Source organism: Planktothrix pseudagardhii (assembly GCF_904830925.1).
Lineage (GTDB): Bacteria > Cyanobacteriota > Cyanobacteriia > Cyanobacteriales > Microcoleaceae > Planktothrix > Planktothrix tepida.
The window spans coordinates 461372-519042 of record NZ_LR882967.1 but is presented as its reverse complement, the minus strand read 5'-3'; the positions used below and the strand labels follow the sequence as shown (position 1 = coordinate 519042).

Genomic DNA, 57671 nt, shown 5'->3' with positions numbered 1-57671 from the left:
GATGCCGCGATCGAAGGAACTCACTTTGGTCTATTCTTTAACCAAGGACAATGCTGCTGTGCGGGGTCGCGGGTGTTCGTAGAAGAAAAATGCTATGACGAGTTTGTTGCCAAAACGGTTGAACGTGCTAAACAACGAGTCGTCGGCGATCCTTTTGATGCTAACACTCAGCAAGGGCCGCAGGTGGATCAAGAGCAGTTTAATAAGGTGATGGGCTACATTGAATCGGGTATAAAAGAAGATGCCCAGATGTTATGCGGGGGTCATCGTGTGGGCGATCGCGGTTTCTTTATCGAGCCTACTATTTTCGCCAATGTTCGGGATGAAATGAAGATTGCTCAAGAAGAAATCTTTGGGCCGGTGATGAGTATTATCAAGTTTAAAGATATCAACGAGGTGATTGAACGAGCTAATAATACCATCTATGGTCTGGCTGCGGCGGTTTGGACGCAAGATATTACTAAAGCTCATACTATTGCTAACAGTCTGCGGGCGGGTACAGTTTGGGTCAATTGTTATGATGTTTTCGATGCGGCTGCACCCTTTGGCGGATTCAAACAATCTGGAATTGGGCGCGAATTAGGCGAATACGGTTTGCAACAATACACCGAAATTAAGACGGTGACAATCAAACTTTAATCAAGAAACCGGGTTTTTCAATAAATCTTAATTTCTAGTTTTTGTAGAGACGTTGCATGCAACGTCTCTACAAAAACCCGGTTTCTATAGGTTAGGGTTATGAGTAGCTTTAGCAATTGCCTTGTCAATTCATTATTATCCCAGTAGTTTGCTACTATTTTGATGCGATTCAAGAGGAAATCGTTTTATGGAAAGAATAAACTACAGAGAATTAGTCCAAACAATTCTGACTCAACACTCAAGAAATGATTTAGATACTGAGACAGAAGTACAATTACTATTTGACACGGAAAGGGAGCATTATCAAGTCGTTCATTTGGGTTGGGAGAAGCAAAAACGGGTTTATGGTTGTGTGATTCACGTCGATATAAAAGATGGTAAAATTTGGATTCAGAGGGATAGAACAGAAACAGGAATAGCGAATGAGTTGGTCGCTGCGGGAGTTGCTAAAGAAGATATTGTTTTAGCGTTTAAAGCTCCTTATATTCGTCAATTTACTGAGTTTGCTGTGGGGTAAATTGACTCGATTGATTTTTGGGCTTGTGCGGACAAATCTGCTTACTCAAGCTGCCGGGGATCTTCTGAGGGAGGATGCCAGCCCGCCTGAACCCATAGCGCACGGGCTTCTTGGATAGAACGTTCTCCTCTATAGCGCTCGTCGTTGAGGTCAAGACGCTCACAAGTGGCTCGACCGATAGGAGTTGTGCCGACAATCTTCGTACCGTCTGCATTCCAGATGAAATGGTCAGACCACTGCTGTTGACGGGGATTAAATAAAGGCAGAATTGCTGAGGTTTCCACATCCCGACCCACAATGAAGTTATAACGACGCTGGTTACAACGGCTACAAGCTAAAGCCAGGTTATCAGAATTGTCAGAGCCACCTAGAGAGCGCGGCTGGATGTGATCGATGGTGAAACGAGAGGTGCTGATTTTCTCAGGAGAGTGACAATATTCGCACAGGTAGCCTGCACGTTTCCGCACGAGTTGCCTTGTCAATTCATTAATAGTCATTGCTCGGCAACTAAGAGGGAATTGAGGTAGGTAAAGATACGGTCAAGTTCCCCGATGGCGTTGAGTTCTGCCTCTTCTTCTAGGGTTAGTGAACCTGTCTTGTTTTTTTCTAGCAAATCTTCGAGGTTAGATTGTAACTCGTCGGTAAATTTGAAGAGTCGAAGGCTATCAACCTTCTCAACTTTAATGCCTGTTTCCAGTAAGGACTGTGGGCTAATCATTACTTGGATCATAATTTTGCTGCTCCAGTACAAAGCACTAGCTTAACTCTAACCAATTCTGATAAGCCGCGATGTTCTAAGATTTCATCGGAAATTAGTAAACTCATAGATAGGGGTGTGAAATGGAAAGTAGTTATATTTTAACAGAAATTTAGCTAAGTAGAAATGGAGTCAAGAAACCGGGTTTTTCAATAAAACTGAAATTGTACAGTCAAGTTAACTGCAAAAAGTCAAGAAACCGGGTTTTTCAACAAAACTCAATTTGTGAATTCAAGTTAACGATAAAAACCCGGTTTCTATAGGTTAGGGTTATAAGTAACTTTACCAATTGCCTTATCAATTCATTAATCGTCTTGGAATCACACTTTATGGCAAAGGTAAATAAACTATTCGGTCTTGATATTCATACTCCTCAGAAGCGATGGCAATTAAAATCAATTCTTCAAGGTTTTCGCCAATACTTAAATTAGGATTGAGGATAAAAATCCCTGGTATATGGCGACCTAGCGCGATATGATCTGCCAAGTGAACTGGCATTGAAGTCCGGTTATTAGTCACAAGCACAAATTGATGATCTTCGCACCAATAGAGAATGTCTGGATCGAGTGTTCCTTTTGGTGGTGTTTCCGGTTCTCCTACGACTTGGATTACGATACCAGGTTCTCGCTGTCTAATTTGATTAGGATACAGAGGATTTACATTTTCATCAATTAGGTATTTTAGAGTCATCGGTTTATATTTGGGCTTGTCTATCGGCTCTCAATTGCCGCAGTTTTTCCGATACAGGTGGAGGATTTAGACGCTGTTGTTCTCTCATTTTATGACCATGTTCTATCCAATTTTTTAGGTAATTGCTGATAGTTTCTTTGTTCTGTAGGTAATAGAGAATTGTCGCATAGACTTGTTCTAAGGTTAGCGAGGGGTAGGTTTGGGCAATTTCTTCGGGAGTGCAACTGCGATCAATATATTCATAAAGGATAGTTTCGATGCCGATTCTTGTACCTTTCAGTCGAATATCATCGGGAGTGAGGAAGTTGAAATAATCTGTTAGTTGTGCTGTTAACATCGGTAAGCCTCATTCTATAATTTTAGTGTTAAAAGAGTAAGTATAGAGTTTGCCTCGTTACTGAATTTAATTATAGTATATTTTCGGCAATTTCTTCTGGAGTGCGACGGCAATCAATATATTCATAAAAAATGGTTTCAACGCCGATTTGTTTTCCTTTTAGTCGAATTCACCAGAAGTCAAAAAATTGAAATAGTCTGTTAATTTGGCTAATGCCTAAGTTTTTGTAGGCATTAGCATAAATAGGATTAAGTTGAATCGCTTGGTTGTAATCCGATATGGCTTTTTCATAGTCTTTTAAGTCATCGTAGGCAATACCTCGGTTGTAGTAGGCATCTGCATCATTAGGATTAAGTTGAATGGCTTGGTTGTAATCCGATATCGCTTTTTCATAGTCTTTTAATTTAGAGTAGGCAATGCCTCGGTTGTTGTAGGCTTCAGCATTATTAGGATTAAGTTGAATCGCTTGGTTGTAATCTGATATCGCTTTTTCATAGTCTTTTAAGTCATAGTAGGCATTGCCTCGGTTGTTGTAGGCATAAGCATAATTAGGATTAAGTTGAATCGCTTGGTTGTAATCCGATATCGCTTTTTCATAGTCTTTTAAGTTTCTGTAGGCATTACCTCGGTTGTTGTAGGCTTCAGCATCATTAGGATTAAGTTGAATGGCTTGGTTGTAATCTGATATCGCTTTTTCATAGTCTTTTAAGTTTCTGTAGGCATTACCTCGGTTGTTGTAGGCTTCAGCATCATTAGGATTAAGTTGAATGGCTTGGTTGTAATCTGATATCGCTTTTTCATAGTCTTTTAAGTTTCTGTAGGCATTACCTCGGTTGTTGTAGGCATTAGCATAAATAGGATTAAGTTGAATCGCTTGGTTGTAATCCGATATGGCTTTTTCATAGTCTTTTAATTTAGAGTAGGCAATGCCTCGGTTGTTGTAGGCATAAGCATAATTAGGATTAAGTTGAATCGCTTGGTTGTAATCCGATATCGCTTTTTCATAGTCTTTTAATTTAGAGTAGGCAATGCCTCGGTTGTTGTAGGCTTCAGCATTATTAGGATTAAGTTGAATCGCTTGGTTGTAATCTGATAAGCTGTTGTGTATTTAAACTGTGATTATAGCATTACCTTTGTTTTTAAGTTTACGTCCCCATTTAATAGATAACTGTCCTTCATTTAAAAGCTGATGTAATAAACACTCTAGCTCATCAACTGATTTAAAGAGTCGATGAGCTATATATTCTTTAGCTGAATGCCAGACTAATTCAATTAAATTATAATCTGGACTATATGCTGGAAGAAATTCTAAATAGACATTCGGCATTTCTGCTTTAATTTTTTCTAGGTACTCTTCTTTTTTGTGAAAACTTGCATTGTCAAGAATAATCAGGATCTTAGCTCCTTTTTCTACAAATTCTTCTGCTTGATTTCCCGCTAATACCCATTCATAAATTAGCTCTTGATAAAAACTTTTTAACACTTGATAAAAATTATCTGCATTTCCTTTATCCAGAAATTCTACAAATCTTTTTTTATCCGAGTACCTCAATCCTCCCATCACATTAACTCTTCCTTTCCTCCTGTCTCCTCTAATCTGTTTCCTCTTCCCTTTTTTACACCAATTCTTTCTTTTTATCACTCTTAAATTAAATCCACTTTCATCCCAAAACCATACCTGTAATTGTTCTGGACTTTCTTTTGCTATTTTCAAATATTCTTCTATTTTATCTTTAAATAATTTTCTTTTTTCTGGATCTCTTTTCTCTTCTAAGCTATACTTTGCCCACAAATAAACATACTTTTTTTCCTTTAATATCTTTCTCACTTGTGAACTACTTAATTTGATTCCTGTGATTTGTTCTAAATAAGTTGCCAATCTTTCTCCTGTCCATCTCCCAAATTCATATCCTAATTCTTCCGGTTCTTTTTCTACTGTTTCTAATAATATCTCTATATATTTGTCTGTGGCTTTTCTATAATTTCCTTTCATTCTTTCATCTTTTAGGCTTTCTAATTTGTCAGGGTCTCCATGTACACACCAATAACATACTTTGTTTAATGAGCAGCCCAAAAACTTGGCAATTTCACTTTGCTTTTTACCATCATTTAGCAATAATAAAATCAAGATTCTTTCTCGGATTTGTCCATTTTCTTCCTCTTTCAATCTTTTCTGTAGTTTCTCTACTTGCTTTTCATTTAAATGATTTTTAGCAGGCATCTTTTGATTGATTTTTCTAAACTTGGTTTTTCATTATACCCTATTTAGATGCTTAACAGCTTAAGTTGAATGGCTTGGTTGAAATCTGATATCGCTTTTTCATACTCTTTTAAGTAATAGTAGGCAATGCCTCGGTTGTTGTAGGCTTCAGCATCATTAGGATTAAGTTGAATGGCTTGGTTGAAATCTGATATCGCTTTTTCATACTCTTTTAAGTAATAGTAGGCAATGCCTCGGTTGTTGTAGGCTTCAGCATCATTAGGATTAAGTTGAATGGCTTGGTTGTAATCCGATATCGCTTTTTCATAGTCTTTTAAGTTTCTGTAAGCCTTGCCTCGGCTGAAGTAGGCTTCAGCATAATTAGGATTAAGTTGAATGGCTTGGTTATAATCTGATATCGCTTTTTCATAGTCTTTTAAGTCATAGTAGGCCTTGCCTCGGTTGTAGTAGTCTTCTGAATTATCAGGATTGAATTGATTAATTAGCTCACTCCCATTCAAATCTTCCTTTTGTTCCTTTTTTTCCCCACACATTGTCTGCCAATATACTGGCACTTCTGTTAAATTCTGGCAAATCACAGGCAACCAACTCGCACAGGGAAAATGACCTTCCCAACCTTGCAATCTTTCCCGCGCTTCCTTAACTGCTAAATAAAACGACTGACCCCCTGAAAAAGAACGCAGAAAATATTTTAAAAATTCCTGTGCTACTTTGTCAGGAACAGGTTCTCGCATGACAATCATTTGAGGTAGATTCAAACGCGCTAAATCTTGAGCTAACCCCAAACCATCACAGGAGTTAAAAATAGCCAGTTGTAAACCTTTTTCAATGGCTTTTTTTAACGCATATCTTAAGTCAGGAATCGTTAAACTCTCAGTTTTATTGATATATAGAATTCCTGTCTCTGCTTCCGTGTGGCTATGTCCGGCAAAAAAGAGAATATCCCAAGACTGTTCCCAGAGTTGATCGTTGAGTTCTTGGCGGTTAGGTTTAACTAAAAACTCAACTTTAGCACCCGGAATAGAATTTAAAATTTTTCGATCTGCTTCAACATTAATCCCGTCATCATTGCCCAAAATTGCCAAAATATTAACGTGATTATTAGCAACTTTGTCTGATGTCACTTGTTTAAATTTGGGCGCACCGACACTAATTTCTGCTTTAGGGTAACGTTCTAATATATCCCAAAGATGCCAGGGAAGTTTGCGGAGATCAAGATTAGAAGTTTGGATAATTAACCGCACTTCATCATCTTCTTTTAAATGGGCAATCAATTCTTCTCTAACATGACTAAATTGTGGGGATTTTAACCATTGATTAAAATGTTGGCTTAAATTATCAGCTTTTGTATTAACATCACCAATTGAGAAGTTAGTTATTTGTCCTGCTTTTGCCTTTAATACTCTAACTTTTATCCCAAGAAAACTATAATAAGTGACTTTCCAACTGTTGTAAGATTCAATCAGTTCTGGGTCTGGCGGTAAAGATCCGGTTTCCTGAATAGTCGCAGGTTTCCCCTCATTCCCTAATTGTAACGTGACCGAAAAACCTCTATTGTCGAAGTCTCCCTCTGCAAAAGTCAGCACTCCTAACTTCCCCATCGCTTTCTCCTGGTTAGATTAGATGACAAAATTTTCGACAAAATTAGCATCTTCTAATCCTATTTAAACACTAAACTATTCCCCTCATCTATTTTAAACTTTATTTGTTACAAAACTTAAGCAAGCTCAAATATTCTATTGACTCAGAGCAGTAGAATTTCTATTTTCTTCTATTTTACAACTATTAGACCGAGAATTAATAGCAGAACTTAAATTTTGTTGATCGTTTTGCCAACTCATAATTTTATTTCTAAAATGAATTGTTCCATGAGTATAACCATGCCAAATTTTTTCCAGTTCTCTTAAATCTTCACAAGGAAATTTAGCAATATCCTGTTGATTTAACTCAATGGGATCAGAATATTTCGTATCTTTTCCTAAAGCTAATAACATCATTCTATAGGTTTGACGTTCAGCTTTAGTAAATTGTTTTGCTGCTAATAAATTAGCTAATCGTTCATAGTCTGGTTTCACCCTGATTTTTTCCGACACTGTAGCCGTTCTTGCCATTCCAATGACCAAAGATGTAATCGATGCTATCACACCCAATGCAACAATTATCTTTTCTCGATTACCCATTTTTCCTTCACATTAGCTCTTTGTTGGGCTTTAGCCCTAATTCCCAAAGATTATAAACCCTTAATCCCTTCCTGACAAATATTAAACTTTGGATGGGTCAAACCCACCCAATATTAAGCTAAAGTTGTTGTAATTTTTGATAACGACCTAACGCCAACAAAGGGAAATAATGTTGATAATAATGATATTTGATGTAAAAATGACCCGGAAATCCAGTTCCCGTAAATTCTGACTCATCCCAGCGACCATCTGAAAGTTGTGTTGAAATTAAATAGTTAATTCCCTGTTCAATTGCCTGCATTTCATAGTTTCCTGTTGCTTGTCCCGTCGCCATTAAACCAATTAATGCCCACGCTGTTTGAGATGCGGTACTAACCCCCTTTCCTTTCAATTGTGGGTCATTATAACTGTGGCAAGTTTCCCCCCAACCGCCATCAATATTTTGACAACTCACTAACCAATTTTCCCCTCGTTTCATCATGGGTTTAAGAGAACTATGGCCCCAATTTTTATGAACAGGATGAATGACCGCTAAGGCTGACAATACCCCACTGGTTCCATAAATATAATTAACCCCCCAACGCCCGAACCAACTGCCATCGGTTTCTTGTTCCTGTTTTAAATAGGAAATCGCCCGTTCAATTGAAGATTTTAAGGATTGAATTTTAAATTGAAATTCAGAGGAATTCGGGTCTAATTCTCCTAACATTTCAATCACTCTAGCGGTAACATCCGCCGTATTAGGATCAATCATGGCTTTTAAATCCCCATAGGGAACCGCATTAATCCAATCTTGATCATTATCAATATCAAAAGCAGCCCAACCTCCGGCTTTACATTGCATTGAGATCATCCAATCAATGCCTCGAATTATGGTTGCTTTTTTTAAGGATTCATCAGGAATTTTAGCTTGATTTAAAGCCATGACTACAACGGCAGAATCATCTAAATCAGGATAAAATCGATTCGTAAACTCAAACGCCCAGCCTCCCGGTTTTCCTTGTTTATTTTTAATATTCCAATCTCCATAATCTAAAATTTGTTGGCGGATTAACCAGTCTGAACTTTTTACAATAGCAGCATTATTTTGCTCAATTCCTGATTCAACTAAAGCTCGAATTACCCAAGCAGTATCCCAAACTGGAGATACACAAGCTTGCATCCGATAGGTTTCTTCTGTTTCTATAGCAAAGTTATCAATTGCTTCTAAACCCCGTTGAACAACAGGGTCAGACACCGAATAATTTAAGCATTTTAAGGCTAATAAAGAGTTTAACATTGCTGGGATAATTCCCGCCCAGTCTCCGGTTATTTCTTGTCGTTCTAAAATCCATTGTTCTGCCGCTTTTAACCCCTGTTCTCGTAAGGGAACAGCATTAAAGAGTTCGGCAAATTTAAAGATTTGATCTAACCCTAAGAATATATCCGTCCAATCGTTATTTTTAGGCAATTCAAAAATAGCATTTTGTCGTCCTTCTACATATAATTCATCTAAATTTAGGTTAGAATCAAACCTAAAAATTGGCTTTTGATCAAAAACAATTAATAGAGGAACGGTACTACTCCTTGCCCAACTGGACATTTCATAAATAGTAAAAGGAGAGCCTTCAGGTAACAACATAATCCAAGGGGGAATTGAAGGAATTCCTCGCCAGTCATAACACCCAATTAAAGCTAAATGTAGCTTGGTAAAAATTCGAGTTTTTGTAATTCCACCTTGTTCTAAAATAAATTTTTTGGCTTTAATTAAGGCGGGATCAATTTCTGATACCCCTAATATTTTTAACGCCATATACGCTTCAACGGTGGTACTGAGTTCCCCTCCATCGCCATAGAATAATTCCCAACCGCCATGATCTCGTTGTTGAGAACGTAAGTAGGTTTCAGCTTTAGATAAAGGGCGATTTTTATCAGTTCCCCAAATTTTATGTAATAGAATAATTTCTGATATAATCGTTACATTAGATTCTAATTCTCCCCACCAGTAGCCTTCGGGATATTGTTGAGATAAAAGAAAGTTTTGGCTGGCTGCGATCGCATCTTTTAATTGGGTTACAGAGACTTGATTTTCCCTTTCCATTGTTATCAGTTTAACTCCTGTTAGTGTTTTTGAGAATATTATTTCTTTAAGAGGTTATAAATATTCTATCATGTCTTTTATTGAATTAATCAGAATTTTATTATATAATCTACTCATAAATTGGGAATTAGCTCAAAAAAATCTAATTTTAAATAAAATTGAACCAATGGAGTAAATCATGCTTAAAGATATTGTTGAAGTTCATCCCTTAACAAATTACCAGCTAAAACTTCGTTTTGAAGATGGAGTAGAAGGGATCATTGATGTGTCTAAACTCATTCAGTTTACCGGAGTATTTGAACCTCTAAAAAACCCTGATTACTTTAGTCAAGTTAAACTTTCTAGCGAGTGGGGAACTATTTATTGGGATAGCGGTGCTGACTTAGATCCTGATGTATTGTATTCCTATTTATCCCAGCAACCGATACAGTTAAAAACTCCCAGCATTTCTTAATAGTAAAATGGAAAATATAATTTTAGTTTTAACGCTATTATCCTTAATAATATGGATTGTATTATTAATGTTTCGAGGACGGTTTTGGCAAGCCGATCAACGACTTTCAGAAATTCAAGAACCGTTATTAAATTACCCCTCTATTGCTATAATTGTGCCAGCAAGAAATGAAGCGGAGTTAATTGAAATTAGTTTGCGATCGCTTCTTAATCAAAACTATCCGGGTTCATTTTCGATTATTTTAGTCGATGATCAAAGCCATGATGGAACAGCCAATATTGCCCTAGAAACTGCTAAAATATTAAATAAAATAGACCGATTAAATATTATCACTTCTCAACCGTTACCTGCGGGATGGACAGGGAAACTTTGGGCGATGGAACAGGGCGTTAAATCTACTCAACAATTAATAAAACCTCCCGATTATATTTTATTTACCGACGCTGATATTGAACATTCTCCTAATAATTTAAAGCAATTAGTAGAAAAAGCCGAAACAGAACAATTACAATTAGTATCGTTAATGGTATTATTAAGATGTCAAAGTTTCTGGGAAAAGTTATTAATTCCCGCCTTTGTATTTTTCTTTCAAAAATTATATCCGTTTCGGTGGGTTAATCATCCTCAAAGTCAACTCGCAGCCGCAGCAGGAGGATGTATTTTAATTCGCCAGGAAGCCTTAACTCGTATTGGTGGCTTACAAATATTAAAACAAGCGTTAATTGATGATTGTTCTTTAGCACAAGCTGTGAAATTAATCCCCCCAACCTATCTTGACGAGGAAGACTTTTCTTCTATTACTCAGGGATTTTCTATGAAGCGTTTTATCTTTCCTTTTACCTCTAAATCCTATTATCCAATTTGGTTAGGACTAACAGAAACAACTCATAGTTTAAGACCCTATTCGAGTTTATCAAGTATTTGGGATATGGTTGCTAGAACAGCCTTTAGCCAACTAAATTTTTCGATAATTTTATTGGGATTAACTCTAATAGGGATGATTCTGATTTATTTAATTTATCCTATTAGTTTGATTTGGGGAATTCTGCATGGAAAGGGGTTAATTATCCTTTTAGCTACGTTAACAGGATTATTAATGGAAATTGCATATTATCCCACCTTAAAACTCTATCGACTTTCTCCCGTTTGGGGGTTAACTTTACCGTTAATTGGATTTTTATATGCGTTGATGACTTTAGATTCAGCCTTAAGATATTGGCAAGGAAAAGGGGGAAGTTGGAAAGGCAGAACTTATGTATAAAATTTGAGAAAGGGGTCTTCCGTACTGATAATATTTTGACATACAAAGTACGGAAAAACCAGAGTTTAGGCTTTTGTTTCAAGAGAATCTTTACTTCCCTCTTTAGATTGCATTTCTTCAATATCTAATAAATTCACAATTACCCCTGCAATGGGAACTGAGAGAAATACCCCTAGAATTCCAGCAATTTTTGCCCCAACCAGTAAAGCAAAAAACAAAACCACAGGGTTAATATTAACTGCACTTTGCATAATGCGAGGGGCAATAAAATTGTCCTGAATTTGTTGTAAAATTACACTAACAAACAATACTTGTACCGTCAAAAACCAGCCACTTTGAATTAAAACAATTAAACTGATGATTAAAATCCCTAGAGTGGCTCCTATCCCTGGAATAAAATCAAAAAAGGCAACAATAATCGCCAGGGATAATGAGAAAGGAATTCTCAAGGTACTATAAACTAAAAAACTAGATATTCCCAAGAAAAAGGAGAGTAATAGTTGACCTCTAAAAAAACCTAAAAAGCTTTTTTGCAGGGCTACAGAAAACTGACTGCGATGGGGATAAGGAATGAGTTTTAACAATAAAAACCAAAGTCTTTCGCCATCAACCAGCATAAAAAATGCAATCACAAAAATAATAATAAATGAAAGCAACGCATTAGGTAATGAAGAAAAAGTTCCTACTAAAATGCTTACCATCGAACCCAGAGATTTATTAAATTCGGCTTCTATCGGAGCGAGATTAATATTAATTCTCCGATTTGTCAAAAACTCTTGTAAGCGGTCAAACGGATTATCGGCTGAGGTTAAATTTTCAACAACGAGGCTGAGAAGCTGTTGAAATTGATTAAAAAACATCGTTCCCAAGGCTAATCCTGTAGCCACAACCAGAAATAGACTCAGAAAAATAACAATTCCCAAGGCTAATCCTCGACCCAAATATCGCTCTAAATAGCGCACGGGATAGTTGAGAAGAAAAGCTAAAATTGCGGCTAATATAAATGTAAAAAAGATATTTTCAAAATAGTTAAAAATTAGAATTAATGCCCAGCCAGAGGCAAAAAACAATAAAAAGCGCACTAAACTATTGGTACTAACGCGATTCCACAAGGCGTTATCCTGGGAATCTGGGGGTAAATTATCCATTGGGATGACTCAATTTTTGCCAACGTTGACATTTTAGCGGATCTGTAATGGGTTAGGAATGTAATTTTTAAATTGATCTGACCTATTTGAATACTTTAGTCTATGTAATTTTTGTATTCAAAGTTTTACTATTGTTTTATGAGTAAATTGGACAAAATTTTAGGGTTAGAGATCCAACGTCGTCGTACAGACAAAGGTTGGTCTCAAGAATACCTGGCAGAAATGACAGGTTTGCACAGGACTTATATCAGTCAGTTAGAACGAGGGCTAAAAAGCCCGTCCATTAGAGTTTTGAATCATATTACTAAGGCTCTAAATATAACAATGAGTGAATTTTTATTGTCTGTAGAGGAGTCTCTTCGTACTGAATGATCAGGAAATTGAACGGCTCAGGCAAGCAATTCTTGCTACTGTTGCTTCTCCGATTATTGGTTCAATTGAAGATTATACTTGGGAAGCTATTTTTCATTATATTAAAAATATTCCTGTATCTGATCCTGCACTAGGACGAACTAAACTTCTCTATGATGCTGTTAATTTTACAACAAAAACAGGTTAGTCACTAAAATCGCTGCAAATTAACAATATGAGACGGGGAAATACGTTTTGGTTTGTTATTCAAAGAGCAGATATTATTAAAAAAGCTGTTCTATTGTGAATATCCATTATATCCTCTCGATCCTACTGCTTTTACTTGGGCATGGACATTTGTACTTTCATGACGTATGATGGTTTGATAGAGATTTTGGGGAGAATCAGGATAATTTTGATGGGTATATTCTTCTCCATCTTTTAAAGAGGGTAAGTCTCCAATAGCATCTTTAATTGTTACAATAGGAGACAGGTTAGATTCAAAAATATTCAATTGCCTAGAAGATAAACTAGAGCGATAATCGCTTCTAATATCTCCTTGATGGGTAGGTTTGGGAATGTCAAGCTTTCGGTTGAGACTTGCTAGAAAAAAAGCTCTAGACCGAGTTTGAGGAATACCATAGTAAGCTGCATTTAAAATGGATGAGGTGACTTTGTAACCAAAAGATTCAAGTTTTTCAGTGATCTCATTTTTGATAATGCCTTCATAAGCATTTAGAATTTCAGGAACATTTTCCATAACCACATAAACAGGCCTAAACTCCTGTACAAATGTCAAAAAAGTTTGATACAGTTGATTACGAGAATCGTTAAAATAGCGATCACTGGCTGGAATATTTCGGGAAAAACCTTGGCAAGGTGGCCCTCCTACTAATACAGTTAATTTTTCCTGGGTTAAACCTAAAGCTAAACGAAGGTCAGAGGGGTTAACTTCCCGGATATCTTGTTGGAGAATTTTAGTGCTTGGATAGTTATATTTATAGGTAGCGATGGCTTTTTTATCGATTTCAATTGCACAGAGAGATTGAAATCCTGCCAGGTGAAATCCTGTTGTCAAGCCACCTGCACCAGCAAACAGATCAATGATTGTATATGTCATAATCTAAGATACTATAGTATTCAATTGTGATTGTCAAGTGCATGACGTTGAATAGAGTTAAGGATTTTTACTAAACGTTTATCTAAACTCATGAGAAAACTATGATTAGACTCAAACAATGGCAATGGATTGTATTAATCACGCCGATCACAATCATGGTAATTTTTTTGCTGGTGGCGGCGGGAGTCACCATTCATGACTGGGGAATTAATTGGATTTGGGCGGTATTTACCTTGATATTTTTGGGTTGGCGTTGGTTGTTAGTGAAATGGACTCAACCCTTGGTTAAACAGATGGAAACCGTCGTTGCTGAAGTCAATCAGGAACTAGAATCCTCCTTTGATGAACCCATCTCTCAACCAACTGGAAATCAAGCGATTATCCAAGTTGAAACCGCATTACAAGACATTTTAAAAGCCACCCAAAATGATCCCCCAATTTGGGAAGATAGTGTAATCTTTTGGAAACGCTGTCAAGATGTGGTGACAACTGTTGCTAATATTTATCATCCTGAAGTTAAATATCCTCTCCTCAGCATTTATATCCCTCAAGCTTATCAATTAATGCGAGGAACAGTTGATGATTTAGATCGCTGGATGGAAAAATTATCTCCAGTATTAAATCAAATTACAGTTGGACAAGGCTATGAAGCTTATCAAGTTTATCAGAAATTAGAACCCTCTGCGCGTAAACTTTGGCGGGTGTGGAATTGGGCACAATGGCTATTAAATCCAACAGTTGCTTTAGCGCGAGTTACGACTCAAAAATCTACCAATCAAGCAACACAACAATTATTAGTTAATTTAGGTCAATCCTTACGCGAATCAGCCTTAAGAAATTTGTGTCGTCAAGCGGTTATTCTCTACAGTGGAACTACCTTACCTGTAACAGAATTTGCGGTTACAACTCCCTCCCTTCCTCAAGCTAAAACACAAACTTTACGAGAAATTTTAACCCAAACTGAATCCGTTGAAACCTTAAAACAAAAACCTGTTAATTTACTGTTGGTGGGACGTACAGGCGCAGGGAAAAGTAGTTTAATTAATAGCCTCTTTCAAGCTGATAATGCAGCAGTGGATGTGTTACCAAGTACGGATAAAATTCAAAATTATCAGTGGCAAATAGAAACGGGAGAAAGCTTGAATTTATGGGATACTCCGGGTTATGAACAGGTGAATCGTCCTGAGTTGCGAGAACAAGTTTTAGATTATGCAACCAACGCAGATTTGTTATTATTAGTAACTCCAGTCCTTGATCCCGCTTTACAAATGGATGGGGATTTTTTGAAGGAGATTAAACAGCAAGGATTCGAGCTACCTATTATTATCATTATTACCCAAGTTGATCGCTTACGTCCGATGCGAGAATGGCAACCCCCCTATGATTGGCAAGGGGGAAATCGTCCCAAAGAAAAAGCGATTCGAGACGCGACAAAATATCGGATTGAACAATTAGGAGAATATTGCGATCGCGTTTTACCAATTGTCACCCAAGATCGTCAAACTCAGCGCCAACCATGGGGAATTGATGTGTTATCAATTGCCCTTTTAGATACGATTAATCCCGCTAAACAACTGCGTTTAGCCCGGTTTTTGAAAAATCGAGAAGCCCGGATTTTAGCAACGGCTAAAATTATTGATCATTATACCTTTCAAATGGCAACAACCCAAGGATTAACGGCGTTATTAAAAAGCCCCATTCTCAGATTTATTTCAACATTAACAACAGGTTCTCCCACCTTGGCTTTATTGCTTGCAGAACAAATTCCCGTCGAACAATTACCCGTTGTGATTGGTAAATTGCAAATGGCCTATGATTTGTTTATGTTATTAAATTCAGGAGAATCTGATCCAGTGAATTTTGATTTATTGGCTCTCTGGCCGTTACTGTTAGAAAATCCTAATCCCCCGGAAAAAAATGCTTGGGCTTTTGGTCATGCGTTAGTAGAATATTGGACACAAAAGCTTACAATTGGACAAATGCAGCAGCGATTTCAATTTTATTTAAAGTCTCAAAGTGCTTAATATGAAATCTTGAAAGAATTAGCCCCTCCTCTCCACCTCTCCCTGCTCTTTCCTACAAGAAGAGTGTTTTTATTTGAGAGGGAAGAGGATGTATTAGGTTTAATTTGCGTTCAGCAAACTGTTAATATTCCCTAAAAAATTACGATTCACCTGGATTAGGACTAAAATATTTATTGAACTTATCGGCTTCGCCTTTATATTGCTCTGCGTCTGGGGGAGCGGGTTTCTTGCGAGTAAGATTCGGCCACTTTTCAGCATACTCCCTGTTAATTTCTAACCAGCGTTCTGCACCTTGATATGTATCAGGGATGATGGCTTCAGCCGGACATTCAGCTTCACACACTCCACAATCAATACACTCATCAGGATTGATAACGAGCATATTTTCACCTTCATAAAAACAGTCCACAGGGCAAACGTCAACACAATCTGTGTACTTACATTTAACACAAGCTTCTGTAATAACGTAAGGCATCGCTGTTCTCCTTTAAGAACATTAATTTTTAAATTCTAAAGCCATCTCATAATCAACTAAAAAAAATTAATCAAAACTTAACATTATTTCGTTAAATAACTTAAAAAAAGGCTTTATAGGCAATTTCACTAATTAGCAAAATATTCAAACCCAGTATAATTTAAAAAAACGTTATCCTTAAAATTAGGTGGGGTATGAGCAAAAAATAATGAGACAATAGTACATGGGTAAAGTGATCAGGCAAATATTATGCAATCTGTTGATTTAACGACATTAATCGCAAGCTGTTGTGAACTGCGGAAAGACTGGCTTCCAGCGCGGTTAGAACAGGTGTATCAACGCGATCGCTTTACGATTTCTTTGGGGTTACGCACCCTCAAGCGTCGAGGCTGGTTAGATATTTCTTGGCATCCCCAAGCGGCTAGAATTTGTATTGGTGATCCTCCTCCCCGTATTCCTGATACCTTTACTTTTAGTGATCAACTGCGGCATCAATTAGGGGGATTAGCATTAGTTGAAATTCAGCAAATTGATCCTTGGGAACGAATTTTAGATCTACAATTTTCCCAGCGTCCAGGGGATAGTCCCCTCTGGCATTTGTATGTGGAAATTATGGGAAAATATAGTAATGTAATTTTAACCGGATCGGACAATAGTATTGTTACGGCAGCCCATCAGGTGAATATACAACAATCGAGTGTGCGACCAATTTTAACAGGTCAACCCTATGAACTGCCTCCTAAATTAACCGAACCCATTCCCAGTTTAAATGAGCCTCAATCTCGTTGGCAAGAGCGTGTCAGTTTAATTCCCAGTGCTTTAAAACAACAACTCTTAAAAAACTATCGAGGCTTAAGTTCGGGGTTAGTGTTATCGATGATTCAAGCTGCTAATTTAGATCCCACTCAACCCACACATACTTTAAGGACAGAAGACTGGAATCGGTTATTTAAAAGTTGGCAAACTTGGTTAAAAACTTTAGAAAATTATAATTTTTTTCCTTATTATACTTCAAAAGGTTATGAGGTTATTCCTTGGACTTCAGAAACGGTTTCTGACGTTAAATCTATTCAAATTTTACTCAATACTTATTATACTAATCAATTAAATCATCAAGAATTTCAGCAACTCCGGCATCAAATTAATCAAAAAATCAATAATGTTTTAACGAAATTGCAATTTAAAGCCGAACAATTTATTCAACGGTTACAACAATCTGATGAAGCCGATGAGTATCGGGCAAAAGCCGATCTATTAATGGCATTTCTGCACGAATGGAAACCGGGCATGAAGGAGATTTTGTTACCGGATTTTGAGACGGGAGAACCGGTTAAAATTCCCCTCAATCCAGAGAATAATGCCGTCTGGAATGCTCAAAATTTATATAAACGACATCAAAAGTTAAAACGAGCCAGAATTGCCGTTGAACCCCTGTTAAATGAAGTTAAAACCGAGATTAACTATTTAGAACAAGTTGAATCAGCAATTAGTTTAATTGAAACCTATAAAACTGCCGAAGATTTACAAACCTTAGCTGAAATTCGAGAAGAGTTAATTCAACAAGGTTATATTAATGTTCCTGATAATCGCAGTTCTAATTCTCCCTCATCCATAGAATTCTATCGCTATCAAACTCCCAATAATTTTGAGGTTTTAATCGGCAGAAATAATCGTCAAAATGATCAATTAACCTTTAAAGTTGCAACGGATTATGATTTATGGTTTCATACTCAAGAAATCCCCGGTAGTCATGTATTGTTGCGGTTAAGTGCGGGACAGGTTGCTGATGATATGGATTTACAATTTACAGCTAATTTAACCGCCTATTATAGTCGCGCCAGACAAAGTGAACAAGTTCCAGTTATTTATACTAAACCCAAGCACGTTTATAAACCCAAAGGGTCTAAACCAGGGATGGTGATTTATAAACAAGAAACCGTGATTTGGGGGAATCCTCATCAAGCTAAAATTGCATTGTGATATTAATAGAAATTAGTGTCAAATTAAAGCCCTGAACTAAAGTTCGGGCTAAAAGCTTAAGTCATCTAAAGATGACTAATAATTAGGAATGAAAAATAAATAACTTGCACAACTAAACCCTGGAAACCTTGATCCACTGTAAACTATTTCTCAATTAGTCACCTTATTGGTTTTTCATTCCTAAGATCATTCTTCATTAACCAGTTTTAACGGGTTTTAGCTTTGAGCCTGAAATTTATTTCAAGGCTTTTCTTGTGTCAATATTAGCTGTTCCCTACTCTAACTATTCTAATTCAGATAAGCCGATTGACAACTAATCATAATTTCTTGAGTTCGGGGATAGGATTGTAAATATTGAAGAAACAGTTGAGCATCAAAACTTCTGGGATCTCGCCTTTCTCCTGAACGATCAACTGCCGCATGAGTCGTAATTCGATAATCAGGAACCCCAGTTTTTGCCACTAACCATGCTAAAGATTGATATTGTGCAGCCGTATAACCACTATGAGAATCAGCATTATTGCGACCATCCGCAGGCGTTTCTAAAGAAACATGATAAGCAAAATTATTCACAGAAGGAGGACGTTGAGGATGGGTTTTTACAGTTTCCGTTCCCGTTGAAGTAGCAAATACAGAATCTCCCGCACCAAATGCTCTTAAATCAGGGGGAACAATATAAACAATATCCCCCGTTAACATAATTAAAGTATGATAACTCGCTTGATTATCCTCGGAATTTTGGGCAGTTTGGAAAAAATTGACCGCACTATAAACATCCGATACAGTTTCATGAATCACTACAATTGGGGCATTATTTACAGGTTGCCCATTAATATCATAAAGAAATCGTTGTCCATAATTTGTCGGATTTGCTAAGGCTTGATATTCATTGGGAGCATAACTCATCCCGCCTTGAAGATTGGCTGTTTGTACATCCGTTGGTCGCCGAAACCGATATAACGTGACGGGATTCACAGGTGGCCCAACTCTCCCACTCGCGGTCGGGTTAGGATCAGGTTGTAATGCACAGGTTCCAGGGACAGGAACATTATTCACATTCGCCACCGTTTTTGGTTGCGCGTGAGTCGCCTCTGGCTGTTCTGGAAGTTCCTCAGCCACCACCAGTTTGATGTCTGGAGATGGGGAGAGAGAGGGAGAGACTGTTTCAGCAATAACCCGCTCAAATTTTGGCGGAGAAGGCATTTGGCTCCATAATGACATCCCTTGGGCTACAAGCCAATCTTTATTTTTGAGTCCAACCGTTACTCCAATCCCTAGTAAATACAGGGTTAACAACAGAATAGGCGTCCATTTTCTCATGGGTGAGTTAGCCAATATTAAGTGCAACGTTTTCCAGTTTACTATGACAAAAATCAAGCGAAAAAAAAACCACTGGTAATCAGCCAGTGGGTGAGGAACGAAACGTGATTTTGGTGTGAGGAGGAGTTAACTTGCTTATGATTTACAGATTATCGTCACGATATTGAGTTATTGTGTCAATTTGATGACAAAGCTATGAATTTTTCCAGCATTAAGCCAAACAACGAACGGGAAAGTTTTCTAATACTTGACGAATCACATCAGACGTGACTTGATCTGTAACGATCGCTTCTCCGATGCGAGTTGGTAAGACAAATCGCACTTTTCCAGCCTTGACTTTTTTATCGGTTTGTAGACTATCCAAAATATCATCCAGATTTAATCCGGGGGGGAGTTGGGTCGGTAATCCCGCCTTTTCAATTAACGCGAATTGTCGTTTATCACTGTCTTGATCCCATAATCCTAATTTAACCGCAATTTGACTTGCGGCTACCATCCCAATTGCTACGGCTTCCCCATGAATTACAACGGTATATCCGGTTAAACTTTCCACCGCATGACCAATCGTATGACCATAATTTAAAATCGCTCTTAACCCGGATTCTTTTTCATCTTGACTAACAACATCCGCTTTACTTTGACAAGAACGAGTTAAAATTTCTTGTAATAATCCAGAGTCTAAAGATTGGATTTGATCTAAACCTGGGGATTGTTCGAGTTTAACAAATAATTCCTCATCCCAAATTACACCATATTTAATCACTTCTGCCATTCCGGCTCTAAATTCTCGTTCAGGAAGGGTTGGCAAAACATCAGGATCAATTAACACTAATTTCGGTTGATGAAACGCCCCAATTAAGTTTTTTCCATGGGGATGATTAACGCCTGTTTTCCCTCCAATAGACGCATCCACCATTGCTAATAAAGAAGTCGGAACCTGAACGACATTAATCCCTCGTAACCAAGTCGCCGCCGCAAACCCGGTCATATCTCCAATAATTCCACCCCCTAATGCCACCATTGTAGAGGAACGTTCTAATCGGTGTTTTAATGCAGCATCATAAATCATTTGTAGGGTTTCGGGGGTTTTGTATTCTTCACCTGCTGGAAGGGTACAAATCGCCACATCAAACCCCGCTTGTTCTAAGGAAATGCGGGCACGTTCTCCATAATAATTAAAGATTTCTGGGTTAGAAACTAATAATATTTTTTTGCCTAAATTTAATGGGGTGATCAATTCCCCTAATCGATCTAAGTGTCCTGCACCGATGGCAATATTATAGGATAATGACCCTAAATTAACCCGAATCATCGACTCCATATTCTTCCCCTCATTAACTCACCCTTAAAAATTGTATTCTATTTTTTACCCCTTAAGGATGATCACGGACGGATCACTCATGATTCAATGGAGAGTAATGTTTATGGAGTTGTGTAATGCTTACAGTGGATGGCGCGATCGCTTACGTTATCATCTATGCGGGAGCTTTAGTTGCAGCAGCCGGAATTATGTTTACCCTGCGTGCGGTTAAACTGATCTAATCCTACCGTAGAGACGCGCCACGGCGCGTCTAAACTGGTTGTTGTGTTTAAGTCCCGTTAGAAGAGAGTCCTGAAGGACTCACATGGGAGTAAGAGGAAACTACAGCACACACCGTATGAAATTTCAATCTGAGCAATAACTAGAGTTAACTTTTCGTTACCTACTTGTTGATTTTTCCGCCTACTTACTTAGGATGTAATAATGGTTAATATTAAAAGGCATATTTTTCTTTTATCTTCTCATCAAAATAATCTTTTTTCATATCGGTTTAATAATTTAATTTCAAATTTAAACATAAAATATTGGACTATAGTAATTTATTATAATGGAAATCCTCGAATAATTAGTTCATCTTGCCACCCAGAAACTAGGACAGTAATTCAAGAATTATTAAACTGTATTAAAACAGCTTCAAGTTCTATTGCATCAGTTCAATTTGATTTATCGGAGCCTATGGAAAAGTCTAATATTTTTGATCTTAATTTTTTGGGATATAATTGGACATTGAACGCATCTTATATCCATTCATTATCAAACAGTTATCAACCCATCATTCCTTATAATGAAATGCTAAAAGAAACAGACAATATAGATTTTCAATTGCTTCAATTAATTCGCAAACACATGATTGAATATTACCTTTCTAGCCCCAAAAAAAGTTTAATTGAATCAGTTCGATATAGTTGTAGCAAACTTCTACAATTATTAACATCTAAATATGAATTTGATAATTTTATATTATCTAACGGGTATTTGAGTTTTGCTGTTACTATTAGTTCCCCTTACTATCTACTAATTGAAGAGCGCGATCCCGAAGAACTATTAATTCTTTCTAGTTTTAATGATCCATTAGAACAAGATTTTATAAAGCTCAATAAATTAGATACTAAAAAGGCTAAATTGTTAGTTTTTTCGGGTCAAACTTTAATATTAAATGGAGATATTCCCGCATGAGATTTCCTAATGAAATAGCTAAATCATGGGTATCTAAAGCCGAACAAGAAACAGACGATTTCAATCGTTTTGTTTCGCTTTGGTTTGCATTTAATGCCTTATATAATGAATTTTTCTTTGGAAATGAACGTCGAGCCATTAAAGATTTTATAGACTTTTCAAGATTGCAAATAAGACGAGAAGCATTAATAGAAATATTTAGAGACGATTCATCTTTATTTTTTACAACTAGAATTATTCGGGATTGCCGAGATACTGGTAAAGATACATTAGAGGATTCATACAAATTAAATGATCGTCGTTCTACTCCGAAATATCGATTGAAGGCACTTTTAATGATTTTATATCAAGTCCGATGTAACTTATTCCACGGGAATAAAATTTATCATCGAGATTCTGATAAAGAAGTTGTGCGTAATGCAGCTAATGTTTTACTAAAAATTCTTCAAGCTTACCTTAATTAAAATAAATAAAAAATGCAATATATATCAATACTTCGGACAGTTTTTGAAGATAGGCTTGAGGTAAGGAACGATGTGAAGAAAGTCAGAAAACAAGTAAATCCGTTGGGCTGTCTGTAATCAAATCAGAAAAAAGCTATCTTTCTGGTAAGCTAAAATAATCTCCATTAGCTCAAAAGATAGCGCAATGAATATTGAACTCATACTACAACCGATGGTCGGGGTTAGTCAAGCCCAGAAAAAATTTCTGGTGATTTTATTTTCTACAATTTTGTTGCTGTATGGGAAAGTCAACTTTACTAATCTAAGTTGTTACAGTTCCCTCAGTGAAAAAAACTTATCGTCGTCAATTTCTTAAAGCTTTTAATTTTCCCCAATTCAATCAGTATTTTTTGCAAGCTGCTGTGTCTAATCAGAATACAGTGATTGCTATAGCATCAGGAATTTTTAGCTTTTCTACTAGCACCGAAGATAGACGGTTGAGCATACCCCAGGAGATAATAAGCTGAACCGACCCTAACGTACAGGTTCCTTCTCGAACAATTTTAACTAAAGATTGGCACGCTGTATCTTGCTTGCCTTTTCTATCAGCAAGTAGAGCAGCACACCAAATATTAAGATCTAGGCATAACCGAAGCAAATCGCTCATGAAAACTTATTAAGAAGTTAGGCAAACAGCTAAAGATAAAATATCATCTTCGGTTTCAAGTTCCTCTAGTTCATCAATTTTCATGTGTTCCATAATCAAATGATGGGCTGCTTCATACTTCGTATCCAGCAATGTACGAATATAGTCTTGAGTCTCACCCAATTCTTGACTTGATGGTTTTAAAGAAATGGCATTCAAGCCTAATTTAGCTAAAGACAACAAAATTTCTAAAGCTCTTTTATTACCTGTTGAAGCTTCATAGAATATCAGACGATTAAAATCATCAAAGCTAAGGGTTAAAACAGAAACAAGCTTTTCTTGATGACCAAGCTTTAAGGGAATTTCTACCCTTTCAATTTCTGGTGTAAATCCAATTTCATTTAATCTTCTTCGAGTCTGACTATCCTCGCTCAAAATTTCTTGATCTAACCCATTATTTTTGTACCCTAAAGCTCGATTAAGGGTTCTCATTCCAATGCGATAATTGCCGTTGGGCATTTGATAAAACTCAATTCCCAAGGATTTTAAAGACGAAATTGTTTGTAGCTGTGCTTGAACAACATCCATCATTGTCACCTTGATTCTGCTTTTATTTTAAACCCAGATTACCAAAAATCAGCCAAAATCGACTGCTTGGGATGATTATCCTGACTGTTCAGGCTTTTCAGCCTTCATTCTAGCAAAAATTTGTATCAAGTGTTTGGATAAAGGGAAAAAGAGAGTCCTTCAGGACTTACTACTTTTAATTAATTTCTTCACCATCTAAGAAAATTCGAGTTTGATCTGATAACCCCGAATTATTGCCTAATTTAATCCCTGAAATTTGAGCTTCAGCAATGCCACTGCGGAATAAATTGGCACCCCGTAAATCGGTATATAATAAAATCGCATCTTTCAAATTGGTATGACGGACAATGGCATTTTCTAAAGAGGCATAACTAAAATCAACCTGCTTCAAATTAGCACGGGTTAAATCGACTTCTGTTAAGTCCGCATGACGGAGAATGCTTTGAGATAAATTCGTATCTCGCAGTTGGGCATGAATCAAAATAGCTTGACTTAAATCGGCTTGAGTGAGAGTTGCACCCGTGAGATTAGTATCCACTAAATTTGCTGATTTTAAGTTAGCTTGGGTGAAGACAGCCCGCTCTAAAATGGCTCCTCGCAAATTAACATTTTCTAAATTAGTGGCGGTTAAATTAGCCCCGCGTAAGTCAGCACCTTGGAGATTTGCGCCTTGAAGATTGGCTCGACTTAAATTCACATTGGTTAGATTCGTATAACTTAAATTTGCCCCGGTTAAATTCGCTGCATTTAAGTTAGCCAGTTGTAGATTAGACTCAGATAAATTGGCTTCGGTTAAATCGGCATTTCCCAAATCAGCTTCTTGTAAATTAGCCTGGGTAATGATGGCTCCTGTTAAATCAGCGCGATTCAAATTCGCTAGTTTTAAATTCGTACAGGTTAAGTTAGCGTGTTTTAATTCGGCTCGACGAAAATCGGTTTGGGTTAAAGTGGCATCCATCAGGTTAGTATAATTTAGGTTAGAAATAAAAAATTTGGTTTCTGTAAAGATTCCCTGACTTAAATCTGCACGGCTCAGTTTAGCAAGGCTTAAATCCACTTGAATCAGTTCAATAGATTTTAAATCCACATCGCGTAAATCCGCCCCGCGTAAATCCTTTCCTTTTAACTGCAATTCTTTAACATTAGTATTGCGTAAATCGGGGCCTTTATATTGACAAAATAGGCGATAGGTGTTTAATTCCGTTTCGGATTGAGTTCCGGGTAGCCCCGCTTTTGTTTTTACTAAAAAATATTGTACATTTTCAGTAAATAAAGTAAACACTAAATTAAAAATTTCTAGGAACTGAATGACTCCTTGACATCTGACTTCTGTATGGTCTTGGTAGAATTGAATTAAATGAGCAATACAAATATCTAAATAGCTGCGGGAAGAATTGCCAATCAGCACTAATTTTAGCAATAAAATCACTAAGGTCAGTTGACCTCCTTGCCGAATCATTAAATTAAATAAAAAGGAGGGTGGTTTTCCTTTTTCAATTAATAAATATTCAATGAGACGATTACAAGTTCTACTAATTAACGGTTTACTAACAATATCATCATCATGAATAGAGTACAAAGATTCCAATTTTTCTTCTATTTTATCCCTGATAATATTGGCAGGATATTGTTGATTGATGTGAAACATCAAATATTGAGGTAAACACTGTTTAAATTTCTCATAACTCAAATTTTGAGTATTATTTAAAAATAAATTGGCTTGAGTTCCATAATTAAACACGCGCTGGGTAGAAATCGTTTGTTTAATTAAACTCACGACTTCATCTCCTAATTGAGTCGGGTTTTTTGGCTGACGATTTCGACCCGTTGGAGATTCCAACCGAGCAATATACATCGCTAAATCAAATTTATATTGATCTTTAAGCTGTTTAATTAACGTCCGCGCGACTTCTTTTTGTTCCCTAGAATTGTGGGGGTTAAGGTATTGAGAAACTAATAAATAAGATTGATAACGACTACTCCAGTCACTCCGCTCTAAGTTGGCGCATCGTAGCAACTCTTGATAATCTTCACTAGCTAAAAAAGTTTTCAGCCATAACAGGAGGCGGCTTTCTTGAATTGATAAGCAGGTTTGATTACAATCTGGGGATTCTGAGAGTGTATTAATCAGTTTTCTAATAAAACTGTGTTGGCGCTTCAGCAACCAATTATTAATCAGGATATAGCAACAGCGCTTGATAATTCCTTGAAAATGGGGTTCTCCTTCCTCATGACTTAAAATTTCCTCTAAGGCGACTTTAATCTCCGGTTTTTGGGGACACAGGAGGTAAAAAAAATAATTGTTCAAAGGAATCTAAAACGGCTCCTGGGCTATCCGTTTGTACCCGATTTAAAAAGAATTCGTAAATTAGGTCTGCACTCATTTTTAAACGAGTATAAAGAGGATACTCTGTAGAAGATAAGGACAAAGATTGATTAGAATTACTAATCAATTTATCTTTAACGAGGTTAGCCATCAATTGTACTGGGTGCTTATACTGTTCAGTCTAGCATAGCAGCGAAAGATAGAAAGATAGACAGTATCTGATGATAGCTTTACATTCTTTTCATAATTCAAGAAAAAAAGTCACCTTTATTTAAAGATTTTATAATTCTGGTTAGGGTTTTTCATCAAAAAATGAAATTTTGGCTCGGCGGATCAATTCATTGCGATCTAAAATAGTAATGGATGAGCCGTTAATGACAATTAAACCCTCTTGAGTTAATCGAGCAAACACTCTGGATAATGTTTCTGGGATTGTTCCCAGTAAAGCAGCCAATTGAGTTTTCGTCAAGTCTAATTCTAAGGTGTCGAAATTTCCTGTCCTTTGGCTCAGATATAATAAATAAGTTGCTAATCGTTCAGGAACATCCTTTAAAGACAAATTTTCGATAATTTGAGCGAAACGACGTAAATGACGCGAACAAACGGCTAATAAATTCACCGCTAAAGAAGGATGATGATGGAGAAGGTTTAAAAAAGCAGTTCTAGGGAAAAACAATAATTCTGTGGGTTCTAAGGCTTCTGCTGAAGCCGGAAAACATTGACCGTCAAAGGCGGGAACTTCCGCAAAATGTTCTCCGGGGTTAAAAATATGTAAAATTTGTTCTTTTCCTTCAAAGGATAGTTTAAATACTTTGACCCGTCCAGTCACAACTATAAAAAATCCATTTCCTTCATCTCCCTCTTCAAAAATTAACTCTCCTTTGGGATACCGTTTCAAAACACTAATCTCCCCTAACGCCTCAATTTGGTCATCGGGGAGATTTAAGAAAAATTGAGTTTGTCGCAAAAATTCAGGTAGATTCATTACTCAGGAGTTCGGTGTTGTTTGTTGTTTGTTGTCTATTAACCATTAACGCTCAACCGTTATATTCCCTGTTCCCTCTTCTAACAATTGACTTAAGTCAAGGTCAGTTTAAAACCTGCGTCCTACAGTGGAAATAGAGAAAAAGAAAGTGACTTAGGAGAAACGGTTATGTTTTGCAGTCAGTGTGAACAAACAGCTAGTGAACAAGGATGTTTAAAATGGGGTGCTTGTGGTAAAAGTCCCGACGTAGATGCGTTACAAGATTTGTTGTTACATTGTCTGCGGGGATTGGGGGAAGTTGCGACCATTGCTCGTCAGTATGGAATCCTTTCCTTTGAAGCCAATACTTTTACCTGTGAAGCTTTATTTTCGACTTTAACGAATGTTAACTTTGATGCCGAGGATTTCATTCATTATATCCATAAAACCGTTCAATTGCGGGATAACCTCCGAGCATTACTTCCTCAGCCAATAACCGGTTCTCCCCTGTGTTGGCTGTCAGTTGGAGAAACAAAGGAAGAGTTAATTCAACAAGGTAAAAATAGCGAATTTGACTTTATTAGTCAATCGGCCAGTAATGTTGATATTTTCTCCTTAAAACTAACCGTAATTTACGGACTCAAGGGAATTGCTGCCTATGGATATCATGCTCAAGAATTAGGACATCATGATGAGCGAGTTTATGCGTTTTGTCATGAAGCCTTAGCGGCCTTATCTAATGCCGATTTAACTTTAGACGATTGGGTGAATATTGCCTTAAAATTAGGAGAAGTTAACCTACGAGTTATGGAACTTTTGGATGCTGCTAATACAGAAACCTACGGTCATCCCGTTCCAACCACCGTTGCCTTAAATCCTCATGCAGGTAAAGCAATTTTAGTGTCCGGTCATGATTTGAAAGACTTAGAAGAACTCCTCAAACAAACAGAAAATACCGGAATTTATGTCTATACTCATGGGGAACTTTTACCCGCTCATGGCTATCCGAAACTGAAACAAAAATATCCTCATTTGTACGGACATTATGGCACAGCATGGCAAAATCAAACCCGTGAATTTGCTGATTTTCCGGGGCCAATTGTGATGACCACCAATTGTTTAATGCCTCCCCATCAAACCTATAAAAACCGGGTGTTTACCTGTGGCCCTGTTGGCTGGCCAGATGTGACTCATTTATCCAGTCGAGACTTTACACCCGTGATTAAAATGGCATTAGAATTACCGGGATTTACAGAAACTGAAAAACCCCGTCAAGTGATGACTGGATTTGCGCGCAATGCAGTTTTAAATGTAGCAGGTGAAGTGATTAATGCGGTTAAAACTGGAAAAATTCGTCATTTCTTCTTAGTGGGAGGTTGCGATGGTGCTAAACCCGGACGCAGTTATTATAGTGAATTTGTGGAAAAAGTTCCTCAAGATTGTGTTGTTTTAACTTTAGCTTGTGGCAAATTCCGCTTCTTTGATCAAGAATTAGGAGAGATTAATGGCATTCCGCGATTAATGGATGTGGGACAATGTAATGATGCTTATTCTGCGATTCAAATTGCCTTAGCCTTAGCTAATGCTTTTAATGTGGATGTTAATGAATTACCGTTATCCATGATTTTATCTTGGTATGAACAAAAAGCGGTTTCTATTTTATTAACATTGCTTTATTTAGGCATCAAAGATATTCGCCTCGGCCCTACATTACCTGCCTTTATTTCTCCCAATGTTTTCCAACTGTTACAACGTCAATATAACCTGCAACCTATCACCACTCCCGATGCTGATTTAGCCGCTTGTTTAGCTTAGGTTAATAGGTACTGTAGAGACGTTGTATACAACGTCTCTACATGGGTCTTGACTTCAATAATCACCTCCCGCACCGCCTCCTCCACTGCTTCCTCCGCCAAAATCACTTCCACCTCCCCCACTGGAACTTCCGCCTCCCCCAGAACTGCTACTTTCGCTAACTTGGGGGATAGTTTCTTCTTCTTGTTTTTGATAATTGCAACATTGACAAGTTAATGTAATTAAACGAGTTCCACTCTGATAAGTGGTCGCTTCTCTTGTTACTTGCGATGTTCGAGTTACGGTTAATTCATTACCCTGGGGACAATAGGAATATTCAGAATCATTGATAATATAAGCTCGCAAATGAATTGTATCTCGGCTAATTGTTGATGCAACATCAGGACACCACCACCCTTCAAACTCAACACTTCTTAACTCCTGAGCTACTTTTTCATGATCGGTTAAAATGGGTAAAACTTGATTTTGTTCTAAAAGCTGCATCGGTTTTTGAGAAGTTTCTTCATATAAAGGACGAACCGAAGTAGAGCGATTTCCTCGAATTGCAAAACGTTTATAAAGTGAATTTGCAATAGATTCACTGGCAATTAAACTCAAAATTCCAGCAATAATTAATGTTCTAGTATTGGGATCAAAATATCCGATAAAATCCCATATAAAACCCAAGGATTCATTAATCCAGGGAGCAAAAAATAAATACCAGATTATCCCAGCTATTATTCCAACTCCTAATAAAATAGTTGTTGACTGGATGGCTTTATTTCTGGGATTTTGCCAATTTGCCAAAATAGACAGTAAATACAATAGTAAAATTGTGACTACTACAACGGAAGTTTGAGGCGAATCAAAATAAAATCCGGGCAAATAAATAGCAATGATGAATAAAATTACCCAATTTCCTAATAAGAATAGTCTTCCTAACCAATGACTCTGATTCAAAGGAACCCAAGATTGTGGCCCCAATAAGGTGATTAGGTAAATAATATAAGTGGTTATAATTCCACCGATCAAAATCAAATTCGGATAGGTTTGAACCAAAATTGATAAAATAATACTATTAACTGTAAATAAGATTGCAAAGGTTCCAATTTGGAGGGAACGTTTCATTTTAAAATCAAGTGGATCAATCCCCTTAATTCGAGTATAACTACCGAGTTGAACAAAAGCTGGTTGTTGAGATTGGCGTTTGGCTTGTTGATAAAAACGATAGGAAAATAAACTTGATAAAGTGACTATAAAAAAAGTAAAATTAGAAAATCTTTGGGTTAAAGGAACACCGGGAGGATAAATTTCTTTGTCTAAAATGGAAATTATAGCTTCGGTTCCAGCGAGAGTTCCACCATCCCAATCCTTTTGTTTAAAAGCGGGAATAATTTTAGTTTTAATAATATGTCCAACACGAGCATCTGGTAAGGCTCCTTCAACACCATAACCTGTTTCAATTTCAATCCGGCGATCGCCCACAGAATTCAAAAATAAAACGCCATTATCCTGTCCTGCTTTGCCAATTTTCCAAGTATTAAATAGTTGGGTTGTAAACTCTTTGGGTGTAGCGGAAGGTTCTGTGGTAGGAACGGTAACAACAGCTATTTCTGTACCATTTTTGGCTTCTAATTCGCCTATCATTTGATTGAGTTTAGCTTCGGTTTCAGGGCTCAAAATATTAGCCATATCCGTTACCCATCCCCCATTTTGTTGTCGAGGGTTGGGTACCTGTTCAACGGTTAACGCTTGAGTCAGTATGGGAAAAATCAATAAAGAACAGCAAAATAAAATGATCCAGAATAACCGTTGCTTACCTTGTTTGAACCTATACATAGAAATGATCTCCTAAATCTGGAATAGAATTTAGAACATAAAAACCAGGTTATCTAACAGAATAATATCTTAATGGAGTTGTAATTTTGAAGACAAATTCCCATTAATATTCTGAAGTATAATAGTACGGAATCTAAACCCTAGAGGCGTAAGGATAGTTTGATCTGCGGCTTATTGTCTTAGCTGACTCAGTGCGAATGTATTTTTCTTCCAATTCTGTATCGAGAGCCGACTTGCTAGTTATTGATGATACACTGGCAAATTTAAGGCTCTTAGTCAATCTGCTGCGAGAAAACGGCTATAAAGTTCGAGCCGTTAGTAATGGTTATGAGGCTCTGGAGACGATTCAAAAGAGCCCCCCCGACTTAATTTTATTAGATATTCTCATGCCCGATTTATCGGGTTATGAAGTTTGTCAACAGTTAAAAGAAAGGCCAAAAACCCAAGATATCCCGATTATCTTCCTGAGTGCCTTAAGTGACGGATTAGATAAAGTCAAAGCCTTTAGTGTGGGAGGTTCAGACTATATTACTAAACCTTTTCAAGTAGAAGAAGTGTTAGCACGGGTGAAAAATCAACTCACCATTCAATGGCACAAAAAACAACTTCAACTTGAAATTTTAGAACGAGAACAAGCTCAAGAAGCTTTGCGCTTACAATATCAACGAGAACAAGCCTTAAATCGAGTCATCCGGGCTATTCGGAATTCCCTGGAACTTTCGACGGTTTTTTCTACCACTGTGACCGAAATTGGTCAACTCTTACAAGCCGATTGGGTGGCGATTATTCAGCATTTTTCTCAATCCCATAGCTGGCAACCGATTGTTGAATATTTTCCCAATTCCGATCTAGCCAAATTGGTCAATGCTAAACTGTTAAATTCCCAAGGGTTATTAACAGAACGCTTGAAATTATTGCAGGTCTTTTGTGTCGAAGACCCTCACAATATCATCGATTCCAGCAATCAAGATTTAGTTGAACAATATCCGAGAATTTGGTTGGCAATTCCCGTTTATTCTAATGGAGAAGTCTGGGGAAGTTTAAGTATTGTCAGACATCAATCCCTTCCCTGGTCAGAAACTGATGTTGAGTTAGCGGTAGTTGTCACTGATCAATTAGCGATCACAATTGGACAATCTCAACTGTATCAACAACTGCACCAAGTCAATCATGAATTAGAACGTCTTGCTAATTTAGATGGGTTAACCCAAGTCCCCAATCGTCGTAGGTTTGATCGAGTTTTAGAACAAGAATGGCTAAGATTGCGACGAGAAAAACTGCCTTTATCCTTAATTTTAGCAGACATCGATTATTTTAAATTATATAATGATACCTATGGTCATTTATGCGGGGATGATTGTTTAAAGCAAGTCGCACAAACCATTCATGAAACCCTTAAACGTCCTGCGGATTTAGTCGCCCGTTATGGAGGAGAAGAATTTGCGATTATTCTTCCCAATACTTCCTTAGCGGGATCAATACAAGTGGCTGAACAAATCCGACAAGCGGTTTATAATTTACAATTACCCCATGTCGCCTCCCCTGACAAACAAGTGATCACCCTGAGTTTAGGAGTGAGTAGTTTAATTCCCCCCATCGATGGAGAACCCCAAATTTTAATTCAAAAAGCAGATCAAGCTTTATATAAAGCCAAAAATCTCGGAAAAAATATTGTGTGTGAGCTTTGAGACTCAGGAGATATCGCAAACGGATTAGATGGGTGTCCCAAATTTCAAATTCAAAGCAACCCGGAATCAGGTCAATACTTTAGTCTGTTTTATCAACAGTTGAAATTAGGGCAACTCCTGAAATAAAAGTTTTATAAAGATTAATTGTTTTTTGGAAAATAATACATAAAATAAAGATAAGGTGGAGGTTTGTTTTTGATTCTGACTCAATAAAAAACAAATTTATCATTTTTCAACCCAAATCCAGAGGGGCAAGTCTTATGATAAATAAACAGCCATCATTGGCATCCAATTTAACTCAACGAGCCGAAACCCTAAAAGGTTTTTCTCAACAGATGAGTTTAGGGATTAGCATTTTAGGATTTTTGGGATTGCTGAGTTGGATGGGGCAACAAGTTTTTGCTGATTCGATTTTATTCCATCTGATTCCCTTAAATATTTATACCACAATCAGTTTAACCCTGAGTGGATTAAGCTTATGGTTCTGGCATTATAACAACCGAAATTTCTCCGAATCCCAGATCCCCAAAAATCTAAAATCAGCCCTGAAAATAGGAGAATTGAGCATCATTTTTATGGCTCTATTTACCCTCCTATATCATCTGTATGATCACATCTCCCTTTCCCTATTTCCAGCCTTTTTCAGTGGCTCTCTTCTAGTGCCAATGCAGATGAATACCGCTTTCGCATTTCTGATGCTGGGCGTGGCGTTGCTGCTTTTAAACCGCACTCATCCTCCTGATTTTTTCATTGAAATTTTGGTGATGGGGGCTGGATTTATCATGGTTTTAGGACTATTAACCCCGATTTACAATTACATTTATTTTGAACCCGAATTCACCCCAGAAATCCGATGGCAAACTGCAATTCTTGTGCTATTGCTGTGTAGTAGCCTATTAAGTGCTCGCCCCCATCGAGGATTAATGTTGATTCTCCTGGGGGACAGTATGGGTAGCCATCTGGCCCGTCAACTCTTACCTGGGATACTCTTGTTACCCCCAATTTTAGGGGGTTTGGGACTATGGGGGGTACAGAAAGCCCTCTATAACGAACCTATGGCGCTCGCCATCAGTACGACCCTAGATATGGTGATGTTATTAGGACTGGTGAGTTGGAATGCTAACACCCTCAACCAAATTGATCTGCGTCGGCGATATGCCGAAGTTAGCCTTCAAGAAACTAATTTACAACTCGAAAACCGAGTTGAAGAACGCACTCAACAACTGCGTGAAAGTGAAGAACAATTTCGACAATTAGCAGAAAATATTCGAGAAATCTTTTTTATTAATACCTTTAATCATACTCAACTCATTTATATTAGTCCCACATACCCAGAAATTTTTGGTCGTTCCTGTGAGAGTCTTTATCAAAATCCGAATTCTTGGTTTGATGCAATTCATCCCGATGATCGGAACCAGGTTAAAGTTGCTTTACAACAGCAAACCCAAGGGGAACCATTTTATCAAGAATACCGGATTATTCGCCCCGATGGTTCTCTGCGTTGGGTATTATCCCGCACGTTTTTTATTCGCAATAAGGCCGGAGAATATTACCGAATTGTCGGACTGGTGGAAGATATTACCCAACGTAAACAAGCAGAACTAGACTTACAACAAGCGAAAGTTAACTTAGAAACCCAAGTTTATGAACGGACTGCTGAGTTACAAACTTGGAAACAACGTTATGAAATCGCCGTTGAAGTCAGTGGTCAATTGTTATATGAATATGATTTATTAACTCAACAGCATACCTGGGGAAACAATGCCAAAACCTTATTAGGCTACGATGTTGCAGAAATGCCCCTGACCCTTGAAGGTTTTTTAAGTTTAATTCATCCTGATGATCGAGAAACCTGGCGACAAGAAACTCAAAAGATGTTGCAGAAAAACTCGCTTCGATTTCAATCTCAATATCGCTTACTCAACAAAAAAGGAGCTTATATTTGGATAGAAGATCAATGTTATTTGGCGACAATCAATGGAAATTATCGAACAAAACTTATTGGTTTTTTACGAGATATTAGTGAACAGAAAAGAATCGAAATTACCCAGTCTCAAATGGCTGCAATTATTGAATTCTCAGATGATGCGATTATTAGTAAAACCTTAGATGGGATGGTAATCAGTTGGAATATTGGGGCTGAACGGTTGTTTGGATATACAGCGACAGAAATGATGGGTCAATCGATCTCAATTTTATTACCCCCAGAACGTTTGTCTGAAGAAGCTGAAATTTTAGAACGACTGCTTCACGGTGAACGAATTCAACATTTTGAAACCGTCCGAACCCGAAAAGATGGCAGCTTAGTCCCTATTTCTTTAACAATTTCTCCGGTTAAAAATACCAAGGGAGAGATGATTGGAGTATCTAAAATTGCGCGAGATATTAGTGAACGTAAACGCATAGAAGCGGATTGGCGAGAAAGTGAAGAACGATTTCGCAGTGCCTTTGAAAATGCTTCGATTGGGATGGCAATTGTCAGTTTAAAAGGCCAGTGGATCAGGGTTAATCAAGCTTTATGTGAAATGCTGGGATATACTCAGGCAGAATTATTAAATTTAACCTTTCAAGACATTACCCATCCTGATGACTTAGAGAAAGATTGGGAAAATTATCATAATTTATTAAATCAAGTTATTCAAAATTATCAAAGTGAAAAACGATATCTTCATAAACAAGGACAGATCATTTGGGTCTTATTGAATAGTACATTAGTTCGAGATATTCAAGGAAATCCTTTATATTTTCTGGCTCAAATTCAAGATATTACTCAACGCAAACAACTTGAACAAGAATTACTGCAAAAACAACAATTATTAGATGCCTTTATTACCAGTGCGCCTGTGGGAATGACCGTTCTGGATGATCAACTGAAATTTGCTTTTATTAATCAAGCCCTTGCAGAAATCAATGGAATTTCAGTAGAAGAGCATATTGGTAAAACCCCTTGGGATATTGTACCGGATTTAGCCATTAAACAAGAAAAAATCTTTCACGAAGTTTTAAATGAAGGGAGAACCATTCTTTCCATTGAAATTTCAGGAGAAACCCTTAAACAACCCGGAGTTAATCGCACTTGGTTAGTTTCTTACTTTCCCATTCGTTCTCAATCTCAGAAACCCATTGCTATCGGAATTGTTGTGGCTGAAATTACCGACCGTAAACAAGCAGAAGCTGCCTTGCGCGATAGTGAAGCTCGTTTCCGAGCCATTTTTAACCAAACCTTCCAATTAATGGGACTGTTAACCTGTGAAGGCATGATTTTAGAAATTAATCAAACCGCCTTAGATTTTGCCGATTTACAGCATCAAGATATCGTGAATCAACCGTTTTGGAAAGGACACTGGTGGACAGTTTCTCCCCAAACTCAAGCCCAACTTCAGGATGCGATTCATCGAGCGGCTCAAGGGGAATTTATTCACTATGAAGTTGAAATTTATAGCCACAATTATCAACTGAAAACCCTGGATTTTTCTCTGCGTCCGTTATTTAATGAAACCGGAGAAGTCAAGCTTTTAATTGCTGAAGGACGAGATATTACCGAACAACAAACCTTACAACTGGAATTAGCCCAACGAGAATCCTGGTTAGATGCTTTTTTTGCTTGTGCTCCGGCTGGATTATTAATTTTAGATAATCAAAAACGATTTATTAAAGTTAACGATTCCATTGCTCGAATGCACCGAATTCCCGCTAAAGATCATATTGGTCAATCCATTCAAGATGTGTCTTGCGACTATACAGCCATTTTAGAATTTGTTGGCGATGAAGTTTTAAGCAAAGGAAACCCGATTTTAGATTTAGAAATTAGTGGCGAATCTAGTTATCCGGGGATTAGAAGTTATTGGATGGCATCGTTTTTCCCCCTATCAACGGATGTTCAAGGCTGTCCTTCCGGGGTGGGTGGGGTGTTCTTAGATATTACTGAACGCAAGCGAGTCGAATTAGAATTACGGTCTGTGAGTGAACGATTGCAATATTTACTAACGGTGAGTCCCGCCGTGATTTTTAGTTGTCAACCCCAAGCAGATTATGACATTACCTTTATGAGTGATAATGTTCGCAGTTTATTGGGATATTATGCGCCAGAATTTATTAAAAATTCTGGGTTTTGGTTAAGTCATGTTCATCCTGAAGATATTAAATTATTACGCTCAGGATTACAGCATATTTTAAAACGAGATGTTTTTAGTTATGAATATCGATTTTTACACGCTGATCACACCTATCGTTGGTTAGATATGCAAATGCGATTAGTTCGAGATTCTAAAGGACAACCTTTAGAAATTGTAGGATACTGGGTTAATATTACTGATCGCAAAAAAGCTCAAGCTGAACTCCAAATTACTCAAAGACGATTACAAACGGTGATTGAAACCATCGGAAATGGCATCACCTTGAGCAATAATCAAGGAGAATTTTTAATTTTTAATTCTCAAATGGAAAGCATCACCGGATATGGCTTAGAAGATACTCAAAGCCACCCCGATTTTATGAAGTTGCTATATCCTGATACCAAGGCTTATCAACAGGCGGGAGAACGTTTACAACAGGTGATTCATGAAGGCGCATTACATAATAGACATCTCCGAAAATCTCCAAATGCCCTCTATCGCTACTTTTGGAATCTCTAGCACTCCTGTGCCGGCTTCTCCAAAAGTAACGGATTCATAGGCTTTTTCAGTCACATTAATAATAACTAATGAATTTTATCTCTGATATGCAATCATTTCTCAAAAGAATTCTGGGCAATTCTTAGATGGTAATACAATCGCTCCTATTCGCCATCTTATTAATCCACATACTGTCAAGATTATTGCTTCATAATTTTGCCTCTTTAACCGAAATCTTTCTGAAGCAACTCGATAAATTTTTATCAGTCTTATTAAATGTTCGACTACAATCCTTTGTTTAGCTTTTAATCGATTTTCTTCTTGCTTTTCAGCCGATATCTCTTGATTCCTCGGTTTCTTATGTGGTGTATTAATTGCTGTTTCTCCTACATAAGCTTTATCCCCTCTGTATTTTTGATTATTCCCCAATTCCTGGCTTCTTTCTCTCCACAATTTCAGATCACTTGTTGCTCCGGTATAACCCACAGCTACATCCACTATTTCTTTTCCATTTGGCATGACAATGACTTGATTTTTAAAGGTATGTGTCTTTTTCTTTCCTGAGTAATATTTTTTCTGCTCTTCATTGTCTGTTGGTCTTTCCCTGGGCTGTTCATAGCTATCTACTACTAACTCAAATTCCACCAGAATTTTTTCTACCCACTCCCAATCACTCTCGTTTTTTTTTACTTGCTCTAGCAAACTCGCTGGTAGTAATTCTCTCAAGATTTTTATCCAGTTATGGAAAATATCATTCGCTGTTGATTCACTGACTTCAAACTGTAACCCTAACATTTGAAATGTGGGCATTTGATGCAGATAAATTAGAGTCAGTAAGATTTGTTCCTCCACAGATAATTTCTGCCGACGACCCCCACCTGCTTTAATCAACCTGATTTTAGTTTTTTCTTTTTCCTGTCGTTTTTCTTCTTCTAATAACTCCGCAGCTTGAATGAGTTCTATCATCTGTTCATATTCCATCCCTAATAGCCTTTTTGCTTGCTGGGGATTCTTGTCCAGATAGTCTCTTAATTTACTCATCTCTAATCCGGGGTAAAATTTAATTTTATCATCTTTTTACCCCTCCTTTTTTCTATTTTGGAGATGTCTAATATTGAAACAACGATTATTACTAAATTAGGGGATACTAAAACTCTCTTGGTTTCAACAGTATTATTAGAAGATGAACGAGGAGAATTATTTTTAACGGTTTATCAAGATATTACCGAACGCAAACGCACAGAAGCTGCATTACAAGAAGTTAATGATTTATTACAAGCCACTATTCTAGCTGCTCCCGTTGCTATTGATGTGATTGATAAAAATGGGAAAGTCTTGGTGTGGAATCCAGCCGCAGAACGAATTTTTGGTTGGTCATTTCAAGAAGTGATTGGTCAATCTTTACCCATGATTCCTAATGATTCTATACAAGAATTTGAAGAATTCGTGAATCATACATTTGTCGGAGATACCCTCAGTCAAGTGGAAACTAAACGTCAACGCAAAGATGGATCTTTAGTGGATATTAGTTTATCGACGGCTTTAGTGCGGAATTCCCAAGGTCAAATTATTGCGGCGATGGGAATTTGTGAAGATATTAGTGAACGCAAACGCACGGAGGAAGCGTTACGTCGTTATGAAAGAATTGTCGCCGCAACAACGGATCAAATTTGTTTAATTGATCGCAACTATACCTATCAGTTAGCGAACCCCGCCTATTTGAATCTTTATCATCAAGCTTTAGAGGATTTGATGGGTCGTCCTCTGATCAATTTGGTCGGTCAAGAGCAATTTGAACAGATGATGAAACCTCATTTAGAACGATGTTTACAGGGAGAAGTCATCCATACTCATTTTTGGTTAAGTTCTGCAACCTTAGAGTCTCAATTTCTCAGTATTACTTACGCGCCTTATTATGAACTCAACCAGAATATTTCCGGTGTGGTGATTAGTATTCGCAATTTAACGGAACTCAAAATCGCTGAAGAAAAATTACGACAAAGTGAAGAAGCATTAGTTGAAGCTCAACGCATTGCTCATATTGGAAATTGGAAATTTGATGTAGCCACTCAACAAATGAGTTGGTCAGAAGAAATGTACAAAATTTTTGGATTAGAACACCCCTATCCTGAACCCAATTATCAACAGTATTTACAGTATGTTCATCCCGAAGATCGCTCTAGTGTTGAGCAACATATTCAAGCCGCTATTCAAGGGGGGATTTCTTATGAACTGGATTATCGGATTATTAGAGCCGATGGTTCTATTCGCTATTTAGAAGTTCGGGGAGAAGGAGTTAGAGATCAACAAGACAATATTGTTCAACTGTTTGGAACAGCTTTAGATATTAGCGATCGCAAACAAGTGGAATTAGAACTACACAAAGCTAAAGAATCCGCAGAAATCGCCAATAAAGCCAAAAGCCTGTTTATTGCTAATATGAGCCATGAATTAAGAACGCCCTTAAATGCAATTCTCGGATTTGCTCAATTAATGAGTCATGATCCGATCATTCCCCCCTATCAACGGGAAAATTTAGAAATCATTCGCCGCAGTGGCGATCATCTGCTTCATTTAATTAATAATGTTTTAGATCTTTCTAAAATAGAAGCGGGACGCATGACCTTTGATCAAAGTAGCTTTGATCTCAATTATTTAATTTTATCTACCTGGGAAATGTTTCGCTTACGGGTAGAAGCAAAAGGATTAAAATTCATCCTCAATATTCAACCTGATGTTCCTCAAACGGTCATAACTGACCCCAATAAGCTCCGCCAAATTTTAATTAATATTTTAGGAAATGCGATTAAATTTACTCAGAAAGGCAGTGTGAGTTTAACGCTTAACAGGAAACTGGAAACCGGGAACACTCTACGCTTTGAAATTCAGGATTCAGGTGTTGGGATTTCTCCAGCAGAATTAAATAATATTTTTGATGCTTTTATTCAAAGTCAATCCGGTAAAAAAGCCCTAGAAGGGACGGGTTTGGGATTAACCATTAGTCAAAAATTTGTTGAATTAATGGGAGGATCTTTAGGGGTACAAAGTACCCTGGGTGTCGGAAGTACATTTTGGTTTGAAATTCCGGTACAGATTGCCCACAAAAGCCAAGTTCAATCACCCCAAATCAGTCGTCAAGTTTTATCTTTAGCTCCTGGTCAACCGAATTATCGAATTTTAGTGGTGGATGATCAACCCGAAAATCGTCAACTGATGATTAAATTATTAACTCAAATTGGATTTGAAGTTAAAGAAGCTGAAAATGGACACGAAGCTCTGATCCTCTGGCAAGAATGGCAACCCCATCTGATTTGGATGGATATTCGGATGCCGATTATGGATGGTTATGAAGCGACTCAACACATTCGCGCTAGTTTGCAGGGTCAAAGCACCGTGATTATTGCCTTAACCGCCTATGCCTCTAAAAGCGATCTCCATTCTGCTTTATCGGCTGGATGTAACGACTATTTGAGTAAACCCTTCCAAGAAGATGAACTATTTAGCAAAATGGCTAAATATTTGAACGTGGAGTATGTGTATGTAGACCCTAACCTTTCATCCCCTCGCTCTCCTATCCCCTCGGATTTGGTTAACCCAGTTTTAACGTCTGATAGCCTGTTAGTCATGACTCCTGAATGGATTACCAACCTCCAGGAAGCAGCCCAGTTGTGTGATGAAGAAGAGGTGCTGCGTCTGACTGAACAAATCCCCCCTGAACATCAAGGGATTGCAGCCAGTTTGCGGGCTTTAGCCCGTGATTTTCAATTCCAACAAATTCGACAGTTAACCTTGTCGGAAAATCCCTCTGAACAGTCTTCGGATTCATCTAATGTAATGGCTGAACATCCTGAGAAAGAAATGGGTTAACAAAAAGTAATATAAATATTAAAAATTATTTAAAATGGAGATCTCAAATATAGCAATCCCAAATAGATTGTAATAATTTAAAACTGATATGAAACAGCCAGAAGTATTATCCCTGTTCCCTGTTCCCTGTTCCCTGTTCCCTAGCGCGTAGCTTTATAATTTTTGAATCGCCCATTTTGCCCTGGCTCGAACAGAAGTCGTTTCATCATTATTCACGATATATTCTAACTGTTCTTTAATTTTAGCGAACCATTCAGGCTGGGTTTCATGCAGAGCAATTGCTAAACCTTGTAGACCAAAAACCCCTGCATATCTGACAATCCATTCCGGGTCTTGTGATGTTTTTTGTAATATCATTAAAGTTTTAAATTGAGCATCAGGAATTTGTTCTGGGGGTAATTTATCCCATTGAATCATTCCTAATCCTCTGGCGGCGGCGCGACGAACACTTAAGGAGAAATCGCTTCCAGCAGATTCTAATAAAACTTCTAATGCACGGGGATCACCAATACCCGATAAGGCACGAACCGCCCAAGCTCTTGCCCCATAATTATAACCATCTAATTGTTCTAATAAAGGAATAACCGCAGGTTCACCCAGTTGAGTTAATCCATCAACCGCAGCCACCGCAGCCCCAGGATTATTATAACCTAAAACGTTAATTAATGTGGGAATTGATTCAATAGAATTAGCTTTTACTAAAGAAACAACCGCTTTCAATAAAGAGGCAGCAGAATCAGCTTGTTCAACAGCTTGAATTAAGGGTTGTACACTCATAATCTTAAGTTTCGCTTTCAGGTTTTAGGTAAAAAATAAGGGTAGTTTTTTATAAAAGAGAATCCATTAATTCCATCACTTCAATGGCTGATTCAGATAATCTAAAATCAGCACTATCTATGAATTGATGTTCTAAAATACCTTTTAACGCAATTAATTTTAAACTATTTTCTGCTAAGGTTTGGGCGATGGCTTTTGCCGCTGGTAAATACCCAATTGCACCTAAATCCATTAAAGCCGTGCGACGTAATGTTAAATCATTTCCTTTTAACGCCTCAATTAACCGTTCTCCATAACTATTGTCTCCGGTTAATTGATACAGGGCTCTCAGTGCTGCATACTGAACTTTAGGAATAGGATGCTCGATAAAGGGTTGAACTAAAGGAATCGCAACCGTCGCTTTTAAAGCTCCTAATGCTTCTAAAATTGCATCATAAGGTTGGACTAAATAGGGTTTTCCAGGGACACGTTGAGCAACTGCGACTCCCCCTTCTAATAAGTTCATTAAGCCGGAAATACAACGCTCATCTCCTAACTGTTCTAAGGCTTGAGTCGCTGCTTCCCGCACATAAACATCAGAACAATCTAAACATTCAATTAAGGCTAAAACTGCTCGTTTATCGCCGAGTTTTCCTAATGCTCTGGCTGCATTTCGGCGTAAGGGATAACCTCCTTCTTCCGTGCGATCAGATTCATCCTTTAAGGCTAGAATTAACGCATCTACCGCCGCAGGTTCATTGACGCGAAAACGCCCTAACCACCAAGCTGCATAATAACGACGTCCTAATTCTTCATGCTGAAGATTAGCGATCGCTTGTTCTATGGTTAAAGATTCCTCCGCTTGAGCAATATTTTTATCCGATGATTCGTATCCCAAATTGTCCATAGGTTAAATTCTGTTTTTCTCAACCTTACCATGAAAATCCTGGGGACGGAATAGTAGAAATTGAATTTTGTTTCTGACTTAATATAAAAAAATGGTTAGCTGTTTTACGTTTTAAACAACTAACCACAGATTTTAATTTAAAAATTAAACTAGGGTCTATTCACTTGTTAAATTTCGGTCTGAATTTCTAACAACTGAACTAGAGAATAATCACGATTATTCAGGACTGGAAGTTAAAGGTTGAATACTCACAATTTTTGCTCCCATCCGCGTTAAACGCTGCATTTCTTGGTTCATGCGGTTGTAAGGGACAGTAATAAATTGGCTGGAGCTAGAACGAATCTGATACTCCGTTTTGTCAGTTTCATTGGATTGACGTAAACCGACAACTTCGTAGCGAAAAAAGCGATTTCCCGATGGGGAACTCGATGATTGTCCAACAGCAATTTGACCTAACATGAGTTTAAATTTATCCAAAAACAGTTCTACAAACTTGACAAAAAGGGATCGCTAGATTAGCAATCCCTGGTTTTTCAGCAATCCTACACAGGAGTGACGCTGGCTACTTTCCCACCTTGGCGTTGAATTTCCTGAAGTAAAGGAGATAACTGTTCGTAAGCAACAATAAAAGATTTGCTGCTCCGACGAACTTTCGGATAGCGACGTTCACGAATTCCAGCCACTTCCACCCGATAACTACGGCCTTGTGCTAAGACACCACCGGTACTAAATCCAGTGGTTGGAACCACAGCTTGTCCAGAAGCCCGATAAGACCAACCTTCGTTACCACCGGAGGGGCCAACAATGGTAGAAACACTATTGGAACCCAGTTCTGTGGCTAAACGGGAGGCATTTCCTTCTAATTGAGAGCGATCGCTATTGGCATAACCCCGATACAACCGGAAGATGCGAGTAAAGCCAACGGTTCTTTGTCCCCGTTGAACTTCAAAGGCGCGATAGTAGGGAACCACATTTTCCCCAAAGCTTTCCAGATATTCGGCTGAATCAATATAAGAATCAATATCAGCGTCATAACCTTGATTTTGATATAAATCCAAGTGAAAAATCACTTCAGATTCATCATAGGGGGCACGACCCAATAAATGTTTGTAATTGAGTTCAATTACACGGGTTTGGAAATTCGGGTAGAAAAACTTGGTTTTGTACAGTTCCGATTTAGCAACGGAGCGCACAAACTCCCGCACAGTGATGCTGCCATCACACAACAGAGATTCAGCACTTTTGAGGCGCTCAGAACTCATTAAATAATCGTTACCCAAAAGTTGGCGGTAAACCGCACGAATGACTTGTTGGGCATCGTCTCTGCTCCAATCTGGACGCAGTTCAACACGAGGCGCTTCTTGAAACGCAGTTGTTCCGAGCCTAGATGCTGCTGTTGTAATAGCCACCTAAAATCCTCCTCTTATTAACGTGAGTTAGAATTGAGTTGCGAATGTAGCGTGCAACGATTCCGGTTGAAAGGTTTGTTACCTAGAGGGTTAGAGTCCAAGCTTGCCCGATGAACAGTCAGCTAGAACTCTAACCCCTTAAGCACAAACCGGCATTCAGGTTTTAATGAATGAGATTATGCCAACGTAATTCTCATCACCCGTCCCCCAGCACGATGAATTCGCTGCAACTGAGTAGACAGTTGGTCATAGGGTACGGTATATTCAGTGGTAGTACGACGCACCTGGGGTAGCGACTGTGTTGCTTTTTGCATAACAGTGAGGCGGTAAAGTTGTCCACGATTACCGCCTGTCGTACCTCCTAAGCTTTGCCCACTAGCAGGAGTTTGAATCGGAGAAGCTAAATTCCGAGCTAATTCCCAAGTTAAACGACTTTGCTTTTGGTTTTGAGCGCGATCGCTGCTGGCATACCCGCGATAAAGGGTAAATAAACGGTTAAAACCAACGGTTTTTTGCCCGTCTTGGGTAGAAAATCCCCGATAATAGGGAACGATATTTTCCCCAAAGTTTTCCAGATATTCGGGAGAGTCGAGGTAAGAGTTGATTTCTGCCTCGAAACCTTCGCTGGTGTAGAGATCAACGTGAAACGCAATCTCTGACTCATCGTAAGGGGCACGGCCCAAAAGATGTTTGTAATTTAACTCGATAAACCGAGTTTGAAAGTTAGGGTAAAAAAACTTAGTCCGGTAAAGCTCGGATAAAGCAATAGCTCTGACAAAATCCCGAACGGTAATTTGTCCTTGGCGGAGTAAAGATTCCGCGCTTGTGAGCCGTTCCCGCAACATCAGGTGTTCGTTGCCCATCACCTGACGATATGCTGCCACAATCACGGTTTGCACATCTGCTTCCGTGTAGTTGGGGCGCAGTTCTACGGGTTTTGTTTCTTCGAAAGCCCGGATACCAAGTCGGCTACCCTCAAGCAAGCCAACCATAGCCTTATGCTCCGTAAGAGATCTTCAAAATTGAGAAGACAAAAAAGAAAACTTTGTTAATGTGGGAGACAAACCCCAATAATCAAAGATGCCCGGAGCGCTAAACAACCGTTAACCCAGTTGCTAACAGCTACTTACCGCTCCGAGCATCAAACGCGAGCTTGTCTAGCTCAGAGCGTTGATCGCATAATCAATGTAGGAGTTGGCTTCAACAGCCGCGTCACCGCTGAGACCATGGTTGGCTTTGATGTACTTCAGAGCTTCAACATACCAGCTAGGAGACAGTTCAAAAGTCCGGTTGATTTCATCAACACCAGCAATCAGGTACTCGTCCAAAGGCCCTGTACCACCAGCAATTAAGCAGTAGGTGATTTGACGGAGGTAGTAACCGACGTCACGAGCGCATTTGGCTTTACCGCGTTCGCTAGAAGCGTAGTTAGGCCCTTGCATTTGGGTGGTGTAAGGGAACTTGTTATACACTGCTTGGGTAGCACCACTGACCAGGCTATCGGCTTTATTGCTCAGAGCTTTAGCAGCTTCTAAGCCGGCTTTGGCTTGACGGAAACGTCCGAAAGCCACTTGCAGTTCAGTGCTGCTTAAGAAACGGCCTTGAGAATCGGCGGTGGTTACTGCTTCAGTCAGGGGGGTTTTCATGCTTGAATTATCTCCCGATGTGGTTTACAAAGTTGAGGTACAAATTGAAGTCATTTAATTAGACTTCTATGGATTTATGAAAATCAGATTTTTGAAAAACTAGGCAACAGCAGCCGCAGCGCGATCAAAGTAGCTGGCGATTTCAGAAGCCAGGGCGCTACAATCTCCAGGAGTGATTCCTGCAGGATCGTTGACGATAGCCAGAGCGGCATCTTTCATTTTGCCAACGCCAACAGCAACGGAAGCACCAGGAACGCCTAAAGCCAGGTAGGTTTCACGCAGACCGTTTAAGCAACGATCATCGAGAACGCTAGCATCTCCAGCGAAAACTGCATAGGTGACATAACGTAAGATGATTTCCAGGTCACGTAAGCAAGCAGCCATACGACGGTGGGTGTAAGCATTACCACCAGGAGCAATCAGTTGGGCTTGCTCATCAAACAAAGAGCGAGCCGCATTGGTAACGATGGTGGAAGCACTACCGGTGATGCGGTTAACAGCGTCTAAACGTTTGCTACTTTCGGCAACCAATTGGCTCAGGGCATCGATTTGGCCGCCGCTTAACAGTTCGCCGCGTGTATCAGCTTGAGAAACTACCTTGGTGAAGGCATCAAACATGGATTAATCTCCTACTTGACTTGCTTAACTTTGTTTTCGACTCAAAGTGAAATGATGGGTTTTCCCGATCCTGACTCTTGAGAGTCTCTCTATGTTTGGCCGTCGTTACTATTTTTGAGAGCAACCTCAGCCTCACTTAGAGGAACCTTAGAAATCTTACATCATTTTATGAAAGGACATTAAACTTTTTTAATCAAATGTTAATCAATTGTTGGGAGACCAACATTTGTCTGTCGTCTTTGCCCTTCAGATATTAGTTATACAACGCTATCGCAAATTGTTGCGTTAAAATTTATTAAGAAGTGTATCTTTCATGAAGATTCCCATCAGAATTCCCTAACTTTACTTGAGTAAAAATACTTACTTTTTTAGAAAAATTATGCACATTTATGATCTGATTACCCCAGAAAATGGGTTTTAGGAGGTCACTGTCATGGCGTCAATTCCTTAAAAAAAAATCTCCGCACCTTCAAGCCGGAGAGTGTCAACGATCAATAATTTTGTCAACGTTAACTCACCTCAATATCGGATGCGCGGGTCAATGCAGGCATTGAGAACATCAATCAGAATACTAGCCACAACCACAATCCCTGCGAAAAACACAACAATCCCCTGCACCGTCGGATAATCCCGGAAACTAATCGCTTCATATAACCGATTAGCGAGTCCTGGCCAAGAAAAGGTCACTTCCGTTAAAATTGCTCCCCCCAATAACGCGGCAAAGGTTAAACCCAAAACCGTAATCACCGGAATCATGGCATTTTTCAACGCATGGGCCACAACAATTCGCAATTCAGGAATCCCTCTAGCCCTAGCGGCTTCCACATAATCCGCCTTTAACGTTTGTTTGAGATTCACCCGCACAATTCGCTCAAAAATACCGCTTAACAATAACCCTAACGTTACAGAGGGTAAAAACAAGTAATACAGTGATACCCCCAATTGCATCCAATTAAGCGTCAACAAACTATCCAGGGTATATAATCCGCTCCACCCTTCAGGGGCCTGAACAGTTACTGGAAAGCGAGTTCCCAAAGGAAACCAACCCAACTGCACCGCAAATATTAACTGAAACAGCATCCCTGCCCAAAACGGCGGAACAGCATAGGTAATAATTCCAAATAAACGTCCCCCCGTATCCCAAACCGTATCAGGATGGGAGGCTGCCACCGCCCCAACCGTAATTCCCACCGCTAAAGCGATGATCATACTAAATAGAGCCAGTTCAACCGTTGCCGGAAAATGAGCTTGAATAATTTCCCAAACCGTTTGTCCGCGACTGGTCAGGGACGTTCCTAAATCAAAATGCAGGAGTTTCCCCATATAGTCAAAATATTGTTGCCACAAAGAACCCTTTAAACCCAATTGCGATCGCAAGGCTTCTTTGGCTGCTTCCGGTGCACGGGGGCCAAGAATCGCATCTACCGGATCACCAGGGGTAGCTCGTAGCAGCAAAAAAACCACTGTGGTAATTGTCCACAGCATCAAGGGAGCCAGCAGTAAACGAGTAAAGACGTAATATTGTAAAGCTCTGGAACGAGACATATCAGTTATCAGTTACCAGTTATCAGTTGTCAGTTAACAGTCAACTGTCAACCGTCAACTGTCAACTGTCAACACTTAATGGCCAAGTAATGATTCAAAGGTATTACGAAGAAATTTGAGGTCAGCGACTCTAGCCACTAAGAGGTTTTCCTGTCCGGCATCTTCTAGGCGAGTTTTCCAATATTGGATGCTGTCGGCATTGTTCATCCAAAACTGAATTACCGTATCAACGGCTTGATCAACATTCCAGCCCCGTTGAGGAGAAACCGTCTGTACAGATTCAATAAAAGTATCCAGGGTACATTTACGATTTCCCAAATATTCAACCCCTGGGGCGGGTTGTTCGTTTAATTCTTGTTGTTGATAAAAGAAAGAAAGAATGGGAGAAACACCCACTAGATCGAAGGTGTATGGCATAGGTTCCTCCTGTCCATTTTTAATATCCGTTGGTTATACCAAGTTTTCTGGGTAAAGAACGTAATTTTACTTACAAGTTACCCAGATTTTTTGATTTTAATGCAGATTTTGTAAAAATTCACAAGTAGGGTTTTCTCTACCTCAAAACCAGAAAAAAGATTAATTTTTGATGGAAATTTTAATTAAGGATTTTAGGATTTATTAAGGTTTTAAGTCAGTGGGTCGATTGCAATTGACCAACATTTGTGATTCTTCTTCAGACAGATAAATAGGTTCCACAGGAATATGAGTTAACCATCGTTGAAAGGATCTTCCCCCTGGAGCCATAAATTCTTGTAACTGGGAATAAGCAGAACGGCGATAAAATCCACATAAGGGTTCCCAGCGCGACTGACTTTGAGGAACAACCGCTAAAACCGTATCAGAAACAACCGTTAAATGACTTTGCCAACGTTGAATCATCGCAGGTTGTAACAAAGGTAAATCACAGGCTAATAACCAAATCCAATCAAAGGGAATTTCTAATAAACCCTGGGACAAAGCAACTAAGGGCCCTTGGTTCGGTTCCGTCTCTAATATAACTTCATAATCTTCCGTTAATAGCGTTTGATAGCGTTCCGGCCAAGGTGTAGCAATATATACTTTTTGGCTACAAGTAGCCGCCACTTGATACACTCGCTGAAGCAAGGGTTTTCCTTCATACAGGACAAAAGCTTTATCCTCACCCATGCGAGAACTTTGGCCCCCTGCCAGAATTAAAGCTGCAATTGAAAGATGATTGATCATGGGTCTTGAGGTAATACCTAGGGCTAAAGTTCTCTATAGCGCTACTTGAAGAGGGAACAGGGAACAGGGAACAGGGAACAGTAAGAATTGAAAGGGTTTCAGGGTTTAATAAATGTCCTAACTGTAATGCGTAGCGCTATATCAGCGTGAAAAACCCAGAGCGGGTTAACCAAAAATAGCAATTTTGTAGTTTAGAGATATAGCAGTCGCACCTGGGGTATTAGGACATAGACTGATGCTAAAACCTAAATCGGATACTCCTCTTTTCCTGTCTGTTCCCTGTTCCCTGTTCCCTGTTCCCTGCTATAACAATGGATTTCCTGCAATTTAGCGTGAACTTTCCCTTGCGTTAGTAAAGATTCAGCTTCCGATAATCCTGATTCTAAATTAGGACAAACCCCAGAACGCCACAAATAAAACCCCCCATTCCACAGTGCGGCTTTCATGAATTCACTGTTGTGACCCGCTAAAACCGATTGGATTTGTTCAATTAAAATCGCAGTCGAGGGTAGAGGAACTTCTGTCCCTCCGAACCCATAATCACGGGGATGCAATAATAATCGTTCAAAGAAAACATCCTCTCCCGTCGGATGGGAATTTTGTCCTTCTACTGAGGTAGAGTCTTTAATCTGTTTTGTTCCGAGGCTAGGTTGACGTAACCCAATAATACAAGTGCGATCGCGAGGTAAATCACAACTACCCTCTAATCCTTTGACGGTAATAAATTCAGTCACACCCCGCAATTGAAAGGCTTCTCGAAACAGGGTTTCTGTGGGGGGATGGACATACCCACAAACCACCGTTGCTTGTCCTAAATAAGGTTTCCACATCAATTCCATTGTTGCTAACGGAGGACGTTTGCCAATTTCTCGACGATAGGTGACTAAGCGTTCGGCTTCTGGGAAATGTTGAGGAAGATAAACAAACCCTAAACCCAACTGTGTAAACATCTGTTGAGTTTGTACTAAGGATAATTTAGACCAGTCCACCCCCAACCCTTGCCAAATTTCAATTAAAGGAATACCTTCTTTAGTTGGCATTCGTTGGCCCCCATGTAAAATTACCGGAACCCCTGCGGTGACTAAAATTAAAGCCGTTAAGGGAGCAAAAGGAGCGGTGCGAGACCGACCATCATAGGGACAACCCAACACCATTGGCGCAGAAGCAACGGACTGAAGTTGAGGGCCAATTTCTTCATAAGTATCTAGCATTCCCGCTAATTCTTCACCTGTGGGACGTCGGATACGATGAGCAATTAAAAATGCACCAATTTGAGCCGGAGTTGCCTCCTGCAATAACATTAATCTCAAGGCTTCTGTCGCTTGGGAACGACTCAACGCCTCACTGGTATGGGTTCCACTACCCACTTGACGAAGTAACTCTCTAAATCGATCACTCATGCCTATAAAGTATTGACGGTTAACCGAAACTCCATTTTTAAACTTTAATTTGATCCTAGCGTTTTTACTTCAACAGAAAGGTTTCGGGATTCAAAGAATTAATTGCTCCATCGAGTTGATCAGGAAGACTCTCATGAACCAGTTGCCAAAAATAAGCAATGGGGGGGATTTGCATTCGATCAGGTGTGGTGACAATCACCACTTCACGAGTCCAAGTTGTATCCCCGTCCGCAGGAATTAACATAGAGGGAGTAGAACTCGCGATTAAAGGTTTAGAGTTGGCAAAGGGAAGGGGTGCTAACCCTCGGACAGCTAAGGTAGGATCAGTTCGTGCTTCTAGTAAGGCAGAATAGGGCAGTAAAGCGATCAGTTCCCCTTGACGAATGACCCCTCGAAACCCATCTAATGTATTTAACTCTAAAACTGCATTCAGCTTGGCTCCAGCTTGAGTAAATTTTTCTTGAACTAAACGCTGCATTCCATAACCATCTTTAAAAACCACTTGCGGATAACGAGTTAACTCATCCCAAGGAACTTGAGAATATTGAGTTAACGGGTGATTACTGGCCATTAAGACTTCAATCGGTTCTTGATAGAGAATATCGACTAAAAGTTCTGCACTGGCCGTAAAAGAACGATTATTCATAATAATAGCGATATCAACTAATCCATCCTTAAGCACTTTTAAGGCGCGATCGCTTCCCAAGGATGTCACCCGCAACTGAACTTCTGGATAGGCATAACAAAACTTCTGCAAAACCGGGGGTAAATAAGAGGAACAAACCGAATGAATGGCTGCAACACAGAGTTCAGGTTGTTTTCCCATCAGCAGAGACGCTAATTCCTCTTTCGCACTGTCCCAGGTTTGGCAAATTTTGCGAGCATAGGGCCAAAAGCGTTCACCCCCAATGGTTAATTTAGCTTGAGCCGTGCGGTGAAATAAAGGTAAACCCAGTTCTTCCTCTAGTCCCTGCACCTGTCGGCTAATGGTTGATTGAGTGACCCCGCATTTGCGTGCTGCTTGTTGAAAGCTTCCCGTCTCAGCAACAGACAGAAAAGATTGCAGTTGCTCTAAACGCATACAGACAGTTATCAGTTATCAGTAAACAGTTATCAGTAAACAGTTAGATGACTGATTACTGATCAACAATAATAGATTTACTCATTCCATTTAGTAGAGATTGATACAGCTTTGATAATTTCATCCTAAACCTCGGAATTGATCAAGAATTGGAGTAACCCCTGAAAAGCTTCTTTATTTAATTTACCATTCGGATAACGCTTTTAAAATCTCTTGTTTGATATCAAGATTGATATTATCTTGATTTAATAAATGTTGTAAATATTGATAAGTTTGTTCACATTTAATTTGCTTAAAAGCCGAAATACAATGGTATCGAACTGAAGGTTGGGGATCAGCTAAAAGTTGAATTAAGGGATCAAGAGCAGATATTAATCCTAATTTTCCTAATCCTACTGCAATTAATTGTTTAATTTTAAGATCAGAAATAGCAGGATGATTACGATTAATTAAATTAATTAAAATTTGAGTCGCTTGTTCTCGTAATTCTATGGTTTCAATCCGTCCTATCCCCTGAATAATTTCTTGAATTAAAGTAATTTCTACAGGTGTAAGACTAGGGGCATTCAGATTAAATTCAGGATGGAAGCTGAAAATAATTTCCTCTAAAAATTTTAAACTTTGAGGCGTTTCAATCCATCCCAATGAACGAACCCCATCTATTTTTAAAGATAGGGGAACATTAGAAGATTGTACTTGTTCAAATAATGCTGTTGCTGCTTCATCTGTTTTTAAACGGGATAAAGCGAGTTGAGCTTGTTGGCAAACTTCTGGTCGAATATCCCATAATAACGGTTTAAGTTTTTCGACTAAATTAATATTGTCTAATAAATCTATTCTTACCCCTAATCCGATAACCGCTTCTTTTCTAACATGACCAACGGGATCATTTAAAGCCTCTAATAAAACCGGAATGACTCTGGGATCATGAAAACTTCCTAATGCTTCAATTGCGATCGCGCGAATCTCAGGATTAGAATCATTTACAACCGTTAATAAGGGGGTAATAATTTCAGAATGACGAATTTGAGCTAAGGCAAATGTAGCTAATCGTTTAGACTCCTCTTTTTGTAATAATTCCATGAGGGGTTTAATGGCTGAAGTTCCTAAACTGGCTAACGTAATAGCCGTTATTTCCTGAAGTGATAGTTCTTCTTCTGTTGCCTCTATTTTATCAGTTTTTAGCAAATTAATTAAGGGCTCAACCACTAATTCTGATTTAAACTGTCCCAAAATTCGAGCCACAAACCAACGCATTTCTACATCAGTCGTTTCATCTTGTAAAATATTCAGCAAAGGCTCTAGGGCAATGGTTCCTAAATCAGGTAAAATTTTACTGATTTCCCATCGCTGTTGAAAATCTCCCTGTTCTAACTGAGTTAACACTAAATTAAGTACAGCTTCGGGATTTTGTTCTGAAAAATCAATCACTGTTAATTGCTAATTGTTAATTGTTAATGGTTGACTGTTGACTATTGGCTGTTAATCGAGAACTAACAACTCTTATAATTGTAGAACATTTATGCAGCACTTTCACTATTCTTCCCTGATTAATGCGCCTGTAGAAGTCGTTTGGGAGTTTCATACCCGACCGGATATATTGCAATTGTTAACTCCTCCTTGGCAACCCGTAGAAATTGTGCGTCGAGAAGGGGGTTTAGATGTAGGGGCAATTTCGGAATTTAGAATATTATTAGGGTTTATTCCGGTGCGATGGGTAGCACTTCATACCGAATGTAAACCCTTTGAGTTATTTACCGATGAACAACAAGAAGGAATTGTAGAAAGTTGGGTACATCGACATCAATTTGTTTCTGAAAATGGTAAAACTCGCCTCACCGATAACATTACTTATTCTCTACCCGGCGGAGAATTGGCAGAAAAAATATTAGGCTGGTGGGTCAATAGTCGTTTAGAAGATATGTTTCAATATCGTCATCAAGTTACAAAGAAAGAATGTGAAAACTGTTATTAGATTTTATAGCATTACCCATTAAAGTGTTTGAAAATTCTAAATCCTAAAACCCTTTCAATCCTTACTATTCCCTGTTCCCTGTTCCCTGTTCCCTCCTCCCTATATTAGCTCGAATGAGTTGATAGGAACCCGCTTGATCAATAATTTTATATTGATTAGGTTTTAATCTAATATTCGTTAATTCACGAGGATGTCCAAGAATTAAAAGGGTTTTAGGGGAAGAATTTTCAACCTCTGGACTGTTAATATAGTTAATCGCATCAGTCAGTTCAGGAGCGTATTGAACCGGATGTTGAGTATAAAAAACTAAACTGGGTTTTTTAAAGCCAACCATCATTAATTCTTCTCCTAATTTTCGCTCTTGTACAACGGTTTGGGCGAGATGTCTTAAAGGTTCTTGACGATGGTGATCAAGTAAACTATAGGTAGGAGTTGCTGCCCAGATAAAAAACACAATAAATCCTAAAATATTAACGATAAAAATTCCTGAAATTCGCCGTTTCCACCCACTTATGATTATTCCTATTGTGGTTATTCCCCAGATTAAAGCAGATCGATTTAGGAGTCCAGAGGTTTGTAAATCCGTTCTAAAATTGGGCATATCTGCATCATATCCTAGCAGGTTTTTACTAAAATAACTAACAATTGAAGCACTAAAAACCAATATAATATTGAAAATGATAGATAGAGAAAACGCTTTAGGAATAGCACCAGCTAAACTAACATTAGGATTAACAAGATGATTGTTTTTTATTAGATTGTGCCAAAATAGAGAAATTAATAAAGCTGAAGCTGGTAAGCTGTTAAGCATCTAAATAGGGTATAATGAAAAACCAAGTTTAGAAAAATCAATCAAAAGATGCCTGCTAAAAATCATTTAAATGAAAAGCAAGTAGAGAAACTACAGAAAAGATTGAAAGAGGAAGAAAATGGACAAATCCGAGAAAGAATCTTGATTTTATTATTGCTAAATGATGGTAAAAAGCAAAGTGAAATTGCCAAGTTTTTGGGCTGCTCATTAAACAAAGTATGTTATTGGTGTGTACATGGAGACCCTGACAAATTAGAAAGCCTAAAAGATGAAAGAATGAAAGGAAATTATAGAAAAGCCACAGACAAATATATAGAGATATTATTAGAAACAGTAGAAAAAGAACCGGAAGAATTAGGATATGAATTTGGGAGATGGACAGGAGAAAGATTGGCAACTTATTTAGAACAAATCACAGGAATCAAATTAAGTAGTTCACAAGTGAGAAAGATATTAAAGGAAAAAAAGTATGTTTATTTGTGGGCAAAGTATAGCTTAGAAGAGAAAAGAGATCCAGAAAAAAGAAAATTATTTAAAGATAAAATAGAAGAATATTTGAAAATAGCAAAAGAAAGTCCAGAACAATTACAGGTATGGTTTTGGGATGAAAGTGGATTTAATTTAAGAGTGATAAAAAGAAAGAATTGGTGTAAAAAAGGGAAGAGGAAACAGATTAGAGGAGACAGGAGGAAAGGAAGAGTTAATGTGATGGGAGGATTGAGGTACTCGGATAAAAAAAGATTTGTAGAATTTCTGGATAAAGGAAATGCAGATAATTTTTATCAAGTGTTAAAAAGTTTTTATCAAGAGCTAATTTATGAATGGGTATTAGCGGGAAATCAAGCAGAAGAATTTGTAGAAAAAGGAGCTAAGATCCTGATTATTCTTGACAATGCAAGTTTTCACAAAAAAGAAGAGTACCTAGAAAAAATTAAAGCAGAAATGCCGAATGTCTATTTAGAATTTCTTCCAGCATATAGTCCAGATTATAATTTAATTGAATTAGTCTGGCATTCAGCTAAAGAATATATAGCTCATCGACTCTTTAAATCAGTTGATGAGCTAGAGTGTTTATTACATCAGCTTTTAAATGAAGGACAGTTATCTATTAAATGGGGACGTAAACTTAAAAACAAAGGTAATGCTATAATCACAGTTTAAATACACAACAGCTTATCAAAGGTAAAATATAACTGGGAAGCTTAGTAACAGCTACAGTAAAAAAGATAAAAATTACAGCAAACCAAAAAACAACAAATAATGGCAATTGTTGAATTCGAGATTGACGTTTCCAAGATCGGCGTTTCCAAAATTTTGTTGAAGCGATCGCAATAGGTAAATAAACAGAAAATGGAGCAAACCCTATTAAAACCACAATAAAATAGAAATACCAAGGAGCCGCATGGCGATTAACAACGCTGGTAAATCGTTCAAAATTGTGATAACCAAAAAACGAATTAATATAGCTTTGACCATTAATCAAAGTGACTAAAATATACCAAGGCAGAGTCATCACAAAAAAAATTAAGCTTCCTTGCCAAAGACGCATTTCTTGTAAAACTTGGTATCCTTTTCCAATATAAATTAAAAATGAACCAATAATTAAAATAGGTAAAACAATTCCCACAGGGCCTTTGGTTAAAACCGCTAAGGCTATTAAAATATAAAAAGCTAAATACCAATAATTTACTCGATTTTGGGGTAGAGTTAAATTTTTAAACCCTACATTAGGATATTCTTTAAATTCTGACTCAGATATTTTCGCTTCATCAGTTGCATATCCTAGAAAAAAAGCCAATAAAGCTGACCCCATACAACCTGTTAATAACATATCCGAAACGCCAATTCTTGCCCAAGCCACAATTTCAGGATTAAAAGCCATCAATATAGCCCCCATCCAAGGTAAAGGATGCAAAAGAACTGTCCTGAAACGAGGTTTATAACTGGGAGAAATTAAGCCTTGTATTTCTTGTTTCTTAACGGTATAAAATTGCGTTTTCTGAACATAATAACTTAACGTATAAAATCCCAAACCAATTAGAATAAAAGCCGAAACTGCCGAAGGCAGACGAACCCCCCATTCATTGACCCCAACTATTTGATAAGCAATTGCCATTAACCAATAAATTAAAGGCGGTTTATCGAAACGAGTTTCTTCATTAAAATACGGGGTAATCCAATCCCCTGTAACTAACATTTGACGGGCAGCTTCTGCAAATAAAGGTTCGGTTTCATCCAATAAACCCAGATTTCCTAAATTCTGAAAAAAAGCCAACCCACTGATTAAACCCAACCCCAAAATCGCCAGGAGAAATGGAAACCAACGGGTTTTAATTTGATTTGAAAAAAGGGTTTTAATCTCTCGATCTGAACTTAGTTTCATGGGGGAAGGACACAGGTGGTAACTGTTGACTGTTGGCTGTTGACTAACACCCAACTCAATATATCAATTAGTTATTATCACCTATTTGGGCAACCGAAATAATCTTACTATTGCCTATTTTCCAGATGAAAATTCATCCAGTGTCCTAGTGGGTTGTATGACCAACTGCCATTCCTTACTTTCAGGCTTCCAGACTGGGAAGGGGGTTTCCCCGACAATATAAGGCCCCCAGTAATAGCGAGAACCATCCGGTGCAAAAACAATCAAAATATCGCCAGATTTGAGAATTAAATCTTTTTCTGGGAGGGACAAAATCAACCCTTCTTGACTGCCTTCTTCCGGCGCAAAATCCCAATGGACGGGTTCGGTGTTGCCCACAGATGAACGAGTGAGTAAGGCTACACGCACCGGATGTTCCGTGAGGTTACTGACTCGGAATGACCCTTGGTGATGGTTTGTGGAAATGGCAGGAGGTGACAGTTTGGGGGGATTATTCCCCAATTTGGGAGAAGGAACAGGGGGTCTTTCTGACGCAGGTGGCGCTGGAATAGAGGTTTTAGGAAACGTTGTTGAGAGGGGGGCTGAGAGAGATAAGGCCACCTGTTCGGAAGATTTTCGTTCCGTTGACTGGACACAATAGCGAAATAAGAATTGCCTTAAACTAATTAAAGTTAATAAAATAGTTCCAGTAATTAGAAAGGCTGGATACAGTTTAGCTTTCATAATCTTTCGTTTTAAACCCGCTCATTAATTCCATTACTCTCTACACCGTCTTTTATGCAAAATACCCGTCTCAATCGGCTTGTAACTGTTATCAATGCACTACTCCGACGATGGTTGTTAAATCCTTGGCGACGGATTTCGCTCCTCATCATTAGTTTGTTATTTGGTTTTGCCCTAGCACTGGCTATTTCTGCAATTGCGGGACAAAATGCAAATATAGATGTAACTGTGGCTTTAATGGTCTCTATCCTAGTAGAAGGGGTCAACTGGTTAGCCTACAGTAGTCCCAACCGTTTGCGACAATCCTTTTGGGTTGAAAACCTGAATGCACTCAAAATGGGTTTGTGTTATGGGTTATTTTTGTTAGCATTCATGTTGGGTTCATAAAACTAACA

At 38.3% G+C, this 57671-nt stretch carries 54 protein-coding genes and 2 pseudogenes (1 of these 56 cut by a window edge); 18 read left to right on the top strand and 38 right to left on the bottom strand.

Features of this window, described 5'->3' with window-relative positions; genetic code table 11:
• Window positions 1-639, top strand: partial view of an aldehyde dehydrogenase family protein gene (locus NMK36_RS02180; protein ID WP_254172895.1) — the final stretch only. The gene continues 834 nt to the left of window position 1, outside the view; only the last 639 of its 1473 coding nucleotides appear in the window; its start codon lies off the left edge, out of view; the stop codon is at window positions 637-639.
• Window positions 640-826: 187 nt separating this feature from the next.
• Window positions 827-1156, top strand: coding sequence for a XisI protein (locus NMK36_RS02175; RefSeq protein WP_254172894.1), 330 nt, complete (start codon window positions 827-829; stop codon window positions 1154-1156).
• Between the two features lie 41 nt (window positions 1157-1197).
• Here NMK36_RS02175 and NMK36_RS02170 read toward each other — a convergent pair whose 3' ends face one another.
• The 10 genes and pseudogenes from NMK36_RS02170 to shc all read right to left on the bottom strand — a co-directional run bounded on the left by NMK36_RS02170 (window position 1198) and on the right by shc (window position 9421).
• On the bottom strand, window positions 1198-1440 hold the full coding sequence (locus NMK36_RS02170; RefSeq protein WP_254175236.1) for a hypothetical protein: 243 nt from the start codon (window positions 1438-1440) through the stop codon (window positions 1198-1200).
• A gap of 30 nt (window positions 1441-1470) precedes the next feature.
• Window positions 1471-1653: pseudogene (locus NMK36_RS02165) on the bottom strand (HNH endonuclease); the annotation flags it as partial.
• The gene (locus NMK36_RS02160) at window positions 1650-1886 is read right to left on the bottom strand and encodes a hypothetical protein (RefSeq protein ID WP_072722229.1); all 237 of its coding nucleotides are present in this window, start codon (window positions 1884-1886) and stop codon (window positions 1650-1652) included. The gene NMK36_RS02160 and the pseudogene NMK36_RS02165, both read right to left, overlap by 4 nt.
• A 354-nt stretch (window positions 1887-2240) precedes the next feature.
• Window positions 2241-2603, bottom strand: coding sequence for a DUF5615 family PIN-like protein (locus NMK36_RS02155; RefSeq protein ID WP_254172893.1), 363 nt, complete (start codon window positions 2601-2603; stop codon window positions 2241-2243).
• Window positions 2604-2607: 4 nt separating this feature from the next.
• Window positions 2608-2940, bottom strand: coding sequence for a DUF433 domain-containing protein (locus NMK36_RS02150; RefSeq protein ID WP_254172892.1), 333 nt, complete (start codon window positions 2938-2940; stop codon window positions 2608-2610).
• Window positions 2941-3109: 169 nt separating this feature from the next.
• Window positions 3110-4048 carry a tetratricopeptide repeat protein gene (locus NMK36_RS02145; protein ID WP_302184685.1) on the bottom strand — a complete coding sequence of 313 codons (939 nt, stop codon included), beginning with the start codon at window positions 4046-4048 and terminating at the stop codon, window positions 3110-3112.
• The gene (locus NMK36_RS02140; RefSeq protein ID WP_254172743.1) at window positions 4049-5161 is read right to left on the bottom strand and encodes an IS630 family transposase; all 1113 of its coding nucleotides are present in this window, start codon (window positions 5159-5161) and stop codon (window positions 4049-4051) included. It lies immediately after the preceding gene.
• Window positions 5162-5205: 44 nt separating this feature from the next.
• A complete protein-coding gene (locus tag NMK36_RS02135; RefSeq protein ID WP_254172891.1) occupies window positions 5206-6762 on the bottom strand; it encodes a CHAT domain-containing tetratricopeptide repeat protein in 1557 nt (518 codons plus the stop codon).
• A 135-nt stretch (window positions 6763-6897) separates the two neighbouring features.
• Window positions 6898-7341 (bottom strand): GUN4 domain-containing protein, encoded by a 444-nt coding sequence (locus tag NMK36_RS02130; protein WP_254172890.1) that lies wholly within the window; start codon window positions 7339-7341, stop codon window positions 6898-6900.
• 118 nt (window positions 7342-7459) lie between these two features.
• Complete coding sequence (gene shc / locus NMK36_RS02125; RefSeq protein ID WP_254172889.1) at window positions 7460-9421, bottom strand: squalene--hopene cyclase; 1962 nt, start codon at window positions 9419-9421, stop codon at window positions 7460-7462.
• A gap of 178 nt (window positions 9422-9599) precedes the next feature.
• On the opposite strand from shc, the gene NMK36_RS02120 reads away from it, so the two are divergent.
• Window positions 9600-9875 (top strand): DUF2442 domain-containing protein, encoded by a 276-nt coding sequence (locus NMK36_RS02120; protein WP_254172888.1) that lies wholly within the window; start codon window positions 9600-9602, stop codon window positions 9873-9875.
• Between the two features lie 7 nt (window positions 9876-9882).
• Window positions 9883-11136 carry a glycosyltransferase gene (locus NMK36_RS02115; RefSeq protein WP_254172887.1) on the top strand — a complete coding sequence of 418 codons (1254 nt, stop codon included), beginning with the start codon at window positions 9883-9885 and terminating at the stop codon, window positions 11134-11136.
• Window positions 11137-11201: 65 nt separating this feature from the next.
• Here the strand turns inward: NMK36_RS02115 and NMK36_RS02110 are convergent, their stop codons facing one another.
• Window positions 11202-12284, bottom strand: a complete 1083-nt coding sequence (locus NMK36_RS02110; RefSeq protein ID WP_193869061.1) for an AI-2E family transporter — start codon at window positions 12282-12284, stop codon at window positions 11202-11204.
• Between the two features lie 138 nt (window positions 12285-12422).
• Between NMK36_RS02110 and NMK36_RS02105 the strand changes: the two genes are divergently transcribed.
• A complete protein-coding gene (locus NMK36_RS02105; protein ID WP_254172886.1) occupies window positions 12423-12656 on the top strand; it encodes a helix-turn-helix domain-containing protein in 234 nt (77 codons plus the stop codon).
• A 277-nt stretch (window positions 12657-12933) separates the two neighbouring features.
• On the opposite strand, the gene NMK36_RS02100 is transcribed toward NMK36_RS02105, so the two are convergent.
• A complete protein-coding gene (locus NMK36_RS02100) occupies window positions 12934-13755 on the bottom strand; it encodes a DNA cytosine methyltransferase (protein ID WP_072722736.1) in 822 nt (273 codons plus the stop codon).
• Window positions 13756-13856: 101 nt separating this feature from the next.
• Here NMK36_RS02100 and NMK36_RS02095 point away from each other — a divergent pair, with 101 nt between their 5' ends.
• Window positions 13857-15779 carry a GTPase family protein gene (locus tag NMK36_RS02095; protein ID WP_254172885.1) on the top strand — a complete coding sequence of 641 codons (1923 nt, stop codon included), beginning with the start codon at window positions 13857-13859 and terminating at the stop codon, window positions 15777-15779.
• 139 nt (window positions 15780-15918) lie between these two features.
• Here NMK36_RS02095 and fdxA read toward each other — a convergent pair whose 3' ends face one another.
• On the bottom strand, window positions 15919-16254 hold the full coding sequence (gene fdxA, locus NMK36_RS02090) for a ferredoxin FdxA (protein WP_072722738.1): 336 nt from the start codon (window positions 16252-16254) through the stop codon (window positions 15919-15921).
• Between the two features lie 249 nt (window positions 16255-16503).
• Here fdxA and NMK36_RS02085 point away from each other — a divergent pair, with 249 nt between their 5' ends.
• A complete protein-coding gene (locus tag NMK36_RS02085) occupies window positions 16504-18234 on the top strand; it encodes an Rqc2 family fibronectin-binding protein (protein ID WP_072722739.1) in 1731 nt (576 codons plus the stop codon).
• A gap of 288 nt (window positions 18235-18522) precedes the next feature.
• Here the strand turns inward: NMK36_RS02085 and NMK36_RS02080 are convergent, their stop codons facing one another.
• Both NMK36_RS02080 and aroB read right to left on the bottom strand, forming a co-directional pair.
• Window positions 18523-19554, bottom strand: coding sequence for a peptidoglycan recognition protein family protein (locus NMK36_RS02080; RefSeq protein WP_245824393.1), 1032 nt, complete (start codon window positions 19552-19554; stop codon window positions 18523-18525).
• A gap of 211 nt (window positions 19555-19765) precedes the next feature.
• Window positions 19766-20875 (bottom strand): 3-dehydroquinate synthase, encoded by a 1110-nt coding sequence (gene aroB, locus NMK36_RS02075; protein ID WP_254172883.1) that lies wholly within the window; start codon window positions 20873-20875, stop codon window positions 19766-19768.
• A gap of 116 nt (window positions 20876-20991) precedes the next feature.
• On the opposite strand from aroB, the gene petL reads away from it, so the two are divergent.
• The 4 genes from petL to NMK36_RS02055 all read left to right on the top strand — a co-directional run bounded on the left by petL (window position 20992) and on the right by NMK36_RS02055 (window position 22870).
• Window positions 20992-21096, top strand: a complete 105-nt coding sequence (gene petL / locus NMK36_RS02070; RefSeq protein ID WP_139295196.1) for a cytochrome b6-f complex subunit PetL — start codon at window positions 20992-20994, stop codon at window positions 21094-21096.
• A gap of 202 nt (window positions 21097-21298) precedes the next feature.
• Complete coding sequence (locus NMK36_RS02065) at window positions 21299-22051, top strand: hypothetical protein (protein WP_254172882.1); 753 nt, start codon at window positions 21299-21301, stop codon at window positions 22049-22051.
• Entirely contained in the window at window positions 22048-22515 is a 468-nt protein-coding gene (locus NMK36_RS02060) for a HEPN domain-containing protein (RefSeq protein WP_254172881.1), read from the top strand. The genes NMK36_RS02065 and NMK36_RS02060 overlap by 4 nt, the downstream gene beginning before the upstream one ends.
• Before the next feature lie 184 nt (window positions 22516-22699).
• Window positions 22700-22870, top strand: coding sequence for a hypothetical protein (locus tag NMK36_RS02055; protein WP_254172880.1), 171 nt, complete (start codon window positions 22700-22702; stop codon window positions 22868-22870).
• 54 nt (window positions 22871-22924) lie between these two features.
• Here NMK36_RS02055 and NMK36_RS02050 read toward each other — a convergent pair whose 3' ends face one another.
• The 5 genes from NMK36_RS02050 to NMK36_RS02030 all read right to left on the bottom strand — a co-directional run bounded on the left by NMK36_RS02050 (window position 22925) and on the right by NMK36_RS02030 (window position 27039).
• Window positions 22925-23161, bottom strand: a complete 237-nt coding sequence (locus NMK36_RS02050) for a PIN domain-containing protein (RefSeq protein ID WP_254172879.1) — start codon at window positions 23159-23161, stop codon at window positions 22925-22927.
• Between the two features lie 9 nt (window positions 23162-23170).
• Complete coding sequence (locus NMK36_RS02045; RefSeq protein WP_254172878.1) at window positions 23171-23731, bottom strand: hypothetical protein; 561 nt, start codon at window positions 23729-23731, stop codon at window positions 23171-23173.
• Window positions 23732-23903: 172 nt separating this feature from the next.
• Window positions 23904-26036 (bottom strand): pentapeptide repeat-containing protein, encoded by a 2133-nt coding sequence (locus tag NMK36_RS02040; protein WP_254172877.1) that lies wholly within the window; start codon window positions 26034-26036, stop codon window positions 23904-23906.
• Window positions 25987-26205 carry a hypothetical protein gene (locus NMK36_RS02035; protein ID WP_254172876.1) on the bottom strand — a complete coding sequence of 73 codons (219 nt, stop codon included), beginning with the start codon at window positions 26203-26205 and terminating at the stop codon, window positions 25987-25989. Before NMK36_RS02035 ends, NMK36_RS02040 begins: the two co-directional genes overlap by 50 nt.
• Before the next feature lie 141 nt (window positions 26206-26346).
• Window positions 26347-27039: a Crp/Fnr family transcriptional regulator gene (locus NMK36_RS02030; protein WP_072722744.1), complete on the bottom strand. Its 693-nt coding sequence runs from the start codon at window positions 27037-27039 to the stop codon at window positions 26347-26349.
• Between the two features lie 168 nt (window positions 27040-27207).
• Between NMK36_RS02030 and hcp the strand changes: the two genes are divergently transcribed.
• Window positions 27208-28833 carry a hydroxylamine reductase gene (hcp, locus tag NMK36_RS02025; RefSeq protein WP_254172875.1) on the top strand — a complete coding sequence of 542 codons (1626 nt, stop codon included), beginning with the start codon at window positions 27208-27210 and terminating at the stop codon, window positions 28831-28833.
• Window positions 28834-28887: 54 nt separating this feature from the next.
• On the opposite strand, the gene NMK36_RS02020 is transcribed toward hcp, so the two are convergent.
• Entirely contained in the window at window positions 28888-30651 is a 1764-nt protein-coding gene (locus tag NMK36_RS02020) for a TPM domain-containing protein (protein ID WP_254172874.1), read from the bottom strand.
• A 197-nt stretch (window positions 30652-30848) separates the two neighbouring features.
• On the opposite strand from NMK36_RS02020, the gene NMK36_RS02015 reads away from it, so the two are divergent.
• Together NMK36_RS02015 and NMK36_RS02010 are read left to right on the top strand one after the other, a co-directional pair.
• Window positions 30849-32339 carry a diguanylate cyclase domain-containing protein gene (locus NMK36_RS02015; RefSeq protein ID WP_254172873.1) on the top strand — a complete coding sequence of 497 codons (1491 nt, stop codon included), beginning with the start codon at window positions 30849-30851 and terminating at the stop codon, window positions 32337-32339.
• 260 nt (window positions 32340-32599) lie between these two features.
• Window positions 32600-36973: a PAS domain S-box protein gene (locus NMK36_RS02010; protein ID WP_254172872.1), complete on the top strand. Its 4374-nt coding sequence runs from the start codon at window positions 32600-32602 to the stop codon at window positions 36971-36973.
• Window positions 36974-37072: 99 nt separating this feature from the next.
• Here the strand turns inward: NMK36_RS02010 and NMK36_RS02005 are convergent, their stop codons facing one another.
• On the bottom strand, window positions 37073-37993 hold the full coding sequence (locus tag NMK36_RS02005; RefSeq protein ID WP_254172698.1) for a transposase: 921 nt from the start codon (window positions 37991-37993) through the stop codon (window positions 37073-37075).
• A gap of 63 nt (window positions 37994-38056) precedes the next feature.
• Between NMK36_RS02005 and NMK36_RS02000 the strand changes: the two genes are divergently transcribed.
• Window positions 38057-40819, top strand: a complete 2763-nt coding sequence (locus NMK36_RS02000) for a PAS domain S-box protein (RefSeq protein WP_254172871.1) — start codon at window positions 38057-38059, stop codon at window positions 40817-40819.
• 153 nt (window positions 40820-40972) lie between these two features.
• On the opposite strand, the gene NMK36_RS01995 is transcribed toward NMK36_RS02000, so the two are convergent.
• The 13 genes from NMK36_RS01995 to NMK36_RS01935 all read right to left on the bottom strand — a co-directional run bounded on the left by NMK36_RS01995 (window position 40973) and on the right by NMK36_RS01935 (window position 52815).
• Entirely contained in the window at window positions 40973-41596 is a 624-nt protein-coding gene (locus tag NMK36_RS01995; protein WP_072716941.1) for a HEAT repeat domain-containing protein, read from the bottom strand.
• 49 nt (window positions 41597-41645) lie between these two features.
• Entirely contained in the window at window positions 41646-42482 is an 837-nt protein-coding gene (locus NMK36_RS01990; protein ID WP_072716940.1) for a HEAT repeat domain-containing protein, read from the bottom strand.
• Window positions 42483-42698: 216 nt separating this feature from the next.
• The gene (locus NMK36_RS01985; RefSeq protein WP_072716939.1) at window positions 42699-42941 is read right to left on the bottom strand and encodes a phycobilisome linker polypeptide; all 243 of its coding nucleotides are present in this window, start codon (window positions 42939-42941) and stop codon (window positions 42699-42701) included.
• 83 nt (window positions 42942-43024) lie between these two features.
• On the bottom strand, window positions 43025-43891 hold the full coding sequence (locus NMK36_RS01980) for a phycobilisome linker polypeptide (protein ID WP_072716938.1): 867 nt from the start codon (window positions 43889-43891) through the stop codon (window positions 43025-43027).
• A 176-nt stretch (window positions 43892-44067) separates the two neighbouring features.
• Window positions 44068-44883, bottom strand: coding sequence for a phycobilisome linker polypeptide (locus NMK36_RS01975; RefSeq protein ID WP_072716937.1), 816 nt, complete (start codon window positions 44881-44883; stop codon window positions 44068-44070).
• Window positions 44884-45048: 165 nt separating this feature from the next.
• A complete protein-coding gene (gene cpcA, locus NMK36_RS01970) occupies window positions 45049-45537 on the bottom strand; it encodes a phycocyanin subunit alpha (RefSeq protein WP_254172870.1) in 489 nt (162 codons plus the stop codon).
• Between the two features lie 99 nt (window positions 45538-45636).
• The gene (locus NMK36_RS01965) at window positions 45637-46155 is read right to left on the bottom strand and encodes a phycocyanin subunit beta (RefSeq protein WP_254172869.1); all 519 of its coding nucleotides are present in this window, start codon (window positions 46153-46155) and stop codon (window positions 45637-45639) included.
• A 519-nt stretch (window positions 46156-46674) separates the two neighbouring features.
• Window positions 46675-47700 (bottom strand): ABC transporter permease, encoded by a 1026-nt coding sequence (locus tag NMK36_RS01960; protein WP_190521245.1) that lies wholly within the window; start codon window positions 47698-47700, stop codon window positions 46675-46677.
• Between the two features lie 75 nt (window positions 47701-47775).
• On the bottom strand, window positions 47776-48117 hold the full coding sequence (locus tag NMK36_RS01955; RefSeq protein ID WP_190521249.1) for a hypothetical protein: 342 nt from the start codon (window positions 48115-48117) through the stop codon (window positions 47776-47778).
• A gap of 201 nt (window positions 48118-48318) precedes the next feature.
• Window positions 48319-48903 carry a molybdenum cofactor guanylyltransferase gene (locus NMK36_RS01950; protein WP_254172868.1) on the bottom strand — a complete coding sequence of 195 codons (585 nt, stop codon included), beginning with the start codon at window positions 48901-48903 and terminating at the stop codon, window positions 48319-48321.
• A gap of 245 nt (window positions 48904-49148) precedes the next feature.
• Complete coding sequence (locus tag NMK36_RS01945; protein WP_254172867.1) at window positions 49149-50303, bottom strand: anthranilate phosphoribosyltransferase family protein; 1155 nt, start codon at window positions 50301-50303, stop codon at window positions 49149-49151.
• Between the two features lie 64 nt (window positions 50304-50367).
• Complete coding sequence (locus NMK36_RS01940; protein ID WP_254172866.1) at window positions 50368-51384, bottom strand: LysR family transcriptional regulator; 1017 nt, start codon at window positions 51382-51384, stop codon at window positions 50368-50370.
• A 183-nt stretch (window positions 51385-51567) separates the two neighbouring features.
• The gene (locus NMK36_RS01935) at window positions 51568-52815 is read right to left on the bottom strand and encodes a HEAT repeat domain-containing protein (RefSeq protein WP_254172865.1); all 1248 of its coding nucleotides are present in this window, start codon (window positions 52813-52815) and stop codon (window positions 51568-51570) included.
• A 91-nt stretch (window positions 52816-52906) separates the two neighbouring features.
• On the opposite strand from NMK36_RS01935, the gene NMK36_RS01930 reads away from it, so the two are divergent.
• Window positions 52907-53359: an SRPBCC family protein gene (locus NMK36_RS01930; protein WP_254172864.1), complete on the top strand. Its 453-nt coding sequence runs from the start codon at window positions 52907-52909 to the stop codon at window positions 53357-53359.
• Between the two features lie 64 nt (window positions 53360-53423).
• On the opposite strand, the gene NMK36_RS01925 is transcribed toward NMK36_RS01930, so the two are convergent.
• The gene (locus NMK36_RS01925) at window positions 53424-54170 is read right to left on the bottom strand and encodes a hypothetical protein (protein WP_254172863.1); all 747 of its coding nucleotides are present in this window, start codon (window positions 54168-54170) and stop codon (window positions 53424-53426) included.
• A 48-nt stretch (window positions 54171-54218) separates the two neighbouring features.
• On the opposite strand from NMK36_RS01925, the gene NMK36_RS01920 reads away from it, so the two are divergent.
• Entirely contained in the window at window positions 54219-55331 is a 1113-nt protein-coding gene (locus NMK36_RS01920) for an IS630 family transposase (protein ID WP_254172743.1), read from the top strand.
• Window positions 55332-55344: 13 nt separating this feature from the next.
• Here NMK36_RS01920 and NMK36_RS01915 read toward each other — a convergent pair.
• Window positions 55345-56553 (bottom strand): annotated as a pseudogene (locus NMK36_RS01915) (ArnT family glycosyltransferase); the annotation flags it as partial.
• Between the two features lie 114 nt (window positions 56554-56667).
• Window positions 56668-57276 carry a hypothetical protein gene (locus NMK36_RS01910; protein ID WP_072716926.1) on the bottom strand — a complete coding sequence of 203 codons (609 nt, stop codon included), beginning with the start codon at window positions 57274-57276 and terminating at the stop codon, window positions 56668-56670.
• A 54-nt stretch (window positions 57277-57330) separates the two neighbouring features.
• Here NMK36_RS01910 and NMK36_RS01905 point away from each other — a divergent pair, with 54 nt between their 5' ends.
• Complete coding sequence (locus tag NMK36_RS01905; protein WP_072716925.1) at window positions 57331-57663, top strand: DUF565 domain-containing protein; 333 nt, start codon at window positions 57331-57333, stop codon at window positions 57661-57663.
• Window positions 57664-57671 lie beyond the last annotated feature (8 nt).

Coding starts and splice junctions, on each gene's coding strand:
- NMK36_RS02175 (WP_254172894.1), top strand. CDS start 827: ATGGAAAGAATAAACTACAGAGAATTAGTCCAAACAATTCTGACTCAA.
- NMK36_RS02160 (WP_072722229.1), bottom strand. CDS start 1,886: ATGATCCAAGTAATGATTAGCCCACAGTCCTTACTGGAAACAGGCATT.
- NMK36_RS02155 (WP_254172893.1), bottom strand. CDS start 2,603: ATGACTCTAAAATACCTAATTGATGAAAATGTAAATCCTCTGTATCCT.
- NMK36_RS02150 (WP_254172892.1), bottom strand. CDS start 2,940: ATGTTAACAGCACAACTAACAGATTATTTCAACTTCCTCACTCCCGAT.
- NMK36_RS02140 (WP_254172743.1), bottom strand. CDS start 5,161: ATGCCTGCTAAAAATCATTTAAATGAAAAGCAAGTAGAGAAACTACAG.
- NMK36_RS02135 (WP_254172891.1), bottom strand. CDS start 6,762: ATGGGGAAGTTAGGAGTGCTGACTTTTGCAGAGGGAGACTTCGACAAT.
- NMK36_RS02130 (WP_254172890.1), bottom strand. CDS start 7,341: ATGGGTAATCGAGAAAAGATAATTGTTGCATTGGGTGTGATAGCATCG.
- shc (WP_254172889.1), bottom strand. CDS start 9,421: ATGGAAAGGGAAAATCAAGTCTCTGTAACCCAATTAAAAGATGCGATC.
- NMK36_RS02120 (WP_254172888.1), top strand. CDS start 9,600: ATGCTTAAAGATATTGTTGAAGTTCATCCCTTAACAAATTACCAGCTA.
- NMK36_RS02115 (WP_254172887.1), top strand. CDS start 9,883: ATGGAAAATATAATTTTAGTTTTAACGCTATTATCCTTAATAATATGG.
- NMK36_RS02110 (WP_193869061.1), bottom strand. CDS start 12,284: ATGGATAATTTACCCCCAGATTCCCAGGATAACGCCTTGTGGAATCGC.
- NMK36_RS02105 (WP_254172886.1), top strand. CDS start 12,423: ATGAGTAAATTGGACAAAATTTTAGGGTTAGAGATCCAACGTCGTCGT.
- NMK36_RS02100 (WP_072722736.1), bottom strand. CDS start 13,755: ATGACATATACAATCATTGATCTGTTTGCTGGTGCAGGTGGCTTGACA.
- NMK36_RS02095 (WP_254172885.1), top strand. CDS start 13,857: ATGATTAGACTCAAACAATGGCAATGGATTGTATTAATCACGCCGATC.
- fdxA (WP_072722738.1), bottom strand. CDS start 16,254: ATGCCTTACGTTATTACAGAAGCTTGTGTTAAATGTAAGTACACAGAT.
- NMK36_RS02085 (WP_072722739.1), top strand. CDS start 16,504: ATGCAATCTGTTGATTTAACGACATTAATCGCAAGCTGTTGTGAACTG.
- NMK36_RS02080 (WP_245824393.1), bottom strand. CDS start 19,554: ATGAGAAAATGGACGCCTATTCTGTTGTTAACCCTGTATTTACTAGGG.
- aroB (WP_254172883.1), bottom strand. CDS start 20,875: ATGGAGTCGATGATTCGGGTTAATTTAGGGTCATTATCCTATAATATT.
- petL (WP_139295196.1), top strand. CDS start 20,992: ATGCTTACAGTGGATGGCGCGATCGCTTACGTTATCATCTATGCGGGA.
- NMK36_RS02065 (WP_254172882.1), top strand. CDS start 21,299: ATGGTTAATATTAAAAGGCATATTTTTCTTTTATCTTCTCATCAAAAT.
- NMK36_RS02060 (WP_254172881.1), top strand. CDS start 22,048: ATGAGATTTCCTAATGAAATAGCTAAATCATGGGTATCTAAAGCCGAA.
- NMK36_RS02055 (WP_254172880.1), top strand. CDS start 22,700: ATGAATATTGAACTCATACTACAACCGATGGTCGGGGTTAGTCAAGCC.
- NMK36_RS02050 (WP_254172879.1), bottom strand. CDS start 23,161: ATGAGCGATTTGCTTCGGTTATGCCTAGATCTTAATATTTGGTGTGCT.
- NMK36_RS02045 (WP_254172878.1), bottom strand. CDS start 23,731: ATGATGGATGTTGTTCAAGCACAGCTACAAACAATTTCGTCTTTAAAA.
- NMK36_RS02035 (WP_254172876.1), bottom strand. CDS start 26,205: ATGGCTAACCTCGTTAAAGATAAATTGATTAGTAATTCTAATCAATCT.
- NMK36_RS02030 (WP_072722744.1), bottom strand. CDS start 27,039: ATGAATCTACCTGAATTTTTGCGACAAACTCAATTTTTCTTAAATCTC.
- hcp (WP_254172875.1), top strand. CDS start 27,208: ATGTTTTGCAGTCAGTGTGAACAAACAGCTAGTGAACAAGGATGTTTA.
- NMK36_RS02020 (WP_254172874.1), bottom strand. CDS start 30,651: ATGTATAGGTTCAAACAAGGTAAGCAACGGTTATTCTGGATCATTTTA.
- NMK36_RS02015 (WP_254172873.1), top strand. CDS start 30,849: ATGTATTTTTCTTCCAATTCTGTATCGAGAGCCGACTTGCTAGTTATT.
- NMK36_RS02010 (WP_254172872.1), top strand. CDS start 32,600: ATGATAAATAAACAGCCATCATTGGCATCCAATTTAACTCAACGAGCC.
- NMK36_RS02005 (WP_254172698.1), bottom strand. CDS start 37,993: ATGAGTAAATTAAGAGACTATCTGGACAAGAATCCCCAGCAAGCAAAA.
- NMK36_RS02000 (WP_254172871.1), top strand. CDS start 38,057: ATGTCTAATATTGAAACAACGATTATTACTAAATTAGGGGATACTAAA.
- NMK36_RS01995 (WP_072716941.1), bottom strand. CDS start 41,596: ATGAGTGTACAACCCTTAATTCAAGCTGTTGAACAAGCTGATTCTGCT.
- NMK36_RS01990 (WP_072716940.1), bottom strand. CDS start 42,482: ATGGACAATTTGGGATACGAATCATCGGATAAAAATATTGCTCAAGCG.
- NMK36_RS01985 (WP_072716939.1), bottom strand. CDS start 42,941: ATGTTAGGTCAAATTGCTGTTGGACAATCATCGAGTTCCCCATCGGGA.
- NMK36_RS01975 (WP_072716937.1), bottom strand. CDS start 44,883: ATGGTTGGCTTGCTTGAGGGTAGCCGACTTGGTATCCGGGCTTTCGAA.
- cpcA (WP_254172870.1), bottom strand. CDS start 45,537: ATGAAAACCCCCCTGACTGAAGCAGTAACCACCGCCGATTCTCAAGGC.
- NMK36_RS01965 (WP_254172869.1), bottom strand. CDS start 46,155: ATGTTTGATGCCTTCACCAAGGTAGTTTCTCAAGCTGATACACGCGGC.
- NMK36_RS01960 (WP_190521245.1), bottom strand. CDS start 47,700: ATGTCTCGTTCCAGAGCTTTACAATATTACGTCTTTACTCGTTTACTG.
- NMK36_RS01955 (WP_190521249.1), bottom strand. CDS start 48,117: ATGCCATACACCTTCGATCTAGTGGGTGTTTCTCCCATTCTTTCTTTC.
- NMK36_RS01950 (WP_254172868.1), bottom strand. CDS start 48,903: ATGATCAATCATCTTTCAATTGCAGCTTTAATTCTGGCAGGGGGCCAA.
- NMK36_RS01945 (WP_254172867.1), bottom strand. CDS start 50,303: ATGAGTGATCGATTTAGAGAGTTACTTCGTCAAGTGGGTAGTGGAACC.
- NMK36_RS01940 (WP_254172866.1), bottom strand. CDS start 51,384: ATGCGTTTAGAGCAACTGCAATCTTTTCTGTCTGTTGCTGAGACGGGA.
- NMK36_RS01930 (WP_254172864.1), top strand. CDS start 52,907: ATGCAGCACTTTCACTATTCTTCCCTGATTAATGCGCCTGTAGAAGTC.
- NMK36_RS01925 (WP_254172863.1), bottom strand. CDS start 54,170: ATGCTTAACAGCTTACCAGCTTCAGCTTTATTAATTTCTCTATTTTGG.
- NMK36_RS01920 (WP_254172743.1), top strand. CDS start 54,219: ATGCCTGCTAAAAATCATTTAAATGAAAAGCAAGTAGAGAAACTACAG.
- NMK36_RS01910 (WP_072716926.1), bottom strand. CDS start 57,276: ATGAAAGCTAAACTGTATCCAGCCTTTCTAATTACTGGAACTATTTTA.
- NMK36_RS01905 (WP_072716925.1), top strand. CDS start 57,331: ATGCAAAATACCCGTCTCAATCGGCTTGTAACTGTTATCAATGCACTA.